Source organism: Ensifer sp. KUDG1, from assembly GCF_050434285.1.
Classification (GTDB): domain Bacteria; phylum Pseudomonadota; class Alphaproteobacteria; order Rhizobiales; family Rhizobiaceae; genus Ensifer.
On record NZ_JBNDIG010000005.1, the window covers coordinates 1 to 55,796 of the forward strand.

Annotated in this window: 54 protein-coding genes and 3 tRNA genes (1 of these 57 running past the window's edge); 29 read left to right on the forward strand and 28 right to left on the reverse strand. The window is 62.8% G+C overall.

The window, feature by feature from the left end; all coding sequences use genetic code 11:
- The 3 genes from M2267_RS14310 to M2267_RS14320 form a co-directional block, all read right to left on the reverse strand.
- Positions 1–95, reverse strand: a 95-nt coding sequence (locus M2267_RS14310; RefSeq protein WP_018010120.1) for a GTP-binding protein, incomplete at its 3' end; no start/stop codon positions are given.
- Positions 96–372: 277 nt separating this feature from the next.
- Positions 373–446: transfer RNA gene (locus tag M2267_RS14315), tRNA-Gly, on the reverse strand.
- A 23-nt stretch (positions 447–469) separates the two neighbouring features.
- Positions 470–554 (reverse strand) — tRNA-Tyr (locus M2267_RS14320).
- A gap of 217 nt (positions 555–771) precedes the next feature.
- Here M2267_RS14320 and M2267_RS14325 point away from each other — a divergent pair.
- Positions 772–1,647 carry a TrmH family RNA methyltransferase gene (locus M2267_RS14325; RefSeq protein ID WP_429115125.1) on the forward strand — a complete coding sequence of 292 codons (876 nt, stop codon included), beginning with the start codon at positions 772–774 and terminating at the stop codon, positions 1,645–1,647.
- Between the two features lie 188 nt (positions 1,648–1,835).
- Here M2267_RS14325 and M2267_RS14330 read toward each other — a convergent pair whose 3' ends face one another.
- Positions 1,836–2,126, reverse strand: a complete 291-nt coding sequence (locus M2267_RS14330) for a hypothetical protein (RefSeq protein WP_429115462.1) — start codon at positions 2,124–2,126, stop codon at positions 1,836–1,838.
- 131 nt (positions 2,127–2,257) lie between these two features.
- Positions 2,258–2,878, reverse strand: a complete 621-nt coding sequence (locus M2267_RS14335; protein WP_205239094.1) for an FMN-dependent NADH-azoreductase — start codon at positions 2,876–2,878, stop codon at positions 2,258–2,260.
- Between the two features lie 137 nt (positions 2,879–3,015).
- Between M2267_RS14335 and M2267_RS14340 the strand changes: the two genes are divergently transcribed.
- On the forward strand, positions 3,016–3,957 hold the full coding sequence (locus M2267_RS14340; RefSeq protein WP_192447229.1) for a LysR family transcriptional regulator: 942 nt from the start codon (positions 3,016–3,018) through the stop codon (positions 3,955–3,957).
- A gap of 24 nt (positions 3,958–3,981) precedes the next feature.
- On the opposite strand, the gene M2267_RS14345 is transcribed toward M2267_RS14340, so the two are convergent.
- A complete protein-coding gene (locus M2267_RS14345; protein WP_429115126.1) occupies positions 3,982–4,332 on the reverse strand; it encodes a VOC family protein in 351 nt (116 codons plus the stop codon).
- Between the two features lie 69 nt (positions 4,333–4,401).
- Positions 4,402–4,722: a hypothetical protein gene (locus M2267_RS14350; RefSeq protein ID WP_429115127.1), complete on the reverse strand. Its 321-nt coding sequence runs from the start codon at positions 4,720–4,722 to the stop codon at positions 4,402–4,404.
- A 256-nt stretch (positions 4,723–4,978) separates the two neighbouring features.
- On the opposite strand from M2267_RS14350, the gene M2267_RS14355 reads away from it, so the two are divergent.
- Positions 4,979–5,227 carry a hypothetical protein gene (locus tag M2267_RS14355; protein WP_429115128.1) on the forward strand — a complete coding sequence of 83 codons (249 nt, stop codon included), beginning with the start codon at positions 4,979–4,981 and terminating at the stop codon, positions 5,225–5,227.
- A 105-nt stretch (positions 5,228–5,332) separates the two neighbouring features.
- On the opposite strand, the gene M2267_RS14360 is transcribed toward M2267_RS14355, so the two are convergent.
- Positions 5,333–5,408 (reverse strand) — tRNA-Thr (locus tag M2267_RS14360).
- 157 nt (positions 5,409–5,565) lie between these two features.
- Here M2267_RS14360 and M2267_RS14365 point away from each other — a divergent pair.
- Both M2267_RS14365 and M2267_RS14370 read left to right on the forward strand, forming a co-directional pair.
- The gene (locus tag M2267_RS14365) at positions 5,566–6,339 is read left to right on the forward strand and encodes an NAD kinase (protein ID WP_429115129.1); all 774 of its coding nucleotides are present in this window, start codon (positions 5,566–5,568) and stop codon (positions 6,337–6,339) included.
- Positions 6,340–6,440: 101 nt separating this feature from the next.
- Positions 6,441–6,929: a hypothetical protein gene (locus tag M2267_RS14370; RefSeq protein WP_043614167.1), complete on the forward strand. Its 489-nt coding sequence runs from the start codon at positions 6,441–6,443 to the stop codon at positions 6,927–6,929.
- 68 nt (positions 6,930–6,997) lie between these two features.
- On the opposite strand, the gene prfB is transcribed toward M2267_RS14370, so the two are convergent.
- From prfB to M2267_RS14385, 3 genes are all read right to left on the reverse strand, one after another.
- A protein-coding gene (gene prfB / locus M2267_RS14375; RefSeq protein WP_156134014.1) for a peptide chain release factor 2 occupies positions 6,998–8,129 on the reverse strand; the annotation gives its coding sequence in 2 pieces (ribosomal slippage) (positions 6,998–8,059 and positions 8,061–8,129; 1,131 coding nt in all).
- A gap of 97 nt (positions 8,130–8,226) precedes the next feature.
- The gene (locus M2267_RS14380; RefSeq protein WP_043614161.1) at positions 8,227–10,680 is read right to left on the reverse strand and encodes a penicillin-binding protein 1A; all 2,454 of its coding nucleotides are present in this window, start codon (positions 10,678–10,680) and stop codon (positions 8,227–8,229) included.
- Between the two features lie 338 nt (positions 10,681–11,018).
- On the reverse strand, positions 11,019–12,263 hold the full coding sequence (locus M2267_RS14385; RefSeq protein ID WP_429115130.1) for an N-acetylmuramoyl-L-alanine amidase: 1,245 nt from the start codon (positions 12,261–12,263) through the stop codon (positions 11,019–11,021).
- Between the two features lie 748 nt (positions 12,264–13,011).
- On the opposite strand from M2267_RS14385, the gene M2267_RS14390 reads away from it, so the two are divergent.
- Positions 13,012–15,801, forward strand: a complete 2,790-nt coding sequence (locus M2267_RS14390) for an Rne/Rng family ribonuclease (RefSeq protein ID WP_429115131.1) — start codon at positions 13,012–13,014, stop codon at positions 15,799–15,801.
- Positions 15,802–15,913: 112 nt separating this feature from the next.
- Here M2267_RS14390 and M2267_RS14395 read toward each other — a convergent pair whose 3' ends face one another.
- Positions 15,914–17,071 carry a pyridoxal phosphate-dependent aminotransferase gene (locus M2267_RS14395; protein ID WP_429115132.1) on the reverse strand — a complete coding sequence of 386 codons (1,158 nt, stop codon included), beginning with the start codon at positions 17,069–17,071 and terminating at the stop codon, positions 15,914–15,916.
- Positions 17,072–17,304: 233 nt separating this feature from the next.
- Here M2267_RS14395 and M2267_RS14400 point away from each other — a divergent pair, with 233 nt between their 5' ends.
- The 5 genes from M2267_RS14400 to aat all read left to right on the forward strand — a co-directional run bounded on the left by M2267_RS14400 (position 17,305) and on the right by aat (position 21,111).
- Positions 17,305–18,072 carry a DsbA family protein gene (locus tag M2267_RS14400; protein WP_043614156.1) on the forward strand — a complete coding sequence of 256 codons (768 nt, stop codon included), beginning with the start codon at positions 17,305–17,307 and terminating at the stop codon, positions 18,070–18,072.
- Positions 18,073–18,178: 106 nt separating this feature from the next.
- Complete coding sequence (gene aroQ / locus M2267_RS14405; protein WP_043614153.1) at positions 18,179–18,625, forward strand: type II 3-dehydroquinate dehydratase; 447 nt, start codon at positions 18,179–18,181, stop codon at positions 18,623–18,625.
- A gap of 25 nt (positions 18,626–18,650) precedes the next feature.
- The gene (accB, locus tag M2267_RS14410; protein ID WP_043614150.1) at positions 18,651–19,130 is read left to right on the forward strand and encodes an acetyl-CoA carboxylase biotin carboxyl carrier protein; all 480 of its coding nucleotides are present in this window, start codon (positions 18,651–18,653) and stop codon (positions 19,128–19,130) included.
- 12 nt (positions 19,131–19,142) lie between these two features.
- Positions 19,143–20,486 carry an acetyl-CoA carboxylase biotin carboxylase subunit gene (gene accC / locus M2267_RS14415; protein ID WP_043614147.1) on the forward strand — a complete coding sequence of 448 codons (1,344 nt, stop codon included), beginning with the start codon at positions 19,143–19,145 and terminating at the stop codon, positions 20,484–20,486.
- 10 nt (positions 20,487–20,496) lie between these two features.
- The gene (gene aat / locus M2267_RS14420; protein WP_043614144.1) at positions 20,497–21,111 is read left to right on the forward strand and encodes a leucyl/phenylalanyl-tRNA--protein transferase; all 615 of its coding nucleotides are present in this window, start codon (positions 20,497–20,499) and stop codon (positions 21,109–21,111) included.
- A 39-nt stretch (positions 21,112–21,150) separates the two neighbouring features.
- Here the strand turns inward: aat and M2267_RS14425 are convergent, their stop codons facing one another.
- From M2267_RS14425 to gatB, 5 genes are all read right to left on the reverse strand, one after another.
- Positions 21,151–21,603, reverse strand: coding sequence for a DUF2155 domain-containing protein (locus tag M2267_RS14425; protein ID WP_043614142.1), 453 nt, complete (start codon positions 21,601–21,603; stop codon positions 21,151–21,153).
- A 121-nt stretch (positions 21,604–21,724) separates the two neighbouring features.
- A complete protein-coding gene (locus tag M2267_RS14430) occupies positions 21,725–22,120 on the reverse strand; it encodes an NADH:ubiquinone oxidoreductase subunit NDUFA12 (protein ID WP_043614139.1) in 396 nt (131 codons plus the stop codon).
- A gap of 108 nt (positions 22,121–22,228) precedes the next feature.
- Entirely contained in the window at positions 22,229–22,696 is a 468-nt protein-coding gene (locus M2267_RS14435) for an N-acetyltransferase family protein (protein ID WP_429115133.1), read from the reverse strand.
- Between the two features lie 127 nt (positions 22,697–22,823).
- On the reverse strand, positions 22,824–23,318 hold the full coding sequence (locus tag M2267_RS14440; RefSeq protein WP_429115134.1) for an N-acetyltransferase family protein: 495 nt from the start codon (positions 23,316–23,318) through the stop codon (positions 22,824–22,826).
- 3 nt (positions 23,319–23,321) lie between these two features.
- On the reverse strand, positions 23,322–24,824 hold the full coding sequence (gene gatB, locus M2267_RS14445) for an Asp-tRNA(Asn)/Glu-tRNA(Gln) amidotransferase subunit GatB (protein ID WP_429115135.1): 1,503 nt from the start codon (positions 24,822–24,824) through the stop codon (positions 23,322–23,324).
- A gap of 160 nt (positions 24,825–24,984) precedes the next feature.
- Here gatB and M2267_RS14450 point away from each other — a divergent pair, with 160 nt between their 5' ends.
- Positions 24,985–25,263, forward strand: coding sequence for a DUF1294 domain-containing protein (locus M2267_RS14450; protein ID WP_429115136.1), 279 nt, complete (start codon positions 24,985–24,987; stop codon positions 25,261–25,263).
- A 204-nt stretch (positions 25,264–25,467) separates the two neighbouring features.
- Positions 25,468–25,722: a YjhX family toxin gene (locus tag M2267_RS14455; RefSeq protein WP_043614127.1), complete on the forward strand. Its 255-nt coding sequence runs from the start codon at positions 25,468–25,470 to the stop codon at positions 25,720–25,722.
- Between the two features lie 78 nt (positions 25,723–25,800).
- On the opposite strand, the gene M2267_RS14460 is transcribed toward M2267_RS14455, so the two are convergent.
- The 5 genes from M2267_RS14460 to M2267_RS14480 all read right to left on the reverse strand — a co-directional run bounded on the left by M2267_RS14460 (position 25,801) and on the right by M2267_RS14480 (position 30,603).
- A complete protein-coding gene (locus M2267_RS14460; RefSeq protein ID WP_429115137.1) occupies positions 25,801–27,246 on the reverse strand; it encodes a diguanylate cyclase in 1,446 nt (481 codons plus the stop codon).
- Between the two features lie 132 nt (positions 27,247–27,378).
- The gene (locus M2267_RS14465; RefSeq protein ID WP_429115138.1) at positions 27,379–27,870 is read right to left on the reverse strand and encodes a GNAT family N-acetyltransferase; all 492 of its coding nucleotides are present in this window, start codon (positions 27,868–27,870) and stop codon (positions 27,379–27,381) included.
- A 99-nt stretch (positions 27,871–27,969) separates the two neighbouring features.
- On the reverse strand, positions 27,970–29,451 hold the full coding sequence (gene gatA / locus M2267_RS14470) for an Asp-tRNA(Asn)/Glu-tRNA(Gln) amidotransferase subunit GatA (protein ID WP_429115139.1): 1,482 nt from the start codon (positions 29,449–29,451) through the stop codon (positions 27,970–27,972).
- 50 nt (positions 29,452–29,501) lie between these two features.
- Complete coding sequence (gene gatC, locus M2267_RS14475) at positions 29,502–29,789, reverse strand: Asp-tRNA(Asn)/Glu-tRNA(Gln) amidotransferase subunit GatC (RefSeq protein ID WP_043614118.1); 288 nt, start codon at positions 29,787–29,789, stop codon at positions 29,502–29,504.
- A 109-nt stretch (positions 29,790–29,898) separates the two neighbouring features.
- Entirely contained in the window at positions 29,899–30,603 is a 705-nt protein-coding gene (locus M2267_RS14480; RefSeq protein WP_429115140.1) for a metal-dependent hydrolase, read from the reverse strand.
- A gap of 81 nt (positions 30,604–30,684) precedes the next feature.
- Here M2267_RS14480 and ruvX point away from each other — a divergent pair, with 81 nt between their 5' ends.
- Positions 30,685–31,170 (forward strand): Holliday junction resolvase RuvX, encoded by a 486-nt coding sequence (gene ruvX / locus M2267_RS14485; protein ID WP_429115141.1) that lies wholly within the window; start codon positions 30,685–30,687, stop codon positions 31,168–31,170.
- Here the strand turns inward: ruvX and M2267_RS14490 are convergent.
- The gene (locus tag M2267_RS14490; RefSeq protein WP_043614112.1) at positions 31,116–31,457 is read right to left on the reverse strand and encodes a DUF6105 family protein; all 342 of its coding nucleotides are present in this window, start codon (positions 31,455–31,457) and stop codon (positions 31,116–31,118) included. The genes ruvX and M2267_RS14490 overlap by 55 nt on opposite strands.
- Positions 31,454–31,594 carry a hypothetical protein gene (locus M2267_RS14495; protein ID WP_089045732.1) on the reverse strand — a complete coding sequence of 47 codons (141 nt, stop codon included), beginning with the start codon at positions 31,592–31,594 and terminating at the stop codon, positions 31,454–31,456. The genes M2267_RS14490 and M2267_RS14495 overlap by 4 nt, the downstream gene beginning before the upstream one ends.
- Before the next feature lie 231 nt (positions 31,595–31,825).
- Here M2267_RS14495 and M2267_RS14500 point away from each other — a divergent pair, with 231 nt between their 5' ends.
- Positions 31,826–32,761, forward strand: coding sequence for an AEC family transporter (locus tag M2267_RS14500; RefSeq protein WP_429115142.1), 936 nt, complete (start codon positions 31,826–31,828; stop codon positions 32,759–32,761).
- Between the two features lie 24 nt (positions 32,762–32,785).
- Here the strand turns inward: M2267_RS14500 and M2267_RS14505 are convergent, their stop codons facing one another.
- Positions 32,786–34,438, reverse strand: a complete 1,653-nt coding sequence (locus tag M2267_RS14505) for an acyl-CoA dehydrogenase family protein (protein ID WP_429115143.1) — start codon at positions 34,436–34,438, stop codon at positions 32,786–32,788.
- A gap of 157 nt (positions 34,439–34,595) precedes the next feature.
- Between M2267_RS14505 and M2267_RS14510 the strand changes: the two genes are divergently transcribed.
- From M2267_RS14510 to rpmG, 10 genes are all read left to right on the forward strand, one after another.
- Entirely contained in the window at positions 34,596–35,537 is a 942-nt protein-coding gene (locus M2267_RS14510) for an aspartate carbamoyltransferase catalytic subunit (protein ID WP_043614107.1), read from the forward strand.
- Positions 35,534–36,826: a dihydroorotase gene (locus M2267_RS14515; protein WP_043614106.1), complete on the forward strand. Its 1,293-nt coding sequence runs from the start codon at positions 35,534–35,536 to the stop codon at positions 36,824–36,826. The genes M2267_RS14510 and M2267_RS14515 overlap by 4 nt, the downstream gene beginning before the upstream one ends.
- 30 nt (positions 36,827–36,856) lie before the next feature.
- The gene (gene plsY / locus M2267_RS14520) at positions 36,857–37,468 is read left to right on the forward strand and encodes a glycerol-3-phosphate 1-O-acyltransferase PlsY (RefSeq protein WP_043614105.1); all 612 of its coding nucleotides are present in this window, start codon (positions 36,857–36,859) and stop codon (positions 37,466–37,468) included.
- A complete protein-coding gene (gene dprA, locus M2267_RS14525; protein ID WP_429115144.1) occupies positions 37,468–38,610 on the forward strand; it encodes a DNA-processing protein DprA in 1,143 nt (380 codons plus the stop codon). The genes plsY and dprA overlap by 1 nt, the downstream gene beginning before the upstream one ends.
- A 208-nt stretch (positions 38,611–38,818) precedes the next feature.
- Entirely contained in the window at positions 38,819–41,485 is a 2,667-nt protein-coding gene (gene topA / locus M2267_RS14530) for a type I DNA topoisomerase (protein WP_429115145.1), read from the forward strand.
- Positions 41,486–41,487: 2 nt separating this feature from the next.
- The gene (gene rnr / locus M2267_RS14535) at positions 41,488–43,860 is read left to right on the forward strand and encodes a ribonuclease R (protein WP_429115146.1); all 2,373 of its coding nucleotides are present in this window, start codon (positions 41,488–41,490) and stop codon (positions 43,858–43,860) included.
- A gap of 26 nt (positions 43,861–43,886) precedes the next feature.
- Positions 43,887–44,342, forward strand: a complete 456-nt coding sequence (locus M2267_RS14540; protein WP_043614190.1) for a DUF983 domain-containing protein — start codon at positions 43,887–43,889, stop codon at positions 44,340–44,342.
- Complete coding sequence (locus tag M2267_RS14545) at positions 44,339–45,043, forward strand: NUDIX domain-containing protein (RefSeq protein WP_043614095.1); 705 nt, start codon at positions 44,339–44,341, stop codon at positions 45,041–45,043. The genes M2267_RS14540 and M2267_RS14545 overlap by 4 nt, the downstream gene beginning before the upstream one ends.
- A gap of 13 nt (positions 45,044–45,056) precedes the next feature.
- Complete coding sequence (locus M2267_RS14550; protein ID WP_043614093.1) at positions 45,057–46,241, forward strand: MFS transporter; 1,185 nt, start codon at positions 45,057–45,059, stop codon at positions 46,239–46,241.
- 93 nt (positions 46,242–46,334) lie between these two features.
- A complete protein-coding gene (gene rpmG, locus M2267_RS14555; RefSeq protein ID WP_034795357.1) occupies positions 46,335–46,502 on the forward strand; it encodes a 50S ribosomal protein L33 in 168 nt (55 codons plus the stop codon).
- Positions 46,503–47,079: 577 nt separating this feature from the next.
- Here rpmG and M2267_RS14560 read toward each other — a convergent pair.
- Both M2267_RS14560 and M2267_RS14565 read right to left on the reverse strand, forming a co-directional pair.
- Positions 47,080–48,447 (reverse strand): PleD family two-component system response regulator, encoded by a 1,368-nt coding sequence (locus M2267_RS14560; RefSeq protein ID WP_402316623.1) that lies wholly within the window; start codon positions 48,445–48,447, stop codon positions 47,080–47,082.
- A gap of 17 nt (positions 48,448–48,464) precedes the next feature.
- On the reverse strand, positions 48,465–48,836 hold the full coding sequence (locus M2267_RS14565; RefSeq protein WP_003537642.1) for a response regulator: 372 nt from the start codon (positions 48,834–48,836) through the stop codon (positions 48,465–48,467).
- Between the two features lie 156 nt (positions 48,837–48,992).
- Here M2267_RS14565 and M2267_RS14570 point away from each other — a divergent pair, with 156 nt between their 5' ends.
- The 4 genes from M2267_RS14570 to M2267_RS14585 all read left to right on the forward strand — a co-directional run bounded on the left by M2267_RS14570 (position 48,993) and on the right by M2267_RS14585 (position 52,735).
- Positions 48,993–49,262, forward strand: coding sequence for a DUF3572 domain-containing protein (locus tag M2267_RS14570; protein ID WP_043614086.1), 270 nt, complete (start codon positions 48,993–48,995; stop codon positions 49,260–49,262).
- A gap of 2 nt (positions 49,263–49,264) precedes the next feature.
- Positions 49,265–49,906 carry a hypothetical protein gene (locus M2267_RS14575; RefSeq protein ID WP_429115147.1) on the forward strand — a complete coding sequence of 214 codons (642 nt, stop codon included), beginning with the start codon at positions 49,265–49,267 and terminating at the stop codon, positions 49,904–49,906.
- A gap of 167 nt (positions 49,907–50,073) precedes the next feature.
- Complete coding sequence (locus tag M2267_RS14580) at positions 50,074–51,366, forward strand: DNA polymerase IV (RefSeq protein ID WP_429115148.1); 1,293 nt, start codon at positions 50,074–50,076, stop codon at positions 51,364–51,366.
- A 139-nt stretch (positions 51,367–51,505) separates the two neighbouring features.
- On the forward strand, positions 51,506–52,735 hold the full coding sequence (locus tag M2267_RS14585; RefSeq protein WP_429115149.1) for a L,D-transpeptidase family protein: 1,230 nt from the start codon (positions 51,506–51,508) through the stop codon (positions 52,733–52,735).
- 111 nt (positions 52,736–52,846) lie between these two features.
- On the opposite strand, the gene dnaE is transcribed toward M2267_RS14585, so the two are convergent.
- Positions 52,847–55,796 carry the 3' portion of a DNA polymerase III subunit alpha gene (dnaE, locus tag M2267_RS14590; protein ID WP_429115150.1) on the reverse strand. 548 nt of this gene lie beyond the right edge of the window, so the window shows 2,950 of its 3,498 coding nt (coding positions 549–3,498); the start codon falls outside the window, past its right edge; its stop codon occupies positions 52,847–52,849.

A 55,796-nucleotide genomic window follows, 5' to 3' on the forward strand; every position in this document is an offset into this window, starting at 1 on the left:
ATCGCTGCGGTCAGCGACGTCTTGCCATGGTCAACGTGGCCAATCGTGCCAATGTTAACGTGCGGCTTGTTGCGCTCAAATTTGCTCTTTGCCATGGGTACGTTTCCTGTGGTCAAGTATGAATAATGATCAGCCGGCAGGGCCGGTTTGTGGAGCCGTTTAAGGGTTTCAGGGGATTTGCGCAAGACTTAATTGCGCGCGCCCGGACCGGCCGCCGACGGCCTCTTCCTGGCGATATATAAGAAGCGCGCAACGCCGGTACAAGATTGGGCATCATCGCGCCGCGAATCGCTGCGGTTGCAGAACATTCAAGCGCTTAGCGGCGAATGTTTATTCGCTACATTAATCTGAAAGGAAGGAGGACACCGCTATTGGAGCGGGTAGCGGGAATCGAACCCGCGTATTCAGCTTGGAAGGCTGCTGCTCTACCATTGAGCTATACCCGCGGGCCTTCGATCCAGAAGCAGAATGGTGGAGGGAGTTGGATTTGAACCAACGTAGGCTGAGCCAACGGATTTACAGTCCGTCCCCTTTAACCACTCGGGCATCCCTCCATTATTCTGTCGGGATCTTTCGACCAAGCATTTGAGATCGTGAGACAACCAGCGACTTGTCGGTGCCGCTCTCGATCTGTGGCCGGGTATATGACTGCCTCGTTTCGTCCTGTCAACACGGCTCGGTGCAAAAAATCCGATTTTCTCCACAGCCGCAAAATTACCCCCAGCGCGGAAAACCATTTCGCCGGACAGGCAAGCCCTCTATAAGACGCCAATGAGCAAAGATCGCACCGGCGACAAGAGCGCCAAGGACACCCATTACGCAAACCTCAGGCGCGCGCACCGCGATGCCAAGCGCGAGCGTGGCGAAATTCCAACCCCGAAAGAGGACTGGCGCCGCAAGGCGCCGGCCGACTGGAAAGCGCCGCAGCTCGCCCCAGAGCAAGTGCTGCTTTACGGCCTGCACACGGTTCGCGCCGCGCTGGACAATCCGGCGCGCCAGATCATTGGCCTCAGCGTGACCCAGAACGCCGCCGCAAGGCTGGAACTCGGGGAGCTTTCGGCCCTGCCCTTCCCGGTCGAAACGGTGACGCCACAGGATCTCGACAAGATTCTCGGTCCCGACGCGATCCACCAGGGCGTGATGCTCGAAACGCGTCCGCTGCCGCATCGCCGGCTCGAGGCGCTACGCGACTGCCCGCTGATCCTCGTGCTCGACCAGGTAACCGATCCGCACAATGTCGGCGCCGTCATGCGCTCGGCCGTGGCTTTCGATGCCGGCGCGCTGATCACCACCATGCGCCACAGCCCGACCGAATCGGGCGTGCTCGCCAAATCCGCCTCCGGTGCGCTGGAAATGATCCCCTATATCCAGATCACCAACCTTGGTGATGCCATCGAGGAACTGCATCGACTGGGCTTCCAGACGATCGGCCTTGATTCGGAAGGACCGCAGCCGCTGGAAGGAACGTTCAGCGGCGAGAAGATCGCGCTCGTTCTCGGCTCCGAGGGCAAGGGGCTCCGGCAGAAGACCCGCTCGATCGTCAACGACCTTGCCCGGCTCGACATGCCCGGCGCGATCAAGTCGCTGAACGTATCTAACGCAGCGGCGATCGCCATGTATGCGGCACGCCAGTATCTGAAGCGCTGACATCGCCGGACGCTCCTGGCCGCCTCGGCGTTACGGCGCCGGCGGCCACATCATCCGCAACGGCTCCAAAGCCGTGGCTTTAACGTGAAATAGCGCCTGTGGATATCTTCGCACCGGTAGGATTGCGGAGCGTGATGCCGTGCGATTTCGAAAGAGCAGGAAAGAGGACGGCAAGCCGCGCCGACCCGTCACAAACCGACGGATTGCAGCGCAAGGCGACTGGGCGTGCTCATGCCGGCCGTCGGGCAGCCTTCACGCAATTTCTTCCAGGTGGTGACGTTGAGGTTCATCTCGCAGCGCGCGAGATAGGCGCTGCCATCGACGCGCAGGCAGGCGACCTGCCCTAGCTCGTATTTGGAGCCGTCTCGGTTGCGGCAGGTGCAGCCATGATCCGGCGGCGCAGCCATCGTGGCTTCGGCGGCGAACAAGAAGGCCACCGCAGCGGTCATGCTCCAAAGGACCGTCCGCCCGTCCATCATGAGGGCATTATAAAGCAGATATCGATATTCGAAAACGGACAATGCCGGCTGCTTGCGCAACCGGCACCGTCCGCACGCGGGGCATACGCCCCTCCCACCGGATCACCTCGGTGATCCGCTGAACTTGGTTCTTAGCTCGCCAGGCGAAGCACGTTGCCTTCGGAGATGGTCTTTTCAGCCTCGGCGATCGCAAACTGCTTGGAGTCGGCGCTGAGGTTCAGGCCTTCGGCGCGAACGAACTCGACATCGGTAATGCCAAGGAAGCCGAAGACCGTCTTCAGGTAGGATTCCTGGTGATCCATGACGGCCGCCGGGCCGGCGGAGTAATGGCCGCCACGGGTGGAGGCGACGATGACCTTCTTGCCCTTGGCGAGGCCTTCCGGACCGTTCTCAGTGTAGCGGAAGGTCTTGCCGGAGACGGCGATGCGGTCGATCCAGACCTTCAGCTGGCTCGGAATGCCGAAGTTGTACATAGGCGCGCCGATGATGACGGTGTCGGCGGCCAGGAATTCTTCCAGCATGTCGCGGCCGAGCTTGACGTCCGCAGCAAGGCCGGCGTCGACGCCTTCGAGGTCGGCCGGAGCCATGATCTGGGCGCCGGTCAGATGCGGCAGCGAGCTGCCAGCGAGATCGCGGTAGGTCACCTGGGCATCCGGGCGATCAGCCTTGACCTGGGCGGCAAGGGCGGCCGTCAGACGGCGGGAAACCGAGTGGTCGCCAAGGATACCGGAGTCGATATGAAGAACGTTCATGGGAACACCTTTGTGTTTACGTTGCGGTGATCCACATATGAGGGGAAAACAATGACCCGATAAGCCAGCGGATATTTGACATACTGTTTCCAGACGGAAACAATCATATGCATCATCCGCACTTCGGAGACAGGACAATGCAGGATCTGAACGACCTCGGGCTTTTTGCCGCCGTCGTGCGAAACAACGGCTTCAGTGCTGCGGCACGGGACCTCAATATACCCAAATCCAAGCTCAGCAAACACGTGGCTCGACTGGAGGAGCAGCTCGGTGTGCGGCTGCTTGAGCGCTCGACCCGCAAGCTGCGTGTCACCGACATCGGCCGGGTGTTCTACGAGCATTGCCAGAGCCTTCTCGACGGGGTGGCTGCCGCCGAAGCGGAGATCGCCGCCGTGCGCGCCGAACCTTCGGGCACGGTCCGCCTCGCCTGCCCGCTCGGCTTCACCCCGATGCTTGCCGATATCCTGCCAGCGTTTCACCGCCGCTACCCCGGCGTCCGGCTGCTGATTACAGCCACCAACCGTCGCATCGACCTGATCGAGGAGCGGGTCGACGTGGCGCTGCGCGCCCGCGGCCAGCTCGATACGGACAACCAGCTGATCATCCGCAAGTTCGGCGAGGTGCGCGAGCGGCTTGCCGCCAGCCCCACCTTCCTTGCCCGCTCGGGCGAGATCACGATCGAGAACCTCAGCCAGCAGGCGACGCTGTCGATGAACGAACAGCACCCGACCGACGTCTGGCGGCTGGTTTCGATCGACGGCAACACGACGGAAATCACCCACCGCCCGATCATCGGCTGCAGCGACTTCCTGATTCTCGAACGCGCCGCGATCGAAGGTATGGGGGTCGCCCTCTTGCCCGACCATATCTGCGAGCGCGCCTTCCGCGCCGGCGTGCTTGCGCCGGTGCTGCCGGAATGGACGTCGAACGACGTCGTCGTGCACCTCGTCTTCCCGTCCCGCCAGGGCATGTTGCCGGCGACAAGGGCGTTGATCGACTATCTCGCCGAGAACCTGCTCAACGCCCTGCAGAAATGCCGCGAGGTTCCGGTGCGCATGGGGCCGTCCTTCGACATCTGATGCCGCAGCAGTGCGGCTTGCCGATCAGCACCGGCAGATCATCAGCACATTGCCGTCGGGATCGCGGATCGTGAACCATTGCTCGGACTGCACCGGCGTCACGATCTCGACGCCGAGGGCCTGTGCATGGCTGGCTGCGGCCGCCACGTCTTCCGTGTCGAAGTGAAAAAGCGGCGCATCCCGTCGCTCGCCCGGCACGAAGATTCGGGCATCGAGAACGAGCCGCGCGCCGCCACTCCTTGGAAACACGGCGAGATGGCCATGCGTGGTCTCGGGCGGCTCGACCTGAAGCAGGCGCGCATACCACGCCTTCGCCAGCTCGATATCAGAAACCGGAACGAAGACCGCTCCGATACCCAAGCCGATCACCGGCATATTCTCCTCCGTAATCCATGAGCCGAAACTGAACTGTCACGGAGATTCGCTTGAAGTCGGTGCCGCATGTCATCGGCTGCACTGCTCGCCGTTTTCAAGCTCGGCAAAGGATCTGGCGCCGGCGTCGTACCGGTAGGCGATCACCTGCGCCGTGCAGGCGTCCTCATGCCGGGCGCAAGCTTGCATCGAAACGCAAAGATGGCCTTGAACACCCCAGACCTTTGCAGGCGGCTTGTCATAGATGCCTTCGTAGATCGTCTGCGTCCGCTTAGCGCCGTCATGCCACTCCACCACGATCTCCGAGCGAAAGTGGTCATAGCCGATGTTGCTGTATCCCACGGAGTACCGGACTGACCCCAAGCCGGAAACTTGCGTCGCGCCGGAACTCATCTCCGCCCATTCGGATCCCTCCTGCGCGTTGGCAGGGCTCCAAACGATGACACCGCACAGCAGAACGCACGCCCATCCGATCGGCGCCAGCGCTGCGGGTTTGGCGAAGCTGGCTTTGGTCGCTGCTGAAAGAACGTGTTCGATGATCAGGACCTTTCCAAGAGAGCCAGCCGAGGAATGCTCGTCTGCCGCTTATCAAAAACGGGAGGAACAATCGGCGGTGGCCGAAACCACTGATTCCCTATAGTTCAGGAGTATGAGAACTCTTGGAAGACTGCTCGTCTCCGCCGTCCTGGCATTCCTTGTCAGCCTGATCGTCGCCGGGCTGTTCTTGCCGGTCTACGACATACTCGAGGGCGGGCCGTACAACTGCCTGGAGGATGGCATTGCGGCATGCGTCGCCGGCATACCGCTGAGCGCGCTGATCTATGGACCGCTGTTTTCGATTGTCGGCGTTGTGATCGGCACGCCTGTGTTCATGGCCATCTTTGCGATGCGTGACTGACGGCTCGCTTTGCGTCGACGGTGTATCCGCAGCAACGCCCCGAACAATCAGATTCCGGCACGGTAGCCGCCAAAAAATCGGAAAAACGATGGGGAAGAAATGAAGTGGTGCCCCCAGAGAGACTCGAACTCCCGACCTACTGATTACAAATCAGCCGCTCTACCAACTGAGCTATAAGGGCACTTGCTTTGGTGGGAGTTACCATAATCTCATGTGGTGTAAAGCAAAATTGCGAATTCTCCCAATTTTTCAGATGCGTTCGGTTCCGGGCCATGCCAGAAACAATGGAGAAAGATTGCCGCTGGCGGCGCATAACATATCGAGCGGACTAGAATTTCATGGCCCGAACGTTCACTTCCTTCGCCTTTCTCGCCTCGTCCGCGGAAGAGGCACAAAAGGCTGCGGCTGATCTCAAGGCGATCTATGGCGACCATGATCCGTCGAAGGCCGATGTGATCGTCGCGCTTGGCGGCGACGGCTTCATGCTGCAGACGCTGCACCAGACAATGAATAGCGGCAAGCTGGTCTATGGCATGAACCGTGGCTCGGTCGGGTTCCTGATGAACCGCTACAGCACCGAGAACCTGACGGACCGGATCTGCCAGGCGGTCGAGAACGCTTTTCATCCGCTGGAGATGCAGACGACCGACGTCTATGGCGAGAGCTTCACGGCACTTGCGATCAACGAGGTCTACCTCTTCCGCCAATCCTACCAGGCAGCAAAGCTTCGCGTGCTGATCGACGGCAAGACACGGCTGGAGGAGTTGACCTGCGACGGGCTGCTGGTCGCCACCCCTGCCGGCTCCACCGCCTACAATCTCTCCGCCCACGGACCGATCCTGCCGCTCGAGGCCCCGCTCCTGGCGATGACCCCGGTCAGCGCCTTTCGCCCGCGCCGCTGGCGTGGTGCGCTCCTGCCGAACCATGTCACGGTCGAGATCGAAATACTCGAGGCCGACAAGCGGCCGGTGAACGCCGTGGCGGACCATCAGGAAGTAAAGTCGGTGGTCAGGGTGAAGATCGCCGAATCGGAAAACATGACGGCGCGTATCCTTTCGGATCCCGATCATTCCTGGTCGGACCGCATCCTGGCCGAGCAATTTTCGAACTGAGCGCACGTTCTCCGCGCGACCTATGGTATCATCCTGCCGGCCAGGTCTCCGACGCCCGCAGCAAACGGCAACCGAGCCGCCGCCTTAAGGACGACGACCCAATGCACAGATCCGCCCTCCTCGCGCTGTTCCTGTTTTTTAGCAGCACCGGCGCCAAGGCTCAGGATGCCAACATCGTTCCGCCTGAGGCGACCTTCGTGACCAGCACTGGCTACTGGGAGGAAAGCGGAGAGCCGCTGTCGTCACTCGACCCGAACGCCGCCGCCGAGAAGCCGGGCGACGCCCGGCGCGGCTACTACAAGCTGATCGCGCTGCGCCAGGCGGACGGAACCGCCCAAGTCCATCTGCAGCAGGTGGAAGCGACCTCGGCCGGCCCCGTGGTGATATCGTCGGCGGAACTCGAAGAATTCTCCGCACTCAAGGCCTATGTCACCGACATCCGTCCGGAGACATCGACCGGCGTCACCGCGCAGCCCGGCATGTTTGCGACCGTCTATCTGAAGACCGACCCGTCGGTGAGAGAACCTGAGAGCTGGACCGTGCTCATCGATGATCTCGGCGACATCAAGATCGAGCGCGCTTCCAACTGAGCAAAAGAAAGGGCCGGATGCGAACATCCGGCCCTCTTCAATTTCAGTTCGGCAGACCGCTGTCAGCCCTAGTTCAAATCATCCACGACGGCATCCGCGCCACCGGCGACGCGGTGTGCAAGCGCTGCTTCCATGAACTCGTTGAGTTCACCATCGAGAACGTCGCCCGGTGCCGTGCTTTCGACGCCGGTGCGCAGGTCCTTGACCAGCTGGTAAGGCTGCAGGACGTAGGAGCGGATCTGGTGGCCCCAGCCGATGTCGGTCTTCGACGCGGCTTCGGCGTTTGCGGCATCTTCCCGCTTCTTCAGTTCCGCTTCGTAGAGACGGGCGCGCAGCATGTCCCAGGCCTTCGCCCGGTTCTTGTGCTGCGAGCGCTCCTGCTGGCACTGCACGACGATGCCCGACGGGATGTGCGTGATGCGCACGGCCGAGTCGGTGGTGTTGACGTGCTGGCCGCCGGCGCCCGACGAACGGTAGGTGTCGATGCGGCAGTCGCTCTCGTTGATGTCGATCTGGATCGAATCGTCGACGACCGGGTAAACCCAGATCGAGGAGAACGAGGTGTGACGGCGGGCATTGCTGTCATAGGGCGAAATACGAACGAGGCGGTGTACGCCCGATTCGGTCTTCAGCCAGCCATAGGCATTGTGGCCCTTGACGAGCAACGTCGCGGACTTGATGCCAGCTTCTTCGCCGTCCTGGATTTCCATCAGCTCGACCTTGTATCCCTGGCGCTCGGACCAGCGGGTATACATGCGCAGAAGCATGTTGGCCCAGTCCTGGCTCTCGGTGCCGCCGGCACCCGAATGCACTTCGAGATAGGTGTCGTTCTGGTCGGCCTCGCCCGAGAGCATGGCCTCGACTTGCTTCTTGGCCGCTTCAGCCTGAAGTTCGCGCAGCGCCTGTTCGGCATCGGCGATGATCGCTGCGTCGCCCTCTTCCTCACCGAGCTCGATGAGTTCGATGTTGTCGTTGAGCTGCTGCTCGAAACGACGAAGGCCATTGATGCCGTCGTCGAGTTGCTGACGCTCGCGCATCAGCTTCTGCGCTTCCGCAGCATCGTTCCACAGGGTCGGATCTTCCGCCTTGTTGTTCAACCAGTCCAGTCGTCTTACCGCCTGATCCCAGTCAAAGATGCCTCCTCAGCAGGCTTATGGCCTGCTTGATTTCGTCGACAATATTCTCGATTTCGCTGCGCATGATCCTGCTTCTTGTGAACCGATAGGAAAGTGAGCGTCAAATAGCGATGCCCGCCGCTGATGTAAAGGCGGCGGGCATCGCGTGACGGGTATAAGGACTAGAACAGGCCGTTGGAACCGGAGGTCACTGCCTGGTTCGCCTGTGGCGAATTCTTGAGGATCTCTTCCGGCGGCACGTACTGGTCGAGACCGCCGATGACCGAGAAGGTGTCGGCCGGACCGGTGCCGGGCTTGAAGGCCTCGATGATCGTGTCCGGCTCGCCCTCTTGGGCGGCCATGCCGGTCTTGCGGTTGACGGCGACCATGCTCATGCCCTCGGGCACGACGAACTTGCTCGGGCGCGTGCCCTTCACCGCTTCGGTCATGAAGTCGTTGAAGATCGGCACGGCGAGGCTACCACCGGTCGCGCCGCGGCCAAGCGGGGCCGGGTTGTCGAAGCCGAGATAGAGGCCGGCGACCATATCGGGCGTATAGCCGACGAACCAGGCATCCTTTTCGTCATTGGTGGTACCGGTCTTGCCGGCAACCGGACGATCGAGCTTGATCTTGCCGGCGGCCGTGCCACGCAGCACCACGCCCTCCATCATCGACGTGATCTGGTAGGAGGTCATCGGGTCGAGCACCTGCTCGCGGTTGTCGGTCAGAACAGGCTCTTCCTGGTTCTGCCAATCGCCGGCGTTGCAGTTGTCGCAGGTACGGTCCTCGTGACGGAAAATCGTCTTGCCGTAGCGGTCCTGAATGCGGTCGATCAACGACGGCTTGATCTGCTTGCCGCCATTGGCGAGAACCGAATAGGCCGAAACCATGCGCAGGACGGTGGTTTCACCCGAACCCAGCGACATAGCGAGGAGCGGCGGCATCTTGTCGTAGATGCCGAAGCGCTCGGCATATTCGGCAACAAGGTTCATGCCCATGTCGTTGGCGAGGCGAACGGTCATCAGGTTACGCGACTTCTCGATGCCGAGGCGCAGCGTCGACGGGCCGGCGGAGCCGCCGCCGTAGTTTTCCGGACGCCAGACCTGGCCGCCGGCGACAATCTCGATCGGCGCGTCGAGGATAACCGACGCCGGGGTATAACCGTTGTCGAGTGCGGCTGCGTAGACGAAGGGCTTGAACGACGAGCCCGGCTGGCGCATCGCCTGGGTCGCGCGGTTGAATTCGGACTGGCCATAGGAGAAGCCGCCGACCATCGCCAGCACGCGGCCGGTCTGCGGGTCCATGGCGACAAGGCCACCTTGCACCTTCGGCGGCTGGCGCAGACGGTATTCGCCCTTTTCGGCGAGCGGCTCGACATAGATCACGTCGCCGGCGCCGAAGACGCCTTCAGGCGATTTCGCCGACTTGCGGTCGCCGCTAGCGGAGCGATAGGCCCACTGCATGTTCTTGGCGGAGATGTGTCCGGTGACACGCTCGGCGACGATCTTGCCCGAAGCTTCCTTCTCCGGCTGGATGCCGATCTCGGCGCCCTGGCCATCGACGGAAAGTACGACGGCGAGCTTCCATTCGGGCACGTCGCTGAAGGCGACGACCGCGCCGAGCGGCTCGCCCCAGTCGCCGCCGATCTCGATCGACTTGACTGGGCCGTGGAAGCCGCGACGCTCGTCATAGGTCAAGAGGCCGGTCTGAAGAGCCTTGCGTGCCGCGGTCTGGAGACGCGGGTCAAGCGACGTGCGGACCGACAGGCCGCCTTCATAAAGCGCGTTGTCGCCGTACTTCTGGATGATCTGACGACGGACTTCTTCGGCGAAGAAGTCGGATGCAAAGAGATGGGCGCCGCCGCGGCGCGGATTGACGCCGAGCGGCTGCTTCTTGGCCTCTTCGCCATCGGCCTTGGTGACATAGCCGTTTTCGACCATGCGATCGATCACCCAGTCGCGACGCTCGAGCGCTGCCGCGGTCTTGCGGAACGGATGGTAATTGGCCGGGCCTTTCGGAAGCGCTGCAAGATAGGCAGTCTCGGCAATGGTCAGTTCGGTCACCGACTTATCGAAATAGGTCAGCGCGGCGCCGGCGATGCCGTAAGAGTTCAGACCGAAGAAGATCTCGTTGAGATAGAGCTCGAGAATGCGGTCCTTGCTGTAGGCCTGCTCGATACGGAAGGACAGGATCGCTTCCTTGACCTTGCGGTCGATCGTCTGGTCGGACGAAAGCAGGAAGTTCTTGGCCACCTGCTGTGTGATCGTCGAGGCACCGACCGGACGGCGGCCGGAGCCGAAGTTCTGCAGGTTTACCGCGATGGCGCGCGCGAGACCGGTGATGTCAACGCCCGGATGCTGATAGAAATTCTTGTCTTCCGCCGAGATGAAGGCTGCCTTGACGCGATCCGGGATGGCCTGGATCGGCAGATAGAGGCGCCGTTCGCGGGCGTATTCCGCCATCAGCGCGCCGTTGCCGGCGTGGAAGCGCGTGGTCACCGGTGGCGAATATTTCGCCAGCACCTCGTAGTCCGGCAGGTCCTTGGTGACGACACCAAGATAGAGCGCCACGGCTCCGGCCACACCCAGCAGCAGAAACGCGCCAATCCCGAAAAAATATCCAATCAGCCTGATCATCAGTCAGATACCGGTACCTTAATTATCGTCCAATTGCCGAACCGCCCGACTGACAGTCCATGCTCTGTCCTGCCGGCTTTTATGGCAGCGGCCCGACCAAACTCTTTCACGCGAAATCGTCTGGCGTCGCAGCGTCCCGCCAACCCGGCTCCTCATATGGCGGGGAACTCCGGGCTTCAACTCGTTTCTCAACAAATCCGGGCGCAATTCCGGTTAGGTCCCGGATTGTGCGTAAAATAGGGCTGTTATGCGATAATCCCGTGCGCATCCCGTTGAAAAGCATAGCGCTGTTACCGGGGCGACACAAATCACTTCGTTCCCGGACCTGCCTTCAAACGTCAGCCGCCGCTGGCGACGGCCTGCTCGCGGTAGCGCTGCACGGCGACCGCGAGACGCTCGGAAACCTTCTTGCGCCATTCCGGGTCGAGCAGCAGCTTTTCGTCCTCCTTGTTCGACAGGAAGCCCAGTTCAAGCAGGATCGAGGGTACGTCCGGCGCTTGCAGCACGCGGAAGCCGGCGAAACGGTGCGGATTGTTGATGAGATTGATCTGGCCCTCGAATGACGAAACGACGGCGCGCGCCATGTTGACGGAGAAGGCCTGCGTTTCGCGGCGCGTCAGATCGATCAGGATGTCGGCCACTTCCGCCGGCTCGCTCTGAAGCGGCACGCCGGCGATTTCGTCGGACAAGTTTTCGCGCGCGGCAAGGCTTGCGGCCAGATGGTCGGAGGCCTTGTCGGAGATGGTATAGACCGTCGCGCCGCGGATGTCCTTCTGGCGCAGAGCGTCCGCATGAAGCGAAATGAAGAGATGGGCGCCCTTGTTGCGGGCGATCTGCACGCGCTGGGGAAGCGAGAGGAAGACGTCCTTGTCGCGGGTGAGAAAAGCCTCGATCCCGGCGCCCTTGTTCAGGGCCTCGACGAGATCCTTCGCGAAGGCGAGCGTAACGTGCTTTTCTTCCGTCTTCGTTTCGCCGGCGAGCGCGCCGGTATCGATGCCGCCATGGCCCGCATCAATCGCGATGATGAACGGCCCGCCTTCCCTCGTGGGGGCGACGGCAACCGGCCTGTCGGTCTTGGTGGCGGCAACCGATCCGGTCCATTGCTGTTCACCGAGAAGCGCATCGAAGCGCGCCTGGTCGACGCGCTCGGCATCGAGCACGAGGCGGTAGCCCTTGCCCCCCTCTTCCGCGACAACTTCCGCATGGGTGACCGCGACCGGGCCTTTTGCCGAAAGAACGATGCGGGAGCTGCCCGCGCCCATGCCGCCGTAGCGGATCGCATCGAACAGGCCGCGCGGTTCAAGGCTGTCCGCCTTCAGGCCGAAGGCCGTTTCCGGCAGGTCGACCACGACACGAACGGGATCGGCGACATAATGCAGGGAGAATTCCGGTTTGCGATCGAACTCGACGACGACGCGCGTGCGTGCATCGTCACCTGCGATCCGTGCCGCAAAGGCGAGCAAAGGACCCGGCTCGACGGCCCCTGCCGCCGGCACGTTCCAAAGAAGACCGCCGGCTAGCAGCGACGCTCCGAGCAGAAGCCGGCCCGCGGGCGATATCAAAGACAACAGCGAACCACGCATACAAACCGCCAAAGGCCTCACCTCGGGCTCTCCACCACTTTCTCAGAAAACCAAACAGCAGCCGACGCACGGCTGCTGTACGTACAGGTTGATCAATGAACCCTTATGGTTAACCAATGCTTGACAATGATCATCTTCCCCGGGCAGCGGGGACAATCGATTTACCGTTTATCGACCTACTCCACGTGGACAAGCGAATCGATCATTATTGTGGCGGCACGGGCTTTTCCCTTGCCAATGTGACATAGAAAACATAAAAGCGTCACAAGGAGAAAGTGTTGACGGGATAGAACAGTCGACCGGGCAGCCGGAGCTTCTCCAAAGCTTGGCGCCAGGGTGCGGTCGAACCGGATTGACCGGTTAACTTATCGCATTTCCGCGGTCGCAAGATGTTCATCCGCCGTCGCTGCATTTCCTCCCCGTACACTGGATCGCAAATTTCCGGCGGTGGCCGGAGTTCTTGATGGTGATTTTTCACCGACGCCCGCAAGCGGGCGCATTCATCGGGTCTTCATGAGACCTTAGACATTGGCATTCTTGTTTGGTCATTGATGTTGACTCAGCAGTATCGGTCAGAAGTAGCGCGGCCCCGGGACACACATGTTCCGGCTGTCGTCTGGCTGCTGCACCATCGCCTGCGCCAAACAGGAACTTTCATATCCGGCGCACCTTCCGACGTGTTTGGCAGTCTTCCTAAGGAAGCAGGTCTGTCTCCCGTTCCGCTGGCGCGCCGAGGAGCACAGCTTAGATGGCAGAGAAAATGCTTATCGATGCGTCTCATTCAGAAGAGACGCGCGTCGTTGTCGTTCGCGGGAACCGCATAGAAGAGTTCGACTTCGAGTCCGAACACAAGAAGCAGATCCGCGGCAATATCTACTTGGCGAAGGTCACCCGGGTGGAGCCCTCGCTCCAGGCCGCCTTCGTCGATTACGGCGGCAACCGCCACGGGTTCCTGGCTTTCGCCGAAATCCACCCCGACTACTACCAGATCCCGCTCGCCGACCGTCAGGCGCTCTTGAAGGCCGAAGCCGAAGAAGCGCGGCGCGACGACGACATCGAGCATGTCGAGACCGCCCCTGCCCCGGCAAGCGAACTCTCCGTTCCCGTGGATCTCGAAATCGTCACGGAAGCTGAAGCCGAGCCGGTCGTAGCCGTCGCTGACGCCGCACCGGTCGTCGAAGAGGAAGCCCCGGCCGAAAAGCCGAAGGCGAAGCCGAAGCGCACCCGCAAAACCAAGGCCAAGGCTGCGGAAGAAGCCGCTGCCGCGTCGGCCGATGGCGACGAGAGCAATGGCGGCGAGATGGCTGCCATGGTCGATACCGATGCCATTTCCGAGGATGTCGACAGCCGTCGTCGCCATGACGACGACGATGATGACGACGACAGCCACGACGGCGAAAAGGAAATCATCGAATCCGTCGGCGCCGAAGACGCCATGGAAGAGGTGCCGGACCGCCAGGTTCGCAAGCCGCGCAAGCAGTACCGCATCCAGGAAGTCATCAAGCGCCGCCAGATCCTGCTCGTTCAGGTCGCCAAGGAAGAGCGCGGCAACAAGGGCGCGGCACTGACGACCTATCTGTCGCTCGCCGGCCGTTACTCGGTGCTGATGCCGAACACCGCACGCGGCGGCGGCATCTCCCGCAAGATCACCAACCTGCAGGACCGCAAGCGCCTGAAGGAAATCGCCCGCGGCCTCGAAGTGCCGCAGGGCATGGGCGTGATCCTGCGCACCGCCGGTGCCAACCGCACCAAGGTCGAGATCAAGCGCGACTTCGAATATCTGATGCGCCTGTGGGAAAACGTCCGCACGCTGACGCTGAACTCCACGGCCCCCTGCCTCGTCTATGAGGAAGGCAGCCTGATCAAGCGCTCGATCCGCGATCTCTACAACAAGGACATCAGCGAGATCATCGTTTCGGGTGAGGAAGGCTACAAGGAAGCCAAGGGCTTCATGAAGATGCTGATGCCGAGCCACGCCAAGGTGGTTCAGCCTTACCGCGACGTGCATCCGATCTTCTCGCGCTCCGGCATCGAAGCGCAGCTCGACCGCATGCTGCAGCCGCAGGTAACGCTGAAGTCCGGCGGCTACATCATCATCAACCAGACCGAAGCGTTGGTTTCGATCGACGTCAACTCCGGCCGTTCGACGCGCGAGCACTCGATCGAAGACACCGCACTCCAAACGAACCTGGAAGCTGCCGAAGAAGTGGCGCGCCAGTTGCGTCTGCGCGACCTTGCCGGCCTCGTCGTCATCGACTTCATAGACATGGAAGAAAAGCGGAACAACCGCTCGGTCGAGAAGCGTCTGAAGGATTGCCTGAAGAACGATCGCGCCCGCATCCAGGTCGGCCGCATCTCGCATTTCGGCCTGCTCGAAATGTCGCGCCAGCGCATTCGCGCCTCGGTGCTCGAATCGACGATGCAGACCTGCCCGCACTGCAACGGCACGGGTCATGTTCGCTCGCAGTCCTCCGTCGCCCTGCACGTGCTGCGCGGCATCGAGGAACATCTGCTCAAGAACACGACGCACGACATCACCGTGCGCACCATCCCGGATATCGCGCTCTACCTGCTCAACCAGAAGCGCGGCACGATCATGGACTACGAAGCCCGCTTCGGCGTCTCGATCATCATCGAGGCTGATGCCCATGTCGGCGCACAGCACTTCGCGATCGATCGCGGCGAGCCGGTCGAGAACCCGGTGAAGATCGAACAACTGCTGCACTTCGAGCCGGAAGAGGAAGAAGACGACGTCGTGATCGAAGAGGATCTCGACGAGGAAGAAGCAGAAGAAGTCTCCGGCGAACAGCGCCAGGAACAGCCTAAGGCTGCTGCCCAGTCCGACGATCAGAATGGACGCAAGCGCAAGCGCCGTCGCCGCCGTCGCGGCAAGGGTGGCCAGCAGGCCGAAGGCGGCGCCCTCCAGGTTTCCGAATCGGCAGGCGATGCTGATGACGGTTCCGATGAGGACGAAGGCGATGACGAGGGCGTCGATGCAGACGCCGCGGCCGCCGATGGCGATCAGAAGCGCAAGCGCCGCCGCCGCGGCAAGCGTGGCGGCCGCCGCAACCGTCCGGAAGGCGAAGGTGAAGGCCAGCTCGAAGCCGATGCCGATGCGGAAGCCGGCGCAGATGAAGCCGAAGCCGTAGAGGCACCGGCCGCTGCAGCCGAGGTCGAAGTGGCTGTCGCCGTCGAGGAAACGGCTGTGGTTGCCGAAGAAGTCGAGGTGGCGGACGCAAAGCCTGCCAAGCCGAAGCGCACCCGCAAGAAGGCCGTCAAGGCTGAAGAGCCGGCAGTCAGCGTCGACGAAGTTGCCCAGGCAGCGATCGAAGACCAGCCCGCCGTTGCCGACCCGGCCGTCGAAGCGGTGGAAGAGGCTGCCGCCGACCTTGCCGAGACCAAGCCGGTGCGCGCCAACCGCGACCTCTCGAAGATCGCTTCCGAACCGGTGGTAACGTCGAGCGCGACGAAGCCCGAAGAGGAAGAGCCGGCCAAGCCGAAAAAGGGTGGCTGGTGGCAGCGCCGCGGCTTCTTCTAAGCCGCGCTGCAAGCGCCAAACTCTGAAAATACGAAAGGCCCGGAGCGATCCGGGCCTTTTCCTTTAGACGGATGACAGAAGGGGCCTTGCCCCTGCCCGTTCGCTCAGGCGGTCACGCCAGCCAGCGTCCGATCCTGTCCATCGCCTCGACCATGTCGGCCTCGGCGCCAGCATAGGAGAAGCGCATCGTGCGGTGCCCTTCCAGCGGATCGAAGTCGAATCCCGGGGTCGCCGCGACATTGATCTCGGCGAGCATCCGCTTGGCAAAGGCCATGCTGTCATTGGTGAAGCGCGTGACATCCACGTAGGCGTAGAAGGCGCCGTCCATCGGCGAGGCGATCGCGAAGCCGATCTCCGGCAAGCGCTTCATCAGCATGTCCCGGTTGGCGGCATAGGCGGCCTTGTAACGGTCGAGTTCCCCTTGCGCGTCGAGTGCTGCCTCTGCCGCAATCTGCGAGAGCTCGGGCGGCGAGATGTAGAGGCTCTGGGCGATGCGCTCGAAACCGCGCACCTTGTCGGCCGGCAGCACCATCCAACCAATCCGCCAGCCGGTCATGCAGTAGTATTTCGAGAAGGAGTTGATGACGATCACCTCGTCGGTCACCTCCAGCGCGCTTGCCTCTTCGCCGGCAAAGGTCAGCCCGTGATAGATCTCGTCGGAGATGAAGGCGATCGATTCGGCCCGGCAATAGTCAGCCAGCGCCTTGAGGCCCGCCCTGCCCGTCACTGTGCCGGTGGGATTGGCCGGGCTCGCCAAAAGCACGCCCTTCAAAGGACGGCCTAATTTCGCAGCGGCACGCGAAAGACTTTCAGGCGTCAGAGTGAAGCCGGTCTCGGCATTGGCCTCGACCTCGACGACCGTCAGGCCGAGGGCTGCGAGGATGTTGCGGTAGGCTGGGTAGCCCGGCCGCGCAATGGCAACACAGTCGCCGGGATCGAAGAGAGCCAGGAAGGCAAGATTGAAGCCGGCGGATGAGCCGGTGGTGACGGCCACCCGCTGCGGATCGAGCGTGATGCCGTGGCGCTTTTCATAGTGCCGGGCGATCGCTGTGCGCAGCGACAAGGTGCCGAGCGCGTCGGTATAGCCGAGCCTGCCATGCTCAAGCGCCTTGCGCGCAGCGTCGAGCGCTGCCTTGGGCGCCGGGTGGGCAGGCTGCCCGACCGCCATCGAGATCACCGGGTGGCCGGCATCGCGGCGGCGGGTCGCCTCCGCCAGGACGTCCATCGCATGGAAAGGTTCGACGGCACTGCGTTTTGACAAATCTACCAACGGAAAATCCTCGATATGCGGCTGTTCTCCAGCCCTTTGCCCGATGAAAATGACCTTCACAAGTCCGCGAGTGCCGTATTTCCGCCGATTTTGCCGTTTCGTTTCCGCAGCACCCACCCTATGCTGCCGGCATATTGCGGATACGAGGAATCCTGTTGTCATTCAGAACAGCCGGTTGACCCGGCGACACGCGATGGACGGCACACGGGATACGCAAGGACAACGAGGTAGAAATGAACTTCAGCACCAAGATGATTGCCGCCGGGACGCTCGCAGCGCTCGTGGCCGGGGTCAGCCTGCCCCAGAACGCATTCGCGCTCGACGCGAAGCAGAAGGAAGAGATCGGCGCCTTCATCAAGGAATACCTGATCGCCAATCCGGAGATCATGCTCGAGGTACAAGAGGCGCTGACGACGAAGCAGCGCGCCAAGCAGCAGGAAGCGGCGGAAGGCGCGATCACCGAAAACAAGAAGGCGATCTTCAATTCCGACTACGACATGGTGCTCGGCAACCCCAAGGGCGACGTCACCGTCGTCGAGTTCTACGACTACAATTGCGGCTACTGCAAACGCGCGCTTTCCGACATGGACGACATCCTCGCCAAGGACAAGAACGTGCGCTTCGTGCTGAAGGAACTGCCGATCCTCGGCCCAGATTCGCTGGCCGCCCACAAGGTGAGCGCCGCCTTCCGCCTGGTCGCTCCGGAAAAGTACGGCGACTTCCACCGGGCACTGCTCGGCGGCGAGGACCGCGCCACGGAGGAGACGGCGCTTGCGGTTGCCGCCAAGCTCGGCGTGTCGGAAAAGGACCTGCGTGCCAAGATGGAAAAGGAGCCGCATGACGCGGCCGTGCGCGAGGCCTACAGCCTTGCCAACGACCTCGGCATCACCGGAACGCCTTCCTACGTCATCGGCAACGAAGCGGTCTTCGGAGCCGTCGGCGCCGAGGAGATCGAAGGCAAGGTCGCCAATATGCGCGAATGCGGCAAGACCGCCTGCTGACAAACCTTCCCATGACTGTGGACAAATCCCGCGGGGGCCCAAAGGGCTTTTCCTCGCGGGACCATCAGTCTATAGGTAACCCTCCATGACCGGACCGGAATCCCTTATGCCATCGACCATTTTCGTGCTGAACGGCCCCAACCTGAATGCGCTGGGCAAGCGCGAACCGGGTATTTATGGCGGCCAGACGCTGGCCGACATCGAGGCCATGTGCAAGGCGGAAGGCAAGGCGCTCGGCTTCGACGTCGATTTCCGCCAGTCGAACCATGAGGGAACGCTGGTCGATTGGCTGCACGAGGCCGGCAACGTCGCCGCGGGCGTTGCAATCAACCCGGCTGCCTATGGCCACACGTCGATCGCACTTCACGATGCCATCCGCGCCATCGGCATTCCGGTCGTCGAACTGCACCTCTCGAACATCCATGCGCGCGAGGAGTTCCGCCACAAGTCGATGATCGCACCCGCCGTCAAGGGCGTCATCTGCGGCTTCGGCGCACAGAGTTACATTCTTGCGCTGCATGCGCTAAAGAACCTGACAAATCCGTCGAAATAAAAAGAACACAAGAGGCTCATATTCCATGGCTGACAAGAAACCAGGTATCGACCAGGCGCTGATCCGCGATCTCGCCAACATTCTCAAGGACACCGATCTGACCGAGATCGAAGTCGAGCAGGACGACCTGCGCATTCGCGTTTCGCGCAACGGCACGCCGGTTGCGATGCCGATGGCCATGCCGCAGATGCCGGCTTACCAGATGCCCGCCGCAGCGGCCGCCCCGGCAAACGCCGTTGCCGCTCCCGCCGCCGAGAGCGCCCGCGCATCGAAGAATGCCGTGACCGCGCCGATGGTCGGCACTGCCTACCTGTCCCCCGCACCGGGAGCCCGCCCCTTCGTTGAGGTCGGTGCCACGGTCAAGGAAGGCCAGACGATCCTCATCATCGAAGCGATGAAGACGATGAACCAGATCCCGGCTCCGCGCTCGGGCAAGGTCACCGAAATCTTCGTCCAGGACGCAGCCCCCGTCGAATATGGCGAACCGCTGATCGTAATCGAATAAGGCGGCGCGGCGATGATCTCGAAAATTCTCATTGCCAATCGCGGCGAAATCGCCCTTCGCGTGCTTCGTGCCTGCAAGGAACTCGGCATCGCCACGGTCGCCGTCCATTCCACGGCCGACGCCGACGCCATGCATGTGCGCCTCGCCGACGAGAGCGTCTGCATCGGCCCGCCGCCCTCGCGCGATAGCTATCTGAACATTCACCAGATCGTCGCCGCCTGCGAAATCACCGGTGCCGACGCCGTGCATCCGGGCTACGGCTTCCTGTCGGAAAACGCCAAGTTCGCCGAAATCCTCGAAGCGCACGACATCACCTTCATCGGCCCGACGGCGGAACATATCCGCATCATGGGTGACAAGATCACCGCCAAGCAGACGGCGCAGGAACTTGGCATCCCGGTCGTTCCGGGTTCCGACGGCGAAGTGAAGCCGGAGAACGCGCTCGAAGTCGCCCGCAAGATCGGTTTCCCGGTCCTGATCAAGGCGACCGCCGGCGGCGGCGGCCGCGGCATGAAGGTCGCCCGCAGCGAGGCGGACCTCGAGGAAGCCGTTGCGACGGCCCGCACCGAAGCGCTTGCCGCTTTCGGCAACGACGCCGTCTACATGGAGAAGTACCTCTCCAAGCCGCGTCACATCGAAATCCAGGTCGTCGGCGACGGCGCCGGCAATGCGGTGCACCTCGGCGAACGCGATTGCTCGCTTCAGCGCCGTCACCAGAAGGTCTGGGAAGAGGCGAATTCGCCGGCCCTCAACGTCGACCAGCGCATGAAGATCGGCCAGATCTGCGCCGACGCCATGAAGAAGCTGAAGTATCGCGGCGCCGGCACGGTCGAGTTCCTCTACGAGAACGGCGAGTTCTATTTCATCGAAATGAACACCCGTCTTCAGGTCGAGCATCCGATCACCGAAGCGATCACCGGCATCGACCTCGTGCACGAGCAGATCCGCGTCGCCTCCGGCGGTGGTCTCTCTGTCCAGCAGGAAGACATCGTGTTTTCCGGCCACGCGATCGAGTGCCGCATCAATGCCGAAGACCCGCGCACCTTCGTCCCCTCCCCGGGCACGATCACGCATTTCCACGCGCCGGGCGGTCTTGGCGTGCGCGTCGATTCGGGTGCCTATCAGGGCTACCGGATCCCGCCTTACTACGACAGCCTGATCGGCAAGCTGATCGTGCATGGCCGTACCCGCGTCGAATGCATGATGCGCCTGCGCCGCGTGCTTGACGAATTTGTCATCGACGGCATCAAGACGACGCTTCCGCTGTTCCAGGACCTGATCAATAATCAGGATATCGCCAACGGCGACTATGATATCCATTGGCTGGAAAAGCATCTGGCCGCCACGTCCGAGTAAGGACCAGACATTGAAAGGGACGCGCAGCAAGCAGCCCGATATTACGCCGGACATGCTGCTGCGCGCCTATTCGATCGGCCTCTTCCCGATGGCCGATTCGGCCGATGATCCCGAGCTCTTCTGGGTCGAGCCGGAAATTCGCGGGGTGATCCCGCTCGCAGGCTTCCACACCTCTCGCAGCCTCGCCAAGACCATCCGCCGAAAGCCTTTCGACATCCGCTTCAACACCGCCTTCGAAGCGGTCATGGACGGCTGCGCTGCTCCTGCTCCCGACCGGCCGACCACCTGGATCAACAACAAGATCCGCACGCTCTACGCGACACTGCACTCGATGGGCTATGCCCACAGCGTCGAAGCCTGGGAAGGCGACCAATTGGTCGGCGGGCTTTACGGGGTTTCGCTGGGCTCCGCCTTCTTCGGCGAAAGCATGTTTTCCAGACGCACCGACGCCTCGAAGATCTGCCTCGTGCATCTGGTCGAGCGACTGAAGGCGCGCGGCTTCGAACTGCTCGATACACAGTTCACCACCGAACACCTAAAGTCGTTCGGCGCCGTTGACGTGCCGAAGGCGGAATACGAAGTGTTGCTCGCGAACGCGATGTCGTCGCCCGACCTCGCCTTCTAACCAAGCCAGATTTTAAAAAATGGGGATATGCCCCGCCACTCAGCGCTTCTGCGCAGTATCCGGCGGCGGCAGGTCCGAGGTCGCCTTGCAGGACTGCAGCCAGACGTCATAGACCGGATGCTCGACGGCATTCAGGCCCGGGCTGTCGGCAAACATCCAGCCGGTAAAGATGCGGCGGATCTTGCGGTCGAGCGTGATTTCCTCGACCTCGACGAAGGTGGTGATCTTCTGCGCTTCCGTATCGTCACGGCTATAGCAGACGCGCGGCGTGACCTGGAGGGCACCGAACTGTACGGTCTCGCCGATATAGACGTCAAAGGTGGTGATGCGGCCGGTGATCTTGTCGATGCCGGAGAAGACGGCAACGGCGTTGGAAAGGCGGGCTGCGTCAACGGCTTCCGCAGATGCGACCAGCGGCAAGGCGGCAAGCAGGGACAAGCCCAAACGCCGTGCTCCTTGGCCGATTGCCTTGCGCAGATCAGAACCTGCCATCGTCGCCTGTCTCCCGCGTATCCTGTTCGTCATGGATTTCAGGCGCTAACCGTCAATTGTGGCCGCGCCATGATCGAGGAACCCATTCCGCGGTCCGTCGTCGTCACTGAGAACAGATTATTCAGGAGCCGGGCGTCCAGGCGTCGTAGTCGCCGGTCACGCGCGGGCGCTTGCCAGTGGCAGCGATCGAGCCCTGTGGGCGGTAGGCGTTGGCCGTGCCGGTCGGATTGGCGCGGTGCGCCTTCTGCCATTCGCGCGGCGTGTACTTTTCATCGGCCGGCGAAACGTCGGTCCGGTGATGCATCCAGCCGTGCCAGCCGGCCGGAATGGCGGAAGCTTCGGCGTAGCCGTTGTAGATCACCCAGCGGCGGGTGCGGCCTTCGGAGTCCTTGCCGCCCTGGTAGTAGACATTGCCGAGTTCGTCTTGACCGACCCGTTGACCGTGGCGCCAGGTGTGAAAGCGCGTTCCGATCGTCTGTTCGTTCCACCAGGTGAAAATCTGCAGCAGGAGCTTCATGGATGCCGTCCTTGACCGGCCGTTGGGAAGGCGGCCAGATACCAAAACAATGTTCCCGCTTATGCCCCGCCGCTCAGGGCTTGTCCAGTGATTCCGAGGTAAAGGCGGTCATTTCAACGGTAGTTGAAAGCCGAAATGGCTGCGCGCAAAGCCGAGGCGCTCATAGAAGCGATGTGCATCGGTGCGCACGGCGTTGGACGTGAGCCTCACCTTCCTTGCCCCCTTCTCCCGCGCCTCAGCAATTGCATGGCGCATCATGCGTTCGCCGATCCCACGGCCGCGCATGTCGGCGCGCGTCTGGACGGCTTCGACGATCAGGCTGGAGCTTCCCCGCCCGGACAGCGACGTGTGCAGCGCGGTTTGAAAGGTGCCGACGACCTGCCCTTCGAGAACCGCGACGAAGAGCGTCTGCAGCGTCGAGGCTTCAATGCGGTCGAAGGCGGCGGCGTAGTCCGCGAAGGCCTCAGCGTCGGTCGTGTCGCCGTGGCCGCCGAGCGGATCATTGGCGAAGAGCGCAACGATCGCTTCGAGGTCCTTACGCTCCGCCTTGCGGATCAAGAGTTCGGTCGCGTCCATGGTTCCCCGCTCACATCGTTCATCGGCAGCGGATCAAACACCTGAAGGTAACGGCGCGATGACGGGCGCCGTTGCCTCCAGAGCTTATCCACCGGCATGCGAAGCTTCAGGCAACCGGGCGGATCGCCTAGCCGAGAAGCGGCTTTTCCAGAACGATGGCCGGCAGGCCGGACGGGTCGTCGCCCGGGGTCTCGCCCACATCGGCAAAGCCATGCGCCCGATAGAAGGTGAGTGCGTGCAGGTTCTGCGGCTCGACCTCGACGCGCATGCGCTCGGCGTCCGGAAAGCAGGTCTCGAGCTCGGCGAAGATATCGCGGCCGACGCCCTGGCGCTGGAACTTCGGAAGGATATAGAGCTGGTGCAGCACCACCGTCTTGGCCTGTGTGTCGGACATCGCCGCATAGCCCATTCCACCAAGCTGCCTTCCGTCGTCGGCAACGAGGAACTCGGCGTTCTTGCGCGCGAGCCGGGCTTTGAGCGCCGGCAGCGAATGCCAGCGCTCGTTCAGTTCGTTGACCTTCTCGACACCATAGAAAGTGTCATAGGTTGCGTGCCACGTGTCGATGAGCAGAGCACGAACCTTCTCCAGGTCGCGCTCGCTTGCCGTGCGCACGAAGAACATCGCTTATTCCTCGATGCCGAGCTTGGCCTTGACCAGCGCCTGGACGGCCTGCGGGTTGGCCTTGCCGCCGGTCGCCTTCATCACCTGGCCGACGAACCAGCCGGCAAGCGAGGGCTTGGCCTGCACCTTGGCGACCTGATCCGGGTTGGCGGCGATGATCTCGTCGACGGCCTTCTCGATGGCGCCGGTGTCGGTCACCTGCTTCATGCCGCGGGCTTCGACGATCTCGGCCGGGTCGCCGCCCTCGTTCCAGACGATCTCGAAGAGGTCCTTGGCGATCTTGCCGGAGATGGTCTCGGCCTTGATGAGGTCGATGATGCCGCCGAGCTGTACCGGGGAAACCGGAGTCTCTTCAATGGCTTTGCCGGCTTTGTTCAAGGCGCCGAGCAGGTCGTTGATGACCCAGTTGGCCGCAATCTTGCCATCGCGGCCTTCCGCCACCGCCTCGAAATAGTCGGCGATCGACTTTTCGGAAACGAGCACCGAAGCGTCATAGACCGAGAGGCCGAGGTCGCGCACGAAGCGCTCCTTCTTGTCGTCGGGCAGTTCCGGCAGATCGGCCTTCAGCGCCGCGACGAATGCATCGTCGAATTCGAGCGGCAGCAGGTCCGGATCCGGGAAATAGCGGTAGTCGTGCGCATCTTCCTTGGAGCGCATCGAGCGGGTCTCGCCCTTGTTCGGGTCGAACAGGCGGGTTTCCTGGTCGATGCTGCCACCGTCCTCGAGAATTCCGATCTGGCGGCGTGCCTCGTATTCGATTGCCTGGCCGATGAAGCGGATCGAGTTGACGTTCTTGATCTCGCAGCGCGTGCCGAAGCCCTCGCCCGGACGACGGACGGACACGTTGACGTCGGCGCGCATCGAGCCTTCGTCCATGTTGCCGTCGCAGGTGCCAAGGTAGCGCACGATCGAGCGCAGCTTCGTCATATAGGCCTTCGCCTCATCCGAGGAGCGCATGTCCGGCTTGGAGACGATCTCCATCAGCGCAACGCCCGAGCGGTTAAGGTCGACATAGGACATCGACGGATGCTGGTCGTGCATCGACTTGCCGGCATCCTGTTCGAGATGCAGGCGCTCGATGCCGATCTCGACATCCTCGAACTGGCCCTGGCGGTCCGGGCCGACCGAAATGATGATCTTGCCTTCGCCGACGATCGGATCCTTGAACTGGGAGATCTGATAGCCCTGCGGCAGGTCCGGATAGAAATAGTTCTTGCGGTCGAAGATCGAGCGATTGTTGATCGCGGCCTTGAGACCGAGACCGGTGCGCACCGCCTGCTTCACGCATTCCTCGTTGATAACAGGCAGCATTCCGGGCATGGCGGCATCGACGAGCGAGACGTTCGCATTCGGCGCATTGCCGAACTCCGTCGATGCGCCCGAGAACAGCTTCGAATTGGAAAGCACCTGGGCATGGACTTCCATGCCGATGATGACTTCCCAGTCGCCGGTGGCGCCAGGGATGAAGCGTTTCGGATCGGGGGTGCGGACGTCGACAATGCTCATATCATGCTCTTCTTTGAAGCCTGAATTCTTGGTTTCTCGGTAGAACAATTGGTCCGCCGGTGCAAGTTGTTCGGCTGGATCAGACGCGCCATCTGCAATCTCATGCAGACAGCGGGCGTCTCTTAACCACCGTTTAGCGCCTATCGGCAAGACTTCGGCCATGTCCATCGCCTTTGCCCCGCTCGCGTTCGCAATTCTCGTCAACTTGGCTGCCTTCGGGCTGTTCTGGTACGACAAGCGAGCGGCGCGGTCCGGTAAACGGCGGATCAGCGAGCGGACGCTGCTGACGGTCGCCTTTTTCGGTGGCAGCCCGGGAGCGATGACGGCGCGCCATCTCTTCCGGCACAAGACACGCAAGGAACCCTTTCGCACGCGCCTTGCGCTGATCATCGTTTTCCAAGTGGCGCTGGCTGCCATCGGCACCCTGGCGTTGCAATGATGTCTTGACGCGCGAGCGGCGGTCTTTTAGGAAGCAACCGTTATTTTGGAGTTTTGATGTTCCTGTCTTCGCCTGAGTCCCGGTAAAGCCCGTCCGCGTAATCCCTTGATTGCGCGCACGGGCCGAAAACGTCACCCCGCTTTTCCAGAGATTTGCGGAACGTTTTCCTGCGTTCTTCCGAACGCTATTCCGGAACATTCAGAAATGGACATCTCGCGCGCAGAGCAGCGCATTCTTCATCATTTGGCCCAGGGCGGTCGTATCGAAATCATCCGCGAAGAAAAGGCGATCACCGAAATCCGGTGCTTCACCCGTGACGGCTGGGTCTATCCCGGCTTCGACCTCGAACTCTTCCGCAAATTGAAGCGGAAGAAGGCGATCTCATCGTCAGGCGGACAACCCTACCGAATCACGGAACGCGGGCTGCAGCTCGTACGCTCCGAACTCAACAACCGCTAAACGCGCAACACCAACGCTACCGGGCATGCCAGCATGCCCGGTAGCGTCGGATGCGCACTTGACTTAACGGAAAGCACTTCACGTTGCGTCAGACGGAACCACGCATTGTACGCGATCGCGGCCCTTGGCCTTCGCCTGATAGAGCGCACGGTCGGCCGCCAAGAGCAGACCGTCGAGACCGGCGTCTTGGGTCAGGACTCCGGCGGCGCCGATGCTGATGGTGACCGCGATGCTTCCGCCCTGCTCCAGATCGATATGAAGCGCCCGCACGGCCTCGAGCAGCCGCTCGGCAACCTTGAGAGCATCTGTCGGAGATTGCCGAACCAGCACAACGGCGAACTCTTCGCCGCCAAGCCGACCAATGAGATCGTCACCGCGCAGTGCCGCGCGAACGACGCCGGCGACGGAAATCAGCACCTGATCGCCGACGGCATGACCATAGGTGTCGTTGATCGCCTTGAAGCGGTCGATGTCGAGCATCATCACCACCGTTCCGCCTTTTCGGGCGACCGGTGCTGCGATCAGCGCGGCGGCACGCGACATGAAGGTCGCACGCGCCAAGCATTGGGTCAGGAAATCATAGTCGACCGCATGGGACAGGCGGCCGATCAGCGCCCGCCGTGCCGCATCGACGCTGGCGACCGCCAGCGGGCAAAGCGCAAGCAGGGTCGTTCCCAGCCGGGTGGAGGTGAGCGTCTCCTCGGCAACGCCGCTGACGCCGAGATGCAGGGCGCCGGAGGCAACGGCAATCTGCGTCAACACGCAAACGATCGCCGTCAGGATCGTCACCGGAAACAGACCATAACTGAGCGCGCACCATAGGAGCGCCGGCACCGGGAAAGCGAAAGCGCCCGGCCCGCCGACGAAGAGCGCCGCAGCGCAGGACAGAACCAGGGAGACGAACGGCCAGGCAGTCGCTGAACCCGGGCCCACCGACGCCGCCACTCGCGCGCCACGGGACCGCAAGCCGTCTTCCGGAAGCGGCGCTGCCAGGAAGACCGGGAGCAGAACCACATAATTGACCAGCTCGGTGGTGAGCCAGGCGACGAATGCTTCCGTGACGGGCTTGCCGAACGACAGGTGAACAGCAACCGCTCCGACGAGCGAGGCGCCCATCGCCGCCAGGGAGGATGCCGCGAACATGTAAAGCACCGAGCGCGCCCGGCGCAGATGCCGGTGCTCCGGCGAAAAGCGGCGATAGAGCAGGAAACCGATGACGACGCCGACCATGTTCGCCGTGTTCAGCGCCGCGGCTTCATAGAAATCCGCACCGGTCACCAGGTCCGCAAGTACGTAGGCCAGTGCCGCCGTCGACCATCCAGCCGGGCTGGCAAGCGACGGTCTTCTGATCAGCAGGCCGAGCAGGATCGCATTTGCCGGCCAGATCGAGGCCAACATGCCGACCGGGCGGCTCAAGATGCCAAGCACGCAGGCGGTGAAGACGATCACGCCCAGCCCGACAAGCCAAATCGAATGGTGGAAAGGTCTCAGAACCAACGGTCGCGGAACCGTTTTATCCAGCATCTGCAACAAGCGCCCCCCTTGCGGTGCCCCACCACCACGTCATACCCCATAATATTTCATGGGCCTAATGAACGCGGTGTGAATAGGCCAGCCCGCTTTGCGCGTGGCTGCCATGCATGGGGCGGCGGAGTGTCAGGGACCCGGGGTCTGCTCCAGGGATTTGCTCAGGCCGATGAAGGCAACGTCGCTGTCGAGTTGTGGCGCATAGGCGGTCGACAGCCAGCTCACGCCATAGCCGTGATTGCGGAAGAAGCGCACGGCGCGGTCGTTGCGCGCGTGTGTCTTGGTGGTGACGGCGTCGAATCCATCCGCAGCAATGCGATGTTCGATCTCGCCAAGTAGCAGCCCGCCGAAGCCCCTGCCCTGGATCTGCGGCTCGATCCACAGATCGGAGATCGCATTGTCGAAGTTCTCGCGCGCGCACCATCCGCCGATGACGCCTTCGCCTTCGACGAGCAAAACGGAAAGCCAGTGATCGGACAGAAAACGGAGAAATGCGGCCTCGGCCACGCGCCGCATCTTTTCGCCATCGGCAAGGCCCGCGATTGCCGATTGCCAGGCCCTAAGGCCGATGTCGGCCAGCCGTTCAACGTCGCCGGCGCGGGCATGGCGGATGACGGGCACGACGCGGGTCTCCTTCCGCGACAAGAGTGGCGATCAATGCAGCAGAAGTAGGTGGCAGAAGTGGAAAGGGCGGCACCGTCGGTGCCGCCCTTCAAGAGATTACCACCACTTGGCGGGAGTGAAGCGACCGGCCGCCTGTTCGATCACATGCGCCGTCTTGAACAGCGTCTCTTCCTCGAACGGCTTGCCGATCAGCTGCAGACCAAGCGGCAGGCCCTTGTGGTCGAGACCACCGGGAACGGCGATGCCCGGGAGGCCGGCCATGTTGACCGTCACCGTGAAGATGTCGTTGAGGTACATCTTCACCGGATCGGACGCGAGATCCTCGTCGGCAATACCGAACGCGGACGACGGCGTTGCCGGCGTCAGAATGGCGTCGACGCCAGCGTGGAACGCCAGTTCGAAGTCGCGCTTGATCAGCGTGCGCACCTTCTGTGCCTGCAGATAGTAGGCGTCGTAGTAGCCGGCCGAAAGCACGTAGGTGCCGATCATGATGCGGCGCTTGACTTCGTGGCCGAAGCCGGCGGCGCGCGTCTTTTCGTACATGTCGACGATGTCTTTGCCATCGACGCGCAGGCCGTAGCGAACGCCGTCATAGCGGGCAAGGTTCGAAGAGGCTTCGGCCGGAGCGACGATGTAGTAGGCCGGCAGCGCGTATTTCGTATGCGGCAGGGTGATGTCGACGATCTCGGCACCGGCTTCCTTCAGCCAGGCGATGCCCTGCTGCCACAGCGCTTCGATCTCTTCCGGCATGCCGTCCACGCGGTATTCGCGCGGAATGCCGATCTTCATGCCCTTGATCGACTGGCCGATCGCGGCTTCGTAATCCGGCACCGGCAGATCGACCGAGGTCGTGTCCTTCACGTCGACGCTTGCCATCGACTTCAGGAGGATTGCGGCGTCGCGCACGTCACGGGCGATCGGACCGGCCTGGTCGAGCGACGAGGCGAAGGCGACAGTGCCCCAGCGCGAGCAACGGCCATAGGTCGGCTTGATGCCGACGGTGCCGGTGAAGGCGGCAGGTTGGCGGATCGAGCCGCCCGTATCGGTAGCGGTCGCACCAGCGCAGAGATGCGCGGCGACGGCCGCTGCAGAGCCGCCCGAGGAGCCGCCGGGTACGAGATCGAGGTTCGAGCCCTTGGCACGCCACGGGTTCTTGACCGCGCCGTAGTAGGAGGTCTCGTTCGACGAGCCCATGGCGAACTCGTCCATGTTCAGCTTGCCGAGCATGACGGCGCCGTCGTTCCACAGGTTCTGGGTCACGGTCGATTCGTAGCGCGGCGCAAATCCGTCGAGGATGTGGCTGCAGGCCTGGGTGTGCACGCCTTCGGTGGCGAAGAGGTCCTTGATGCCGAGCGGGATGCCTTCAAGCGCACCGGCCTTGCCGGCGGCGATACGCGCATCCGAGGCCTTGGCCATCTCGCGCGCCTTTTCGGGCGTGACGGCGATGTAGGCGTTGATCGCCTCATTGGCGGCATCGATCGCGCCGAGATAGGCGTCGGTCAGTTCGACGGCGGTGATGTCCTTGGCGGCGAGCTTGGCGCGGGCTTCGGCAATCGTCAGGCTGGTAAGGTCGGTCATGGTAAAATCTGGCTTTCGCAATCAGAAACGTCGGGGCGGCTGGCGGGAGATTACTCGACCACCTTCGGAACGAGGAAGAAATTGCGATCGGAATTCGGCGCATTGGCAACGATGTCGTCGGCCTTGTTGCCGTCCGTCACGGTGTCCGTCCGCTTCTTCATATCCATCGGCGTGACCGAGGTCATCGGTTCGACGCCTTCGACATTCACTTCGGAGAGCTGCTCGACGAAACCGAGGATGCCATTGAGCTCGCCCATCATCCGTTCGGCTTCTTCTTCGCTGACGGCGATACGGGCAAGGCGCGCGACGCGCTTCACGGTGGCAAGGTCTACGGACATGATCGTCTCCGGTAACTGGAACTTCCCCCGCTATAATGGCGCAGGGCGAGCCACGCAACGGGGGAATTGCCGGAGGACCGGACCTCTCGTCAAAAGGCCCGGCTCAACATCACATGGCGACGACGCCGCCGACCTGTGGCGTCGCCACCTTCGTCGATGCACTTTCCATGCCTGCAACGAAGGTTTCCGGCGTCTGGTCGATGATCGGGAACGAGCCGTAATGGCAGGGGATCGCCGTCGAGAACGAGAAGAAGCGTTGGCAGGCGAGTGCCGCAACCGCCCCGCCCATGGTGAAACGATCACCGATCGGCACGATGCCGATCTCCGGCTGATGTAGCTCGTTGATCAGCGCCATGTCGGAAAAGATGTCCGTGTCGCCCATGTGATAGAGCGTAGGCTCGTCCTCGAAATGCAGCACCAGGCCGTTGGCATTGCCGAGCGAGTGCGAGACGCCGTCCTCGGTCAGCTGCGCCGACGAATGCAGCGCGTTGACAAAAGTCGTCGAGAAACTGCCGAGTTGGATCGTACCGCCGGTGTTGCCCATTTCCAGCGCCTTGACGCCATGCCGGCCGAGCCAGGCGGCAAGATCGGCATTGGCAACAACCGTTGCGCCCGTCTCCTTGGCGATCGCAATGGTGTCGCCGACATGGTCGCCGTGACCATGGGTCAGGAGAATGTGGGTGAGCCCGGCGGTCGCGTCCCGGCGCTCCTCGTCGCGGAAGGCAGGATTGCCGGTAAAGAAGGGGTCGATCAGGATTTTGGACTTTGCCGTTTCGATGTGAAAGGCGGCATGGCCGAGCCATTTGATCTTCATGACGATCTCCCTGATGATTTGTCTGTCGCAACAGCATATGGATCAGACAACTCTCCGCGCAAAGATCGAATCGACAATCCCATGACAATTCTCACCATCGAAGAACTCGCAGCCCAGCTACAGCCGAACCAGGCCATCGCGGGTCTCGACCTCGGCACGAAAACGATCGGCCTCTCGGTCTCCGATCTCGGCCGTCGCTTTGCGACCCCGCGCGAGGTAATCCGCCGGGTCAAGTTCGGCGTGGACGCGGAGGCGCTGCTCTCGGCAGCGAACAAAGAAAAGATCGCGGCCTTCGTCATCGGCCTGCCGGTCAACATGGACGGCACCGAAGGGCCGCGCTGTCAGGCGACCCGCGCCTTCGTGCGCAACATGGAGCAGAAGACGCCCCTGCCCTTCATCTTCTGGGATGAAAGGCTGTCGACGGTCGCGGCCGAGCGGGTACTGATCGAGATGGATGTGTCGCGAAAGAAGCGGGCCGAACGCATCGATTCGGCGGCCGCATCCTTCATTCTTCAGGGCGCGCTCGACAGGCTGGCGTCGCTGGCGAGAGACGGCCTCTCGGACTGAGGGGCCGCGGCGCCGAAGCGGCGGCGATACCAGGCCGCGATCTGGCGGCGCTTGCGAAAGCCGATAATGGCAAAAACGATGAGGCTGTCGACGACGATCGCGCGCGCGACGAGCGGCGGGATCGATTCCGGCGGAATGCCGAGGACGTTGCCGTAGATCTGGAATACCAGATCATGGGTTTGGCGCGTCAGCATGAAAAAGCCGAAGCTCATGTCGTAGTACGAGAGACTGTACCAGCCCGTCAGCAGAAGGACCGGTCCGCCCCAAAGGATCAGAAACCACTTCATGCGGCTCCCCTTTCCGAGATCTGCCGAAAGACGACGGGGTAAATCGCGCGGTCTGCCAACACGACGGCCACAAGAACCATCGCGGGAACTGCGATATCTAGCGCCAGTCCGGCAAAAAACATCATCATGATGATCATAAGACCAGTTCTCACCGAACCGCTCCACTACGGAATCCATTAAAATGCCGGCTCAATCTCCGCCCTTGCGGGGGCCTGCGCAACGTAAACCATTTGTTAAGGTTAATTTTCACAGGGACGCGCCAGCGATCGGGCCTGGATAAGCCCCTCCCCGCATTTCCCGTGCGGCAAGACATTCCGGTTTGCAGAAATTTGCGGTAGCGATAGGCCTCTCGCACGCAGGCCCTCCCCATGACTATCGTCTTCGAAAGCATCCTCCCCGTCTTCCTGCTGGTCCTGCTCGGCGCCTGGCTCAAGCGCTCGACGCTTGTCGACCAGAACCTTTGGCTCGGGCTCGAACAGTTCGGCTACTTCATCCTGTTCCCTGCCCTCCTGTTCTCGACCCTGGCTGAGGCCAATTTCACCGGCTTACAGGCGGACGCAACGGCCATCGCCACGATCGGCAGCGTCAGCCTGATGTCGCTTTTCGTGCTCCTGCTTTGGCCCATGCTTAGAAACCGCAAGGTTTCCGCAGCGTCCTTCACGTCGACGTTCCAGACGGCGACACGGTGGAACGGCTTCATGGCGCTTGCGATCGCCCACAAACTCTACGGGCAACTCGGCCTGACACTGACCGCGCTCTTGATGACGCTCCTGATCATCCCGACCAATCTCTACAATATTGCCGTGCTCGTCTGGTTCACGGGCGGCAGCCGTGACTTTCGCCGCTTCTTCATGCGAATCGCCACCAATCCGATCATCGTGTCTTCGGTGCTCGGAATTTTCGTCAACCTGATCGGACTGAAGATCTACAGCCCGCTGATGGCCACCATCGAGATGCTGGCGAGCGCCTCGCTCAGTCTCGGGCTGGTGATGGTCGGCGCTGGGTTACGCGCGTCGGACGCGCTCAAACCAAGCGCCGTCGCGCTGCTTGCCGTCTTCCTCAAGCTGATCGTCATGCCGGTCTTCATGGTGAGCGCCAGCTACCTGCTCGGCATTCGTGGCGATGCGCTTCTCGTTATCGCCCTTGGCGCGGCGGTACCGACGGCGATGAACGGCTATTTGCTCGCCAAACAGATGGGTGGCGACGCCGAGCTCTACGCGGCCGTTGCCACCGTCCAGACCGTGGTTTCGTTCTTCACGATCCCGCTCGTCCTTCTTCTCACCGCCTTCGTCGCAAGCAACTGACAACGTCGCGGGGTGCCTGACGGCTTACGCCGCAGGGGGATAGAGAAGGTCGAGGATGTAGGCGGAATCAAAGCGCGAATCGAGCATGCCGTAGGTCGAGCGCCAGCCGGCCGCCAGGCGTGATTCCAGGAACGCATCGGCAATGCGACCGGCACCGAGACGGTAGAGTTCGGCGGCAGCTGCAGCGAGCGCCAATTGCTCGACCAGCATGCGGGCTGCACCCTCATCGCGTTCGCACAGCGACATGGCCGCGCGCAGCACGTCGATGGTCTTGCGGCCGGACGGGCCGAGATCGCGCGCCAGCACGACGAAGAGCTGCTCGAACAGGTCCTTGCCCTTGGCGAGAACCCGCAGCACATCCAGCGCCATGACGTTGCCGGAGCCTTCCCAGATGGCGTTCACTGGCGCTTCGCGGTAGTGGCGCGCCAGTGCACGCTCTTCCACATAGCCGTTGCCGCCCAGGCACTCCATCGCCTCATAGATCAGTGCCGGCGCGATCTTGCAGGCCCAGTATTTCGCAACCGGCGTCATGATCCGCGCATAGGCCGCGTCTTCCGCACTGCTTCGGGCCCTGTCGAAGGCTTCGGCCAGGCGGAACGAAAGCGCGCTTGCAGCAGCAACGTCGAGCGCCATGTCGGCGAGCACGCGCGTCATCATCGGCTGGCTGACGAGCGGCTTGCCGAAAACCTTGCGGCCGCGCGTATGATGCACGGCTTCGGCAAGCGAAGCGCGCATCATGCCGGCGGAGGCAAGCGCACAGTCGAGCCGCGTCAGCGTTACCATGTCGAGGATCGTGCGGAGGCCGGCATCCGGCGCGCCGAGGATGAAGCCGAACGTGTCGGAGAACTCGACCTCGGAAGACGCATTGGAACGGTTGCCGAGCTTGTCCTTCAGCCGCTGGAACCGCAGGCCGTTGGCGCTGCCGTCTTCCAGCAGACGCGGCACCAGGAAGCAGGCAAGGCCTTCGCGGGTCTGCGCCAGCATGACGAAAGCGTCGCTCATCGGCGCCGACATGAACCACTTGTGGCCATTCAGCCGATAGATCCCCTCGCCCACCCGTTCGGCGGTGGAGGTGTTGGCGCGCACGTCGGTACCGCCCTGCTTCTCGGTCATGCCCATGCCGACGGTGACGGCAGACTTCTGCATCCACGGACGGTTGGTGGAATCGTATTTGCGCGACAGGATCTTCGGTGCCCACTCCTTCTGCACCGCCGGCGAGGCGGTGATCGCGGCCAGCGACGCGCTGGTCATGGTCAGCGGGCAAAGATGGCCGCATTCGAGCTGCGCCGTCAGATAGAAGCGGATCGCACGGACTTTATGCGACTGGTTGCGCTCGTCTGGCAAATTTTCCCAGGCGGACGCGTGCAGGCCCGAGGACATCGAGCGGCGCATCAGCGCATGCCAGGCCGGGTGGAACTCGACGACATCGAGACGCTCGCCGCGCGGCCCGTGGGTCTTCAGCTTCGGCGGACCTTCGTTCGCCATGCGCGCCAGTTCCTGCGCCTCCGGCGAGGTGACGTAGCGGCCGAGCACATCGAACTCGTCGCGCAGCGTCTTGCTCATGCCCGAGGTGATGTCGACCACGAGCGGATCGGAACGATAGGCGTTGACGCCGGACCAGGGCTTGGGCTGGTTCAGCTCGGCGAGTTTCTGTTCAGTCCGGTTCATCTGATTCATGGGCCGGTTCTAGCGCAAGTTTCTCGACCACGGAACGGGGCGCAGAAAAGATAGGATCGCCGTTGCAAGTTTTCTGCGGACGGGCACGCCCAAGCCTTGCCGTGCCGGGGACCAGGTCTTATAGAGCGACCACATTTCCAGAGCGCAAGGGCGGCCCATGATCACTTTCCCGCATCGCCACCTGCTCGGCATCAAGGGGCTTACGGAGCAGGATATCACCTATCTGCTCGATCGCGCCGATGAAGCCGTCCAAATCTCCCGTCAAAGAGAAAAGAAGACGTCGACGCTTCGGGGTCTGACGCAGATCAACCTCTTCTTCGAGGCCTCGACCCGCACGCAGTCTTCCTTCGAGCTTGCCGGCAAACGCCTTGGCGCCGACGTCATGAACATGTCGGTCGGCAATTCCTCGGTAAAGAAGGGCGAAACGCTGATCGACACGGCGATGACGCTGAACGCCATGCACCCGGACGTGCTGGTCGTGCGCCATTCGTCGGCGGGTGCTGCAGCCCTTCTCGCGCAGAAAGTCTCCTGCTCCGTCGTCAACGCCGGCGACGGCCAGCACGAGCACCCGACGCAGGCGCTGCTCGACGCGCTGACGATCCGCCGTGCCAAGGGCAAGCTCTCGCGCATCATCGTGGCCATCTGCGGCGACGTGCTGCACTCGCGCGTGGCGCGTTCCAACATTCTGCTCCTCAACCAGATGGGCGCGCGCGTCCGCGTCGTCGCACCGGCAACGCTGCTTCCCTCCGGCATCGCCGACATGGGCGTCGAGGTCTACCATTCGATGGCCGAGGGCCTGAAGGATGCGGATGTCGTCATGATGCTGCGCCTGCAGCGCGAGCGCATGGCCGGGTCCTTCGTGCCGTCCGTGCGCGAATACTTCCACTACTACGGGCTCGATGCGGAAAAGCTGAAGGCGGCCAAGGAGGATGCGCTCGTGATGCATCCCGGGCCGATGAACCGCGGCGTCGAGATCGCCTCGGAAATCGCCGACGGGCCGCAGAGCGTGATCGAACAGCAGGTCGAGATGGGCGTTGCCGTGCGCATGGCAGTGATGGAAACGCTGCTTCTCTCGCAGAACCAGGGGCCGCGCACATGACCAGACCACTCGTTCTGAAGAACCTTCGCATTGTCGATCCTTCGCGCAATCTCGATGAAGTCGGCACGATCATCGTCGGCGACGACGGGCATATCCTTGCCGCCGGTGCCGATGCCCAGAACCAGGGAGCGCCGGATGGCGCCTTCGTCAAGGACTGCGCCGGGCTCACCGCCGTCCCGGGCCTCGTCGACGCCCGCGTCTTCGTCGGCGAACCGGGCAGCGAGCACCGCGAGACCTTCGAATCCGCGTCACGCGCGGCCGCTGCCGGCGGGGTCACCACCTTCATCGCCATGCCGGAGACCGATCCTGTCATCGACGACATCGCGCTCGTCGAATATGTGAAGAAGACGGCGCGCGACAAGGCGCTCGTCAACGTGCACCCGGCCGCAGCGCTGACCAAGGGCCTCGCCGGCGAAGAAATGACCGAGTTCGGCCTGCTTCGCGAAGCGGGTGCCGTTTGCTTCACCAACGGTCGCCGCTCGATCCACGACACGCTGGTCCTGCGCCGCGCCATGACCTATGCGCGCGAATTCGGCGCCGTCATCGCCCTTGAAACGCGCGACAAATATCTCGGCGCCAACGGCGTCATGCACGAAGGCCTGCTTGCCAGCTGGCTCGGCCTTTCCGGCATCCCGCGCGAAGCGGAGATTATTCCGCTTGAGCGCGACCTGCGCATCGCCGGGCTGACGCGTGCGGCCTATCACGCCGCCCAGATTTCGGTTCCCGAATCGGCAGCCGCAATCCGCACCGCACGCGAGCGTGGCGCCAACGTCACCTGCGGCGTATCGATCAACAATCTGGCGCTGAACGAGAACGACATCGGCGAGTACCGGACCTTCTTCAAGCTTTCGCCGCCGTTGCGCAGCGAAGACGACCGGGTCGGCATGGCCGAGGCGCTCGCCGACGGCACGATCGATATCATCGTTTCCTCGCACGACCCGCAGGACGTCGATACCAAGCGGTTGCCCTTTGCCGATGCCGCCGATGGCGCGATCGGCCTGGAAACGCTGGCCGCGGCCGCCCTTCGCCTGCATCACAGCGGCCAGGTGCCGCTGATGCGCCTGATCGACGCGATGTCGACGCGTCCGGCGGCGATCTTCGGTCTCGATGCCGGTACGCTGAAACCCGGCGCCAAGGCGGACATCACCGTCCTTGATCTGGACGAGCCCTGGGTGCTTTACGAAGAGGCGATCGTTTCTCGCTCCAAGAACACGCCGTTTGAAAATGCGCGCTTTACCGGGCGGGTCGTGCAAACCTATGTTGCCGGCAAGCTGGTGCATTCGGCCTAAGCCGAAAGCGATCGCGCGGGAGGGGAACCGGTGGAACTATTGTCCTGGCAGCTTGGGCTGCCCTCTACGCTTCTAAGCCTTGCCTTCGGCTATCTGCTCGGCTCGATCCCGTTCGGATTGATCCTGACCCGCATGGCCGGGCTCGGCGACGTGCGCAAGATCGGCTCCGGCAATATCGGCGCGACCAATGTGCTGCGAACCGGCAACAAGAAGCTTGCCGCCGCGACGCTGTTGCTCGATGCCCTGAAAGGCTCGGCCGCAGCCTTCATCGCATCCTACTGGGGCATAGAGGCCGGAATTGCCGCCGGTTTCGCCGCCTTTATCGGCCATCTCTACCCGGTCTGGCTTGGCTTCAAGGGCGGCAAGGGCGTCGCGACCTATATCGGCGTGTTGCTCGGCCTTGCCCCTCTGATGGTGCTCGCCTTTGCGGTCATCTGGCTCGGCATGGCGAAAATCAGCCGCTACTCCTCATTGTCCGCCCTGGTTGCAACGGCTATCATCCCGGTTCTACTTTACGCGGTAGGCAACGAGAAGGTCGCCCTCCTCTTTGCCGCCATGACGGTCATCACCTGGGTAAAGCACCGCGCCAACATTCAGCGGCTGCTCGCCGGCACGGAAAGCAAGATCGGAGACAAGGGATAATGTCTGAGGCCAGCGCAGGACGAACCGGAGTGGCGCTGACCGAACGACAGAAAATATCCTGGCTCCGGCTGATCCGTAGCGACAATGTCGGCCCCATCGCCTTCCGCGACCTGATCAACCATTTCGGCACCGCCGAAAACGCACTCGATGCGCTGCCGGAGCTGTCGCGGCGCGGCGGCACCAAACACAGCTATCGCGTGGCATCCATCGCCGAAGCCGAACGGGAACTGGAGGCGGCACGACGCCACGGCGCCATCTTCGTCGGCATCGGCGAAGCGGCCTATCCCTCGGCGCTGCGGCAGATCGACGGCGCTCCTCCTCTGCTTGCGATGAAAGGCGATCTCAGCGCGGCTGCCCGCCCTTCGCTTGGCATCGTCGGTTCACGCAACGCTTCGGTCAGCGGCGCGAAGTTCGCGGCGATGATCGCGCGCGACGCCGGCCGCGCCGGATATGTCGTGACCTCGGGCCTTGCGCGCGGCATCGACACGGCCGCCCATCGCGCCAGCCTCGACACCGGCACCATCGCAGCCCTTGCCGGCGGGCTCGACAAGCCCTACCCGCCTGAAAACATCGGCCTGCTCGAAGACATAACGAGCGGCCGAGGCCTTGCGATCAGCGAGATGCCGTTTGGCTGGGAGCCCCGGGCCCGCGACTTTCCGCGCCGCAACCGGCTGATCGCCGGCATCAGCCTCGGCGTTGCGATCGTCGAGGCGGCCCACCGCTCGGGCTCGCTCATCACCGCGCGATACGCCGCCGATTTCGGCCGGCTCGTCTTCGCAGTCCCCGGCTCGCCGCTCGACCCGCGCTGTCACGGCACCAACGATCTCCTCAAACAGGGCGCGATCGTCACAACCGGGCCGGAAGACGTGATCGAAGCGCTGGCGCCGCTCAGCCAGCTGGAGCTGCCCCTGCCGGGCGCGCGGGAGCCGGATGGCCAAACCGTCGCTCCCGCCAATGCGAGCGACAGCGACCGCGCGGCGGTCGGCACCGCACTCGGTCCGACGCCGGTCGAGATCGACGACATCGTCCGCCACACAGGGCTTTCGCCGGCGCAGGTCTATCTGCTGTTGCTGGAGCTTGATCTTGCCGGCCGCCTCCATCGCCATCCCGGCGGTTTGGTGTCCGTGGCAGCAGCGGAATGAGGACTGGCCGGACGGCGCACCAACCTTTTCTGAGGGCGGAAACGACCCAATCCTGCATGAGTTGCATAGTCTGCTCTCATCGTTATTTTGGGTGAGCCCTCTTGACCCCGCACGAATCCCTGTCCATTTCGGGGCGTCAATACAAGGCGAAGCACGGCGCAAACGGCGCTGACGCCCGAACCAGGACCGGTTGTCTCAGAAAATGACGATGAATGTTGTAGTGGTGGAGTCGCCTTCCAAGGCAAAGACGATCAACAAGTACCTCGGGCCCGGCTACAAGGTGCTGGCTTCGTTCGGCCATGTGCGCGACCTGCCGGCGAAGGACGGTTCGGTGCGCCCGGACGAAGACTTCGACATGTCCTGGGAAGTCGACGCCGCCTCGGCGAAACGGATGAAGGACATCGCCGACGCGGTGAAATCCTCCGACGGCCTTATTCTGGCAACCGACCCGGATCGCGAGGGTGAAGCGATTTCCTGGCACGTGCTTGATCTTCTGAAGAAGAAGAAGGTGCTCGGCGACAAGCCGGTCAAGCGCGTCGCCTTCAACGCCATCACCAAGAAGGCGGTTCTCGAGGCAATCGCCCATCCGCGGGACATCGACATTTCGCTGGTCGACGCCTACCTGGCGCGCCGCGCACTCGACTATCTCGTCGGCTTCAACCTGTCGCCGGTGCTCTGGCGCAAGCTGCCGGGCGCCCGCTCGGCCGGCCGCGTGCAGTCGGTAACGCTGCGCCTCGTCTGCGACCGCGAATCCGAGATCGAGCGCTTCATCTCCGAAGAATACTGGAACATCTCGGCGCTCTTAAAGACGCCACGCGGCGACGAGTTCGAAGCACGTCTCGTTTCGGCCGACGGCAAGCGACTGGCGCCAAGGGCCGTTGGCAATGGCGAGGAAGCCAACCGGCTGAAGTCGTTGCTCGATGGCGCGGCTTACGTGGTCGACAGCATCGAAGCAAAGCCGGTCAAGCGCAATCCGTCGCCGCCGTTCACCACCTCGACGCTGCAACAGGCCGCCTCGTCCAAGCTCGGCTTCTCGGCCTCGCGCACCATGCAGGTCGCGCAGAAGCTTTACGAAGGCGTCGACATCGGCGGCGAGACGGTCGGTCTGATCACCTACATGCGTACCGACGGTGTGCAGATGGCGCCGGAAGCGATCGAAGCATCGCGCAAGGCGATCGCCAGCCAGTTCGGCGAACGTTACCTACCGGAAAAGCCGCGCTTCTATTCCACCAAGGCGAAGAACGCCCAGGAAGCGCACGAAGCCATCCGCCCGACCGACTTCAACCGCACGCCGGATGAGGTCCGCCGTTTCCTCGATGGCGACATGCTCAGGCTCTACGACCTCGTCTGGAAGCGCGGCATCGCCAGCCAGATGGCATCCGCCGAGATCGAGCGCACGACGGCTGAAATCACCGCCGACAACGGCGGCCAGAAGGCCGGCCTGCGCGCCACGGGTTCTGTCATCCGCTTCGACGGCTTCATCGCCGCCTATACGGATGCCAAGGAAGACGGCGAGCAGACGGACGATAGCGAAGACGACGGCCGCCTGCCGGAGATCAATGCGCGCGAGAACCTCGCCAAGCAGAAGATCAACGCCTCGCAGCACTTCACCGAGCCGCCGCCGCGCTATTCCGAAGCAAGCCTGATCAAGAAGATGGAAGAGCTCGGCATCGGCCGTCCGTCCACCTATGCCGCGACGGTCACCACCCTGCTCGACCGCGACTACATCACCAACGACAAGCGCAAGCTCATCCCCCAGGCCAAGGGACGGCTGGTGACGGCGTTCCTCGAAAGCTTCTTCACCCGTTACGTCGGCTACGACTTCACGGCATCGCTCGAAGAAAAGCTCGACCAGGTCTCGGCCGGTGAGGTCAACTGGAAGGACGTTCTGCGCGACTTCTGGAAGGACTTCTTCGCCCAGATCGAGGAAACCAAGGAACTGCGCGTCACCAACGTGCTCGACGCGCTGAACGAAGAGCTCGCGCCTCTGGTTTTCCCGAAGCGCGAAGACGGTGGCGACCCGCGCATCTGCCAGGTCTGCGGCACCGGTAAGCTGTCGCTGAAGCTCGGCAAGTACGGCGCCTTCGTCGGCTGCTCGAACTATCCGGAGTGCAACTTCACCCGCCAGCTTTCCTCCGAAAGCAACGGCGAGGAGGCCGCGGTTTCGAACGAACCGCAGGCGCTCGGCAAGGATCCGCATACCGGCGAGGAAATCACGCTCCGGAGCGGCCGCTTCGGCCCCTACGTCCAGCGTGGCGACGGCAAGGAAGCCAAGCGCTCGAGCCTGCCGAAGGGTTGGACGCCATCGACGATCGACCACGAGAAGGCGGTCGCTCTGCTGTCGCTGCCGCGCGATATCGGTGCCCATCCGGAAAGCGGCAAGATGATCTCGACCGGGCTTGGCCGCTACGGACCGTTCGTCTTGCATGACGGCACCTATGCCAATCTCGAATCGATCGAGGACGTCTTCTCGATCGGCCTCAACCGCGCGGTCTCGGTTCTCGCCGACAAGCAGTCGAAGGCCGGTGCCGGCCGTGGCCGCACCGCCGCCGCATCGCTCAAGGAACTCGGCGACCATCCCGATGGTGGCCCGATCACCGTGCGCGACGGCCGTTACGGTCCCTATGTCAATTGGGGCAAGGTCAACGCCACCCTGCCGAAGGGCAAGGATCCGCAGTCGGTGACGGTCGAGGAGGCACTTGTGCTGATCTCGGAGCGTGCTGCCAAGGGCGGAACGACCAAGGGCAAGGCAACCAAGGCCAAGACGACCAAGGCAGCGGCGAAGTCCGAGGACGGCGCCAAGGCGACCAAGGCTAAGGCCAAGGCGCCCGCCAAGAGCAAAACAAAGACGGCCGCCAAGGCCAAGAAGGACTGATCTTGACCAGAATACCGCGCGACCCGACCGAACAGTCCGGCAAGAGAAGCCAGGGCAAGAAGCCCGCTCGCGCGGCAAAGGGCGGATCGGCCCAGCCAAGCGAACCGATTATCCACGGCGCGGTCCCGCCGCGTGACGTGCTGATGCGCTTCATCGCCGAAAACCCGGACCGCGCCTCCAAGCGCGAGATCGCCAAGGCCTTCGGGCTGAAGGGCGAGACCCGCGTCGAACTGAAGGCCCTGCTGAAGTCGCTGGAAGTCGACGGTCTGGTCGAAAAGAAGCGCAAGTCGCTGGTGCGTCCGGGCGCCCTGCCCCCGGTGACCGTGCTCGACATCACCATCCGCGATGTCGACGGCGAACTGATCGGCCGCCCGGCCGAATGGCTCGACGACGACGGTGTCGCGCCGGCGGTGCTGATCAAGCAGTCGGCCGTCGCCAAGGGTAAGGGCAAGGCTCCGGTTGGCGGTCTCGGCGACCGGGTGCTCGCCAAGATCTTCCCGGCCAAGGAGCGTGGCGGTCCTGCCTATACGGCGCGCATCATCAAGGTGCTGGACAAGCGCAAGGATGCCGTGCTCGGTGTCTTCCGTTCGACGCCCGGCGGCGGTGGCCGCCTGATGCCGATCGAAAAGCGCGGCGAGGAAATACTTGTTGATCCGGAGTTCACGGGCAACGCTGAGGACGGCGATCTGGTCGAGGTGCAGCTGTCGCGTCTCGGCCGTTACGGTCTGCCGCGCGCGCAGGTGCAGACCGTCATAGGTTCGGTCGCCTCGGAAAAGGCGATCTCGATGATCGCCATCCATGCGCACGGCATTCCCCACGTTTTCCCGGAACGGGTGATCGAGGAGGCGAACGCGGCAGGCCCCGCCACGATGGCGCACCGCGAGGACTGGCGCGCGCTGCCGCTCATCACCATCGACCCGGCCGACGCCAAGGACCACGACGACGCGGTCTATGCCGAGCCGGATCCGTCCGAAGACAATCCCGGCGGCGTCATCGTCACGGTGGCGATTGCCGACGTCTCCTACTACGTGCGCCCGAAGTCCGCGCTCGACCTGGAAGCGCTGAAGCGCGGCAACTCGGTCTACTTCCCCGATCGGGTCGTGCCGATGCTGCCTGAACGCATCTCCAACGATCTCTGCTCGCTCAAGGAAGGCATCGACCGCCCGGCGCTTGCCGTGCGTATGCGCTTCTCCAAGGAGGGCCGCAAGGCCGGCCATACCTTCCATCGCATCATGATGAAGAGCGCGGCAAAACTCTCCTACCAGCAGGCGCAGGCGGCGATCGACGGCAACCCTGACGACAAGACGGGACCGATCCTCGAGAGCATCCTGAAGCCGCTTTGGGAGGGCTATCGCATCCTCACGCGCGGGCGCGAACGGCGTCAGCCGCTTGAGCTCAACATGCCCGAGCGCAAGATCATCCTGAAGCCGGACGGCACGGTCGATCGTGTTCACGTTCCCGAACGCCTCGACGCGCACAAGCTGATCGAGGAGATGATGATCCAGGCGAACGTCGCTGCCGCCGAGACGCTCGAGCAGAAGCGACAGGCGCTCATCTACCGCATCCACGATCAGCCATCGCTTGCCAAGCAGGAAAGCCTGCGCGAATTCCTCGCGACGCTCGACATCTCGCTCGTCAAGGGCGGGAACATGCGTTCGAACCACTTCAACGGCATTCTCGCCAAGGCCGAAGGCAAGCCCTTCGAGACCATGGTCAACGAGATGGTGCTGCGCTCGCAGAGCCAGGCGATCTACAGCCCGGAGAATATCGGGCACTTCGGCCTCAACCTTTTGAAGTACGCGCACTTCACCTCGCCGATCCGCCGTTATGCCGACCTCATCGTCCACCGGGCGCTGGTTGCCTCGCTCGGTCTGGGCGAAGGCGGGCTGACGCCGCAGGAAGAGGCGGTGCTCGACGATATCGCCGCCGAGATCTCGACCTTCGAGCGCCGTGCCATGGCGGCCGAACGCGACACGGTCGACCGGCTGATCGCGCACCACCTCAACGGTCGCGTCGGCGAAGAATTCGACGGCCGCGTCTCCGGTGTCACCAAGGCGGGACTCTTTGTCACCCTGCCCGCCTATGGCGCCGACGGCTTCGTTCCGATATCAACACTCGGACGCGACTACTTCATCTACGATGAGGCGCATCAGGCGCTTTCCGGCGAGAAGACCGGGCTCGGCTATCGCCTCGGCGATCCCGTACGCGTCAAGCTCGTCGAAGCCGTGCCGCTTGCCGGTGCGCTTCGCTTCGAGATGATCAGCGAAGGACGCAAGATGCCGACGGCAACGCGCTCCTTCCACAAGTCCGGTCGCAGGGATCGCACCGGCGCCCGGAAGACGCCGGGAACACGGCCGCCGCGCGGCCGGCGATAGGGTCCCGATAGGACAGAGGAATGCACATGAAAGCAGCATCAGGCGAAACACTTCATCTGGGCGGGTCCAAAAGCGACGAGCGCTCCGTTAGTCTTTCGATGAAGCGCGGCTTTCTTGGCCGCTGTCCGGCGTGTGGCAGCGGCAAGCTGTTTCGCAGCTACCTCAAGTCGGTTGAGACGTGCGCGGCCTGCGGCGAGCGCATGGACCACCACCGCGCCGATGACTTCCCGCCCTATATCGTCGTGACGATCGTCGGCCACCTCGTGCTTGCCGGCTACATGGCGACCGATCTTATCCTGCCGCTCAACAGCTGGCAGCATCTCGCCATCTGGGCGCCGATCACCGTCATCAGTTCGCTGGCGCTGCTGCAGCCTGTAAAGGGCGCCGTCATCGGCCTGCAATGGGCGCTGAAGATGCATGGCTTCGGCGGACACGAGGATGCCCCTGAGGACGTACTGCCGCCGAGGGACGAACGGGCATGACGCCGGCGCGGGAGACGGGCAGCGAGCCCAAGCCTCCGCGTCCCGCGACCCTGCGGCCCCGGGATGCCGCTTCGATCATGCTGCTCGATCGCGTTGGCGGCCGCGTGCACGTGCTGATGGGGCGGCGCCATAGTGCCCACGCCTTCATGCCGGATCTCTACGTGTTCCCCGGCGGACGTCGCGATACCGGCGATCACCGAATTGGCTTCGGTTCCGATCTCCATCCCTCCGTCCTGCGAACGCTGAAGGTTGCCGGCGCGCGCGGACTGTCGGATGCCCGGGCGCGCGCGCTCGCGCTTGCCGCCCTGCGTGAACTCTACGAGGAAGCCGGCATCGCCATAGGCGCGCCGCTTCCGTCCGCCGAAGCTCCCGTTCCCTTTCTTCCCGATCTTGCAAAGTTGCGCTATATGGCTCGGGCCATCACCCCTCCAGGCAACACGAGGCGGTTCGATACGCGCTTCTTCGCCGTGTTCGCCGACGAGGCCGAAATCGATCCCACGCGGTTCCTGGACAGTCGGGAGCTTCAGGATTTGCAGTGGATCGATGTGAACGCTACGCCGTCGCTACGGATACCTGACATCACCGCGGTCATCCTCGCGGACCTCAGGAACGGACTGGACGCCGATCCTTCGCTGCCCTGCGAACGACCGGTTCCGCTCTACACCTCGCGCCATGGGCGCTTCGTGCGCACGTTGCTCTAAGGATCCGCGTCAGATGTCACAGCCATCGCCCGGTACGGCTGCACCGGTTGAGGAAATTCACTGGCGGTCGCTGATCGCGGCCGTCGCCGCCATCAGCGCGGTCGGCATCGCCATCGGCCTCGGGCTGCCGCTGCTTTCCATCATCATGGAGAAGCGCGGGATTTCCTCGACCCTCATCGGCCTGAACTCCGCCATGGCGGGCCTGGCATCGATGGTGGCTGCCCCGTTCACGACGAAGTTCGCTCACCGACATGGCGTAGCGCCGACGATGCTCTGGGCCGTACTGATCGCGGCCACCAGCGCGCTCGGCTTTTATTACATCACCAATTTCTGGCTCTGGTTCCCGCTCCGGATCGTCTTCCACGGAGCGATCACCGTCCTCTTCATTCTCTCCGAATTCTGGATCAACGCGACGGCGCCGCCGCGCAAGCGCGGCTTCGTGCTCGGAATCTACGGCACATTCCTGTCGCTCGGGTTCCTGACCGGACCGCTTCTCTTCTCGATCCTCGGCAGCGAAGGCCTCCTGCCCTTCCTCGTCGGCGCCGGCGTCATCTTGCTGGCGTCCGTGCCGATCTTTCTTGCGCGCGACGAAAGCCCTGTCATCGACGAGAAGCCGGAGCGGCATTTCCTGCGCTATGTCTTCCTCGTGCCCACGGCAACGGCCGCCGTCTTCATCTTCGGCGCGGTCGAATCAGGTGGCCTTTCACTGTTCCTCATCTTTGGAACACGGTCCGGTTTCAGCGAATCGCAGGCGGCGCTGCTGCTGACCGTCATGGGCGTCGGCAACTTCATCTTCCAGATCCCGGTCGGCATGCTTTCCGACAGGGTCAAAGACCGCCGCACACTGCTCTCGGCGATGACGCTGATCGGCCTCATCGGCGCACTGTTCCTGCCGCTCTTGGTCGAGAGCTGGTTTCTGATGGCAATCGTGCTGTTGTTCTGGGGCGGCTGCGTCTCCGGCCTCTACACGGTCGGCCTTAGCCACCTGGGCTCACGGCTGCAGGGCGCGGATCTCGCGGCCGCCAACGCGGCCTTCGTGTTTTCCTATGCCGTCGGTACCGTCGCTGGGCCGCAGGCGATCGGCGCGGCGATGGACGCTACCGGCAACAACGGTTTTGCCTGGGCGATCGCCGGCTTTTTCGGTCTCTATGTCGCGCTTTCGGTGGTCAGGATCGTTTTGAAACCAAAACGGTCTTGACTTTTCGGCCGCGATTTGTAGTTTCGCGCCAACCTTGCCCGTGGCCCGCAACCGGTTGTCCACGGCTTTCATTGTTACAAAGGCAGGACGACCATGGCAAAAGCCACCACCATCAAGATCAAGCTGCTTTCGACAGCCGACACGGGTTTCTTCTACGTCACGACCAAGAACAGCCGTACGATGACGGAAAAGATGACGAAGACCAAGTACGACCCGGTCGTCAAGAAGCACGTCGAATTCAAGGAAACCAAGATCAAGTAAGATCGCCGGTTTTCGGGAATTGAAGGGCGCCGACCGCAAGGTCTGGCGCCTTTTCCTTTTTGGGCCAGCGCCTTGGGCATCTCGCAAATTTGCCGAGCGCAACGCGTTCACGCCGGCGCCAGCAAACGGCTCGCCCTCCCCGGCTCTTGCCCCAGAATCAAAACGCCGCCCCGAAGGCGGGACGGCGTGTCGGAAAGGGGGTCGGCTGGCCTCTGACTGCGGCACGAGGATTCCGCGGACGCCAAAAGCCAACCGACCGACCCCACGACCCAGGAGATGCGGCGGACCTGAGCATCATGGGGTAACGAATATCGCAGAAGGCCGATGCCCCCTCTTTCATGAGCATCACCTGAAAATAAAAAAAAATCAACGAATTCTTAATGCGCGGAGCGGTGCCGCTCGGCGCATGGTTAATTCTGTATCAGACCTGGACAGGCACACTGCATGATCCCTGCTGCTACCCAAACTCCCCGGTAGCAAGAGGTGACGCGAGAATACAACTTTGAATGCAGGCCGCAAGAGGCGGCCCAAGAAATTCCTTGAAGGGCGCCGGGGCCCGAGACGCGTTGGCCGCGGCTCAGGCGGCGGCTGCCACCACCCGGTTACGGCCTTCGTGCTTGGCCTGATAAAGCGCCGTGTCGGCGCGCTTCAGCAGCGCTTCGGCCGTGTCGTTGCCGGGCCGGAGCGTCGCAATCCCCATGGATGCAGTGACCTTCAAGGGGCCATCCGCCTGCGGGATCGCAAAGGGCAGGCTTTCGATGATCGTGCGCAGACGTTCGGCGACACCGGCTGCCATTTCGGCGGAGGTGTCCGGCATCACCACGATGAACTCTTCGCCGCCGAACCGGCAGGCAAGATCGGCTCCCCGCACCGTCGTGCGGATGCGATTGGCGAATTCCCGCAGCACTTCGTCGCCGACATCGTGACCATAGGTATCGTTGACCTGCTTGAAGCGGTCGATGTCGGTCATGCAGATGGACAGTGGCCTGCCGCGCGCGGCGGCTCGATCCATCAGCAACTTCAGGTGCGTGTCGAAATAGCGCCGGTTATGCAGCCCGGTGAGGCCGTCGGTGACGGCAAGCTCGATGGTCTGCTGCACGCTAGACCGCAGCCTGTCGTTGCAGTGCTTGCGCCGGATCTGGGTCATCGAGCGGGCGATCAGCTCGTTGGGATCGACCGGCCGCATCAGGTAATCCGTCACGCCGAGATCGAGCGCGCGCACGACCAGTTCGTCGCTGCCCTGCTCGGCGATCAGCAGGATCGGGATGAAACGGGTGCGCTCCAGCGAGCGCAACTGCGAGCAGAGCCGCAGCGGATCGTAGTCGTCGAAATTCGCATTGACGATCACGAGGTCGAAATTGTTCTCCGCCGCCTCGAACAGTGCGGCCTGCGGATCGGAGATGACCGAGACCTCGGCGATCGGCTTCAGCGCACGCTGCAGCCGCTCCTGCGACGAGCCGCGGCCATCGACGAGCAGGACGTTGCCTGGCTCGTCTGGCCGGTCCGCCCGGCCGATATCCTCAAGCCCGATCGTCTGCGCCGTCTGTGCCCGCAGGCGCAGCTCGTCGCTGACGTTCTTCAGCCGCACCAGGCTCTTCACCCGCGACATCAGTTGCAGATCGTTGACGGGCTTCGTCAGAAAATCATCGGCGCCGGCCTTCAGGCCACGCACGCGGTCCGAAGGCTGGTCGAGCGCGGTGACCATGACCACCGGGATATGCGCCGTCTTTGGGTTGGCCTTCAGCCGCTCGCAGACTTCGAAACCATCGAGGCCGGGCATCATGATATCGAGCAGCACCAGATCGATGGGCGTCTTTTCGCAGAGCGCCAGGGCGGCATAACCGTCACTGGCCGTCAGCACGTCGAAGTACTCGGCAACCAGCCGGGCCTCGAGCAGCTTCACATTGGCCGGAACATCATCGACAACAAGAATACGCGCAGTCATATCAATTTTCCCGCCGCTCAGGCATCGCCCAGGTAGGTTTTGATCGTCTCAATGAACTTTGGTACCGAGATCGGCTTGGAGACATAGGCTTCGCAGCCGCCCTGGCGGATCCGTTCCTCGTCGCCCTTCATGGCAAAGGCGGTAACCGCGATGACCGGGATGACGTGCAGTTCGTCGTCTTCCTTCAGCCACTTCGTCACTTCCAGGCCGGAAACCTCCGGCAGCTGAATGTCCATCAGGATAAGATCGGGCCGATGCTTGCGCGCAAGCTCGAGCGCTTCCATGCCGTTGCGAGTCTGGATCGTCGCATAGCCGGAGGCCTCGATCAGGTCGCGGAAGAGCTTCATGTTCAGCTCGTTGTCCTCAACAATCATCACCTGTTTGGGCATGTCGATCCCTTGCTGTCCATCGTCACCTTGCAAGTCTCCTCAGGACAATTAACGTGCGGAGCCGACGACTCGACCCATTTCCTCAACGTCAGAGATAGGCCTATTTGGTTGAAAAATAGGTAACTCCGCACGTAAAAACCATACGGGGACAAACCATTGAAGAGCGCCGACGAAATTGCAGTAGACATCCTCGCGTGGCTTGCCGGCGAGCCGGAACTCCTGTCCCGCTTCCTGGCGCTGACCGGCACGGACCCGACGGCGCTGCGCAACGCCATCGCCGAACCCGGTTTCATGGGCGGGCTCGTCGCCTTTCTGATGGACCATGAGCCGACCCTGATGGCATTCTGTACAGCGACCGGTACGGCGCCCGAAGACGTTGTGCGCGCCCATACGGTGCTTTCCGGCCACGCAGGCTTCGAGGATTGAGGGTGGCAAACGCGCCGACAGTTCACAGCATCACGCTTGGCAACCGCCCGCTGATCGTCAGTGACATCGACGATGTCGTGCTCGAATTCATCAATCCGTTCAAAGCGTTCCTCGGGAGCTGCGGCCATGTGCTGCTGCCCCGGTCGTTCCGCCTGACCGGCAACATCATTACGCATGCGGACGAGCAGCCAGTGGCTGAGCCGGAGGTCAAAATCTTGCTCGACGCCTTCTACGGCTCGCAAGATCGTTGGCAGACGCCCGCCACCAGGGCCGTCGAGACGCTCACCGCATTGTCGGAGGAAGCCGATATCGTCTTTCTGACCGCGATGCCGCCGCAGCACGCCACGGTCCGCCGCGCGCTTCTCGATCAGCTCGGCCTTCCCTATCCGCTGCTTGCGTCCGAAGAGCCCAAGGGCCCGATCGTCCAAAAACTTCACGGCGGCCGAACCGTCCCGCTGGTCTTCATCGACGACATGCTTCGCAATTTGCGATCGGTGAAGGATCACGCGCCGTCCTGCCTGCCGATCAACCTCATGGCCGACTCGGATTTCAAGGCGCTCGCGCCGAAGCTCGACGCAGACATTCGTGCTGTCGCCGATTGGCCGGAGGCAGCCGCCGCCATTCGTGCACATTTCCGCGGCTAGCCCGAACCGGCTGCCCGTCGGCGCAAATTCAGCTACGCCAGCGCTGCGCGAGACGCGCCCGGCGATCCTTTTCAACGGCGACAATTGCATTGTGATTTCCAATCGCGCCTCCTTGAGACTCGCTAGAGTAGAGCTTAAGGTCGCAATGTTCAATATTTGTTCCCGATATGCCCGACAGCGCTGCTCACTCTCCAGGCTTCTGCCGCGACTGCCTCAAGGAACAGGCGGCGTCCGTGCGGCGCTGCCTAGCCTGCGGCAGCCCGCGCATTCTGCGGCATGCGGAGCTCTATGACCTGACGCTGGCGCACATCGACTGTGACGCCTTCTATGCCTCGATCGAGAAGCGCGACAACCCGGAGCTCGCCGACAAGCCTGTGATCATTGGTGGCGGCAAGCGCGGCGTGGTCTCTACCGCCTGCTACGTCGCCCGCATTCACGGCGTGCGCTCGGCGATGCCGATGTTCAAGGCGCTGGAAGCCTGCCCGCAGGCGATCGTCATCAAGCCCAATATGGAGAAATACGCCCGTGTCGGCCGCGAGGTGCGCACGCTGATGCAGGAACTGACACCGCTGGTGCAGCCGCTGTCGATCGACGAGGCCTTCCTCGAACTCAGCGGCACGGAGCGGCTGCATCACGATCCACCGGCGCGCACACTTGCGCGGCTTGCCCGCCGGATCGAGTTGGAGATCGGCATCACCGTCTCGGTCGGCCTCTCCTACTGCAAGTTCCTCGCCAAGGTCGCCTCCGACCTGCAAAAGCCGCGCGGCTTTTCCGTCATCGGCCAGGCCGAGGCGCTGGAGTTCCTGCGCGAGAAGCCGGTGACCCTGATCTGGGGCGTCGGCAAGGCCTTTGCCGCCACGCTGGAGCGTGACGGCGTGCGCACCATCGGGCAATTGCAGACCATGGAGGAAGGCGACCTCATGCGCCGCTACGGCACCATGGGGCAGCGGCTCTTCCGTCTGTCGCGCGGGCTCGACGAGAGAGCGGTCGAAATCGACGGCGAAGCCAAGAGCGTTTCCGCAGAGACGACGTTCAACGACGATATCGCGCGCTACGACGACCTTGTCACGCATCTGCGGCGCCTCAGCGAGCAGGTGGCCCACCGGCTGCGAAAGTCCGAACTCGCCGGCCAGACGGTCGTTCTCAAGCTCAAAACCGCCGACTTCAAGATCCGCACCCGCAACCGGCGCCTGGATAGCCCTACCCGCCTTGCCGACCGCATTTTCCGCATCGGCCTGCAGCTTCTCGAAAAAGAGGCGGACGGAACGAAGTATCGGCTGATCGGCATCGGCGTCAGCGATCTCTCCGCCCCGGATCTCGCCGATCCGCCCGATCTCGTCGATCCCGCGGCCACCAGGCGCGCTGCGGCCGAGGACGCGATCAACAAACTGCGCGACAAATTCGGCAAGGCGAGCGTCGAAACCGGCTACACTTTCGGCACCAAAAAACGCGATCCGTAAAACCGCAGGCGCGCTTGCTCGAGCAGACACACCTCGCAGAGCGATCACGCAACCTTGATCGACCCCACACACATCAGGATGAATTCCTTAAAGATTGGCGACTAGGCTTGTTCGCCAAGTCACGTGTTGGGTTGAGTGTATGGTATCGCGTTTCGCTCTCACCGCCAGCGTCGTCGCACTGCTCTTGTCGCCGGCCACCGGTTTTGCAGGCAGTCGCGGGCCGCTGCAGATCATCGTCTCGAAGGACCAGCAATCGCTCGTCGTCTATGACGGCGACGCTGTCATTGCGACGTCGCCGGTCTCGACCGGCAAGGCGGGTCACACCACGCCATCGGGCATCTTTTCGATCCTCGAAAAGCGGCGCCATCACAAGTCGAACATCTATTCGAACGCGCCGATGCCCTTCATGCAGCGGCTCACCTGGTCGGGCATTGCGCTGCACGGCTCCAACCATGTGCCGGACTATCCGGCCTCTCATGGCTGCGTGCGGTTGCCGAGCCAATTTGCCGCCTCGCTCTACAAGATGACCGAGCGCGGCGTGCACGTACTGATCTCCGACCGGCAGATAACACCCCTGGAGGTTAAGAGCGCCCTGCTCTTTCGCCCGGCTCCGATCGACCTCCAGCCACCGCTTTCCGACGTGCCACTGAGACCCGCGATCAGCCAGGCCGGCGACACTCCGGTGGAAGTGGCAATGCGGGAGCCGCCCGGCGGCGCCCATTCGGCGCGCTCCACCGAGGAGCCGATCCGGATCCTGATCACCCGCAGCGACGCACGCGACACCATGCGCGAGGTTCAGTCGTCCCTCGATTTCCTCGGCTACGCACCCGGTGCGATCGACGGCCATGCCGGGCCAGCGACGATTGCGGCCCTGCGCGCCTTCCAGGCAAGCGAGGGCCTCGACGGCGACGGCAAGCTGACGCCGGAACTGACCGACAGGCTTCTGCACAAGGCCGGCCGTACGGCGCCGCAGAACGGCAAGATCCTCGTGCGGCAAGGCTTCAAGCCGCTCTTTGAGGCAGGGCTTACGATCGACAAGCCGGAAGAGGCACTCGGAACCCATTTCCTCCAGTTCCGCCACAATGAGGAGCAAGGTGCCGAAGGCAAATGGTTCGGCGTCTCGCTTGAGAACCACCTGCCCGCCTCGACGAAGAAGCGCCTCGGCATCTCCATGGAGGCCGATCCCTTCGCCTATAATGTCATCCAGCGCACGCTCGCGCGCATGACGATCTCCGACGATGTGCGCAAGCGCGTGGAAGCGTTGCTCGCCGAAGGCTCATCGCTCTCGATCGCCGATATGGAAAGCGGACTGGAGACCGGTCAGGGCACCGATTTCATCACCATCACCCGGACACGTCCCGGCAACTGATCCGTCCCAGACCGGCAGACGACACCCGAGCAGCGTCCGGCCGCCGGTCGCCAGGTTCCAAACCTGGTCAGACGCCGCTCCGCTGCGATCGAGCAGGTGTGCCCTCTCGGACTACACCAGTTCGACGTCGATGACGCCCGGCGCCGAGCGCAGTGCTGCAGCGATCTCCGGTGAAATCCGGAACTTCTCGCTCAGCTCCACCTCGATCTCGCGCTGGCCATTGTCCTTGATGACGACGAAGGAGACGAGACCATCGCCCCTGGTGTTGAGGTGCGAAGCGATCGATTTCAACGGGCCGGAATCACGCACATAGACGCGTAGCGCCTTCTGCAGTTGCAGCGATTCTTCTTCGAGCGAGCGCAGCGTCTGGATGCGCAGGCCGATGCCTTCCGGCCGCTCTTCGGCAGCCACCGTCATGACCAGCGATTTGCCGGGCTCGAGCAGGTCTCGATACTGGTGCAGCATCTCGGAGAACAGAACCGCTTCGAACTGGCCGGAGGAATCCGAGAAGGCAATGATGCCCATCTTGTTGCCGGTTCGCGTCTTGCGCTCCTGCTTCGAGGTCACGGTTCCGGCGAGCCTTCCGGCCGTTGCCCCCTTTTTCACCGAGCCTGCGAAATCGCCGAAGGTTTGTACGCGCATCTTGGCGAGCAGCGCATTGTAGGTGTCGAGCGGATGGGCTGAGAGATAGAAGCCAAGCACCTGGAACTCGCGGTGCAGCTTTTCCGAGGCGAGCCACGGCGTGTAGGTCGGAAGCGCAATGCGTTCCGGCCCGGTGGCAGCACCTGCGCCGAACATGTCGCTCTGCCCGCTCGTCTTGTTTTCCTGGGCACGCTGGGCAAATCCGAGAATGCGATCGAGCCCGCCGACCAGTTCCGCCCGGTCATAGCCAAAGCAATCGAAGGCGCCGGCGGCAATCAGGCTTTCAAAGACGCGGCGGTTGAGAAGCTTGGGGTCGATCCGCAGGCAGAAGTCTTCGAGGCCTGCAAAGGTCTTGTCGCCGCGAACCTCGACGATGTGCTCGACGGCCGATTCGCCGACGCCCTTGATCGCTGCAAGCGAGTAGTAGATGCGGCTCTCGCCCGTCTGGAAATGCCGGAACGAGGTCTGCACCGACGGCGCGATCACCTCGATGCCCAGGCGCTTGGCATCCTGGCGGAAGTCGTTGACCTTTTCGGTGTTGGACATGTCGAGCGTCATCGACGCCGCCAGGAACTCCACCGGATAATGCGCCTTCATGTAGGCGGTCTGATAGGACACGATCGCGTAGGCTGCCGCGTGCGACTTGTTGAAGCCGTAGTTGGCGAACTTTGCGAGCAGGTCGAAAATGAGGTCGGCCTGCGGCTTCGACACCTCGTTCTTGACGGCGCCGTCGACGAAACGGGCGCGCTGCTTGTCCATCTCCTCCTTGATCTTCTTACCCATGGCGCGGCGCAGAAGATCGGCCTCGCCGAGCGAGTAGCCAGAAAGCACCTGGGCGATCTGCATCACCTGCTCCTGGTAAACGATAACGCCCTGGGTTTCCTTGAGCAGGTGGTCGATCTTCGGGTGGATCGACTCGACCTCCTCCTCGCCATGCTTGCGGGCATTATAGACCGGGATGTTCTCCATCGGACCCGGGCGATAGAGCGCCACGAGCGCAATGATGTCTTCGATACAGTCGGGCCGCATGCCGATCAGCGCCTTGCGCATGCCGGCACTTTCCACCTGGAACACGCCGACCGTTTCGCCGCGCGACAGCATCTCGTAGGTTTTCGGATCGTCGAGCGGGATGCTCGCGAGATCGACCTCAATGCCGCGCTGCTTCACGAAATCGACGGCGACCTTCAGGACGGTCAGTGTCTTCAGGCCGAGGAAGTCGAACTTGACGAGACCGGCCTGCTCGACCCACTTCATGTTGAACTGGGTGACCGGCATGTCGGAACGCGGATCGCGATACATCGGCACCAGCTGCGACAGCGGCCGGTCGCCGATCACGATGCCGGCGGCGTGGGTCGAGGCGTGGCGGTAGAGGCCCTCGATCTTCTGGGCGATATCGAGCAGGCGGGCAACCACCGGCTCCTTCTCGGCCTCTTCCTGCAGACGCGGCTCTTCCTCGATCGCCTTGGAAAGCGGCGTCGGGTTGGCCGGGTTGTTGGGCACCAGCTTGCAGATCTTGTCGACCTGGCCATAGGGCATTTCCAGCACGCGGCCGACGTCGCGCAAGGCGGCGCGCGCCTGCAGCGAACCGAAGGTGATGATCTGCGCCACCTGCTCGCGGCCGTACTTGCGCTGCACGTAGCGGATCACCTCTTCGCGCCGGTCTTGGCAGAAGTCGATGTCGAAGTCGGGCATCGAGACGCGCTCGGGATTGAGGAAGCGTTCGAACAGCAGCGAGAAGCGCATCGGATCGACGTCGGTGATCGTCAGCGCATAGGCGACGAGCGAACCGGCACCCGAACCGCGACCCGGCCCGACGGGGATGTCGTGCTGCTTGGCCCATTTGATGAAGTCGGCAACGATCAGGAAGTAACCGGGAAACTTCATGCGCTCGATGACGCTCAATTCGAAGGCCAGGCGCTCGCGGTATTCCTCTTCGGTGTAGCCGGGCGCCATGCCGAGCCTCGCGAGACGATCTTCAAGACCCTCCTCCGCCTGGCGACGCAGTTCGTCCGACTCGGCGCGCTCAGCCTCCTCCGGATCCGCCGTCGCGCCGGTAAAGCGCGGCAGGATCGGCCCACGGGTCTTCAGCATGAAGGAGCAGCGCCGGGCGATCTCGAGCGTGTTTTCCAGCGCCTCGGGCAGATCGGCAAACAGCGCCGCCATTTCCTTGCGGCTCTTGAGATAATGGTCCGGCGTCAATCGGAAGCGGCTGTCGTCCGAAACCATGGCATTGTGCGCGACCGCCATCAGGGCGTCATGCGCCTCGTAGTCGGAGGGCGACGGGAAGAAGGCTTCGTTGGTGGCGACAAGCGGAATGTCGAACTTGTAGGCCAGTTCGATCATCCGGCTTTCGTGCCGCCGGTCGTAGCCACCATGGCGCTGCAGCTCGATATAGAGCCGATCGCCGAAGAGATCATGC

What these genes read in the sequence shown, in the direction of transcription:
- M2267_RS14325 (WP_429115125.1), top strand. Translation starts at nt 772, where the DNA reads ATGAGCAAAGATCGCACCGGCGACAAGAGCGCCAAGGACACCCATTAC.
- gatC (WP_043614118.1), bottom strand. Translation starts at nt 29,789, where the DNA reads ATGTCCGTAGACCTTGCCACCGTGAAGCGCGTCGCGCGCCTTGCCCGT.
- M2267_RS14390 (WP_429115131.1), top strand. Translation starts at nt 13,012, where the DNA reads ATGGCAGAGAAAATGCTTATCGATGCGTCTCATTCAGAAGAGACGCGC.
- M2267_RS14370 (WP_043614167.1), top strand. Translation starts at nt 6,441, where the DNA reads ATGCACAGATCCGCCCTCCTCGCGCTGTTCCTGTTTTTTAGCAGCACC.
- M2267_RS14350 (WP_429115127.1), bottom strand. Translation starts at nt 4,722, where the DNA reads ATGAGTTCCGGCGCGACGCAAGTTTCCGGCTTGGGGTCAGTCCGGTAC.
- M2267_RS14490 (WP_043614112.1), bottom strand. Translation starts at nt 31,457, where the DNA reads ATGAAGTGGTTTCTGATCCTTTGGGGCGGACCGGTCCTTCTGCTGACG.
- dprA (WP_429115144.1), top strand. Translation starts at nt 37,468, where the DNA reads ATGTCTGAGGCCAGCGCAGGACGAACCGGAGTGGCGCTGACCGAACGA.
- M2267_RS14335 (WP_205239094.1), bottom strand. Translation starts at nt 2,878, where the DNA reads ATGAACGTTCTTCATATCGACTCCGGTATCCTTGGCGACCACTCGGTT.
- M2267_RS14430 (WP_043614139.1), bottom strand. Translation starts at nt 22,120, where the DNA reads ATGAAGCTCCTGCTGCAGATTTTCACCTGGTGGAACGAACAGACGATC.
- accB (WP_043614150.1), top strand. Translation starts at nt 18,651, where the DNA reads ATGGCTGACAAGAAACCAGGTATCGACCAGGCGCTGATCCGCGATCTC.
- M2267_RS14505 (WP_429115143.1), bottom strand. Translation starts at nt 34,438, where the DNA reads ATGAATCAGATGAACCGGACTGAACAGAAACTCGCCGAGCTGAACCAG.
- M2267_RS14435 (WP_429115133.1), bottom strand. Translation starts at nt 22,696, where the DNA reads ATGGACGCGACCGAACTCTTGATCCGCAAGGCGGAGCGTAAGGACCTC.
- M2267_RS14425 (WP_043614142.1), bottom strand. Translation starts at nt 21,603, where the DNA reads ATGGCAGGTTCTGATCTGCGCAAGGCAATCGGCCAAGGAGCACGGCGT.
- gatB (WP_429115135.1), bottom strand. Translation starts at nt 24,824, where the DNA reads ATGAGCATTGTCGACGTCCGCACCCCCGATCCGAAACGCTTCATCCCT.
- rpmG (WP_034795357.1), top strand. Translation starts at nt 46,335, where the DNA reads ATGGCAAAAGCCACCACCATCAAGATCAAGCTGCTTTCGACAGCCGAC.
- M2267_RS14365 (WP_429115129.1), top strand. Translation starts at nt 5,566, where the DNA reads ATGGCCCGAACGTTCACTTCCTTCGCCTTTCTCGCCTCGTCCGCGGAA.
- M2267_RS14460 (WP_429115137.1), bottom strand. Translation starts at nt 27,246, where the DNA reads ATGCTGGATAAAACGGTTCCGCGACCGTTGGTTCTGAGACCTTTCCAC.
- M2267_RS14450 (WP_429115136.1), top strand. Translation starts at nt 24,985, where the DNA reads ATGTCCATCGCCTTTGCCCCGCTCGCGTTCGCAATTCTCGTCAACTTG.
- M2267_RS14550 (WP_043614093.1), top strand. Translation starts at nt 45,057, where the DNA reads ATGTCACAGCCATCGCCCGGTACGGCTGCACCGGTTGAGGAAATTCAC.
- M2267_RS14340 (WP_192447229.1), top strand. Translation starts at nt 3,016, where the DNA reads ATGCAGGATCTGAACGACCTCGGGCTTTTTGCCGCCGTCGTGCGAAAC.
- M2267_RS14580 (WP_429115148.1), top strand. Translation starts at nt 50,074, where the DNA reads ATGCCCGACAGCGCTGCTCACTCTCCAGGCTTCTGCCGCGACTGCCTC.
- M2267_RS14345 (WP_429115126.1), bottom strand. Translation starts at nt 4,332, where the DNA reads ATGCCGGTGATCGGCTTGGGTATCGGAGCGGTCTTCGTTCCGGTTTCT.
- M2267_RS14565 (WP_003537642.1), bottom strand. Translation starts at nt 48,836, where the DNA reads ATGCCCAAACAGGTGATGATTGTTGAGGACAACGAGCTGAACATGAAG.
- M2267_RS14455 (WP_043614127.1), top strand. Translation starts at nt 25,468, where the DNA reads ATGGACATCTCGCGCGCAGAGCAGCGCATTCTTCATCATTTGGCCCAG.
- accC (WP_043614147.1), top strand. Translation starts at nt 19,143, where the DNA reads ATGATCTCGAAAATTCTCATTGCCAATCGCGGCGAAATCGCCCTTCGC.
- M2267_RS14500 (WP_429115142.1), top strand. Translation starts at nt 31,826, where the DNA reads ATGACTATCGTCTTCGAAAGCATCCTCCCCGTCTTCCTGCTGGTCCTG.
- ruvX (WP_429115141.1), top strand. Translation starts at nt 30,685, where the DNA reads ATGACAATTCTCACCATCGAAGAACTCGCAGCCCAGCTACAGCCGAAC.
- M2267_RS14440 (WP_429115134.1), bottom strand. Translation starts at nt 23,318, where the DNA reads ATGTTCTTCGTGCGCACGGCAAGCGAGCGCGACCTGGAGAAGGTTCGT.
- M2267_RS14560 (WP_402316623.1), bottom strand. Translation starts at nt 48,447, where the DNA reads ATGACTGCGCGTATTCTTGTTGTCGATGATGTTCCGGCCAATGTGAAG.
- M2267_RS14480 (WP_429115140.1), bottom strand. Translation starts at nt 30,603, where the DNA reads ATGAAGATCAAATGGCTCGGCCATGCCGCCTTTCACATCGAAACGGCA.
- M2267_RS14400 (WP_043614156.1), top strand. Translation starts at nt 17,305, where the DNA reads ATGAACTTCAGCACCAAGATGATTGCCGCCGGGACGCTCGCAGCGCTC.
- gatA (WP_429115139.1), bottom strand. Translation starts at nt 29,451, where the DNA reads ATGACCGACCTTACCAGCCTGACGATTGCCGAAGCCCGCGCCAAGCTC.
- M2267_RS14545 (WP_043614095.1), top strand. Translation starts at nt 44,339, where the DNA reads ATGACGCCGGCGCGGGAGACGGGCAGCGAGCCCAAGCCTCCGCGTCCC.
- M2267_RS14330 (WP_429115462.1), bottom strand. Translation starts at nt 2,126, where the DNA reads ATGATGGACGGGCGGACGGTCCTTTGGAGCATGACCGCTGCGGTGGCC.
- aroQ (WP_043614153.1), top strand. Translation starts at nt 18,179, where the DNA reads ATGCCATCGACCATTTTCGTGCTGAACGGCCCCAACCTGAATGCGCTG.
- M2267_RS14355 (WP_429115128.1), top strand. Translation starts at nt 4,979, where the DNA reads ATGAGAACTCTTGGAAGACTGCTCGTCTCCGCCGTCCTGGCATTCCTT.
- M2267_RS14515 (WP_043614106.1), top strand. Translation starts at nt 35,534, where the DNA reads ATGACCAGACCACTCGTTCTGAAGAACCTTCGCATTGTCGATCCTTCG.
- M2267_RS14540 (WP_043614190.1), top strand. Translation starts at nt 43,887, where the DNA reads ATGAAAGCAGCATCAGGCGAAACACTTCATCTGGGCGGGTCCAAAAGC.
- M2267_RS14585 (WP_429115149.1), top strand. Translation starts at nt 51,506, where the DNA reads ATGGTATCGCGTTTCGCTCTCACCGCCAGCGTCGTCGCACTGCTCTTG.
- M2267_RS14380 (WP_043614161.1), bottom strand. Translation starts at nt 10,680, where the DNA reads ATGATCAGGCTGATTGGATATTTTTTCGGGATTGGCGCGTTTCTGCTG.
- M2267_RS14385 (WP_429115130.1), bottom strand. Translation starts at nt 12,263, where the DNA reads ATGCGTGGTTCGCTGTTGTCTTTGATATCGCCCGCGGGCCGGCTTCTG.
- topA (WP_429115145.1), top strand. Translation starts at nt 38,819, where the DNA reads ATGAATGTTGTAGTGGTGGAGTCGCCTTCCAAGGCAAAGACGATCAAC.
- M2267_RS14495 (WP_089045732.1), bottom strand. Translation starts at nt 31,594, where the DNA reads ATGATCATCATGATGATGTTTTTTGCCGGACTGGCGCTAGATATCGCA.
- M2267_RS14510 (WP_043614107.1), top strand. Translation starts at nt 34,596, where the DNA reads ATGATCACTTTCCCGCATCGCCACCTGCTCGGCATCAAGGGGCTTACG.